Genomic DNA, 57,671 nt, shown 5'->3' with positions numbered 1-57,671 from the left:
TCCCGGCGGATCAGATTGGCCCGGCGTGCAGCAGCCGCCTCTTCCCCTTCAATGCGTGTCTGGCGCATTTCCAGGAATTGAACGTACGAGCCGGTATAGGAATAGACGTGGCCCCGGTCGAGTTCGATCATGGAGCTGGCCACGCGGTCCAGGAAATAGCGGTCGTGCGTACTGAGGAGGATAGCCGACTTGCTATCGTGCAGGTATTCTTCGAGCCAGAAAATAGTCTGGTCGTCCAAATGGTTCGTCGGTTCATCGAGGATCAACAGATCGCACGGTACGATGAGGGCCCGCGCCAGGCCGAGACGCTTGCGCTGGCCCCCGGAGAGGGTGTCCGTCTTGGCCCTATAATCCGTAATGCCCAGCTCCTGCAGGATGACCCGCGCCTGCTGTTCGAGCTCCCAGGCCTGGCTGGCATCCATTTCTTCCGTGAGTTTGAGGACGGCAGCGGCATCATCGCGGGCTACAGCGTCTTCATAGCGGCGAATAACATCCATGACGGGCAAATCGCCGTCGAGGACGCTTTCTAGCACCGTCTGGCCCGGCTGGAACTGCGGTTCCTGCGGCAAAAAATGAATGCGCGCCTTCGGATTGCGCCAGATCGTGCCGCTATCGGCTTCGGCTACGCCGGCAATGATTTTGAGGAGCGTCGTCTTGCCGGCGCCATTGAGGCCGATGAGGCCCGTCTTCTGGCCCGCATCAAGAGAAATCGTTACATCAGAAAAGAGGACGCGCAGGCCATACGCTTTGGACACGCCCTCTGTTGTCAGTATATTCATAGTTTTTTCCTTCTTTGTATTGAAATCGTATCAGTTCTATTATATAGGGAAGCCCCTGGAAATGCCAGTCAGGGCTGGTGGAAATCACAGGTATTGTATCCTTTTTTCTCCACTTTCCCTTAGAAACGTTGCTATATAGCTGTAGATAAGGTACAATAAATAAATGTACATCTTGTAAATTTTCTTATCAAAGGAGTCGTTTCCATGTTTCAGACTAATATTGTCGTACTGAGCGCCTTCGCCCTGTATCTGCTCATGATGCTGGCTATCGGCGCTTATTATTATCGTTCCCAGCAAGGGCTGAGCGATTATATCCTCGGCGGCCGTACCTTGGGCCCATGGATTACGTCTATGAGTGCCGAAGCCTCCGATATGAGTGGCTGGATGCTCATGGGCTTGCCGGGCTTTGCCTACTCCATCGGCATATCTGCTTTTTGGACGGCCTTGGGTCTCTGTCTGGGCACCTTCTTGAACTGGCATTTTGTTTCGCGGCGCCTGCGTAATTATACAGAAGTCGCCAACAACAGCCTGACTATGCCGGATTACCTGAAAAACCGCTTCCACGATGAAAAGAATATTATCCGCCTCATTTCGGCCATCTTTATCCTCATCTTCTTTCTCATCTACACATCGTCGGGCTTCGTTGCCGGCGGCAAGCTCTTCCAGACCGTCTTTGGCATGGATTACTTCTACGCCCTGCTCCTCGGCGCCGGTGTCGTCGTCATCTATACCTTCCTGGGCGGTTTCATGGCCGTCTGCTGGACCGATTTCATTCAGGGCTGTATGATGTTCCTGGCCATCGTCCTCGTGCCCATCGTAGGCATGCTTTCCTTCGGCGGTGCCGATGCCGTCATGTCCCGCGTCGCTTCCGACTCGCCGCAGCTCCTGCAGCTCGTGCCCGATACGTCCATGACCGGCGTCATCGCCATCATCTCAGCCATTGGCTGGGGCGTAGGCTACTTCGGCCAGCCCCACATCCTCGTGCGTTTCATGGCCATTGGTGATCCGCAGGAACTGAATAAAGCCAAACACATTGCCATGACCTGGGTTATTATTTCCCTGGCCGCTGCCGTTCTCGTCGGCCTCGTCGGTAAGGTCGTCCTCGATACACCGCTCCAAGGGGCCGATGCAGAAAAGGTTTTCCTCGTCATGAGTGAACAGCTCTTCCCGCCCTTCGTGGCCGGTCTCATCTGGTCTGCCGTGTTAGCCGCCATTATGAGTACGGCATCGTCACAGCTCCTGGTTACGGCATCGGCCATTTCCAAGGACTTCTACAACGCCTTCATCCGCAAGGATGCCAGCGACAAGGAACTGATCCTCGTGAGCCGTATTACGGTTCTCGTCGTCGCTGCCCTGGCCATCATCCTCGGCCTCGACCCGAACAACTACATCCTCACCATGGTTGCCTACGCCTGGGCCGGTTTTGGTGCCGCCTTTGGCCCGTGCATCCTCCTTTCCCTCTTCTGGAAACGGATGACCAAAAACGGTGCCCTGGCAGGTATTGTCGTCGGTGGCCTGACGGTCCTCATTTGGAAACAGTTTGCCTGGTTCGGCCTTTACGAAATCGTGCCGGGCTTCATTTTCTCCCTCATTGCCATTTACGTCGTCAGCAAGCTGGACGCACCGCCTAGTGCAGAAATCCAGGCCGAATTTGACCAGGCCGTGAGCTTGAAGCAAAAAATCACCATGCTAAAAGGAAACGACGAAAAATAATAGAACTGCAATACAGCCGTACCAGGATGGACCTGATACGGCTGTTTTTTATACAGGCCCGGCGAATCCGCGCCCGGGAACATTAGAAAAAGGGTCCAGACTGCGAAGTCTGAACCCTTTCTGTATGGCACCTGAGATGACAGGAACAAAAGTGATCGCTATTAATATTCCGGTTCGATCAAGCCATATTTGCCGTGTTTCCGTTTGTATACGACGTTAATGGCTTCCGTTTCCGAATTGAGGAAAACGAAGAAATCGTGGCCGACGAGATTCATCTGCAGAATAGCTTCTTCTACGTCCATGGGACGGGCAGCGAATTTCTTGACGCGGGCGATTTCAAAATCTTCTTCCGGTACAGCCGGTCCTTCGACCATAGCATCATGGAAGGAGCCGCCTTTCATACGGCGGGCAATCTTTGTTTTATACTTATGAATCTGGCGGATCATCTTATCGTACACCAGATCAATAGCGGCATACATGTCTTCGTTGGCTTCTACACCACGGAGGACGACACCGTCTACCTTCAACGTGATTTCTGCAATTTTACGATCTTTTTCGACGGAAAGAAGAGCCTGCACATTCACTTCATTTTCGAAGTATTTCGTTACCTTTTTTTCATGTTTCAAAACGTAATCTTTTAATGCCGGTGTAATTTCCAGATTCTTACCTCTAACGATTGTTGCCATAAAAAATCCCTTCCTTTCGCGAGGAGCCTCATTTTTCAAACCATCCATGCTTAAGATTTGAATACTTCGCTCCTGATATATATAGTATTCCACATCACTTTGTTAATTCCTGCTAATCCGAGGAAAAAAATTATAATTATTTTTTCTTTCTCGAACGGTATTCCAATTTAGATATTGACAAGGCCCTGTCCCCGTGCTATGATACAGGACAGTAATTCCATAGTGTATTCATCCAGAGCAATCGAGGGAATGGCCCTATGACGTTGCGGCAACCCCCTACGCGGGAAGGTGCCAAGTCCAGCGGAATGTATCCGGCAGATGAAATGATCGCAGTAATTCTACCGTCAGCATCTGTTGACGGCTTTTTTATTAGGAAATAACGATGATCACTAGGAAAATTAAGTAAGGAGTTGATCTTGTGATAACTTTTGAGAACATTACCAAGACCTACGGCGGCAAAACGCACGTCCAGGCTCTAAAAGGGATCTCGCTGACCATCAACGACGGCGAAATCTTTGGCATAATCGGCAAGAGCGGCGCCGGCAAATCGACCCTCGTCCGCTGCATCAACATGCTGGAAAAACCGACGAGCGGCAAAGTCATCATTGACGACAAAGAACTGACGGCCATGTCCGACAGCCAGCTGCGGGCCGAACGCAAAAACATCGGCATGATTTTCCAGCATTTCAACCTGCTCTCGTCGCGCACGGTCTTTGACAACATTGCCTTCCCGCTGGAACTGATCGGCGCTTCCAAGGAAGTCATTGCCAGCAAGGTCGAATCCCTCCTCGAACTGGTCGGCCTGACAGACCGGCAGTACAACTACCCGTCCCAGCTCTCTGGCGGCCAGAAACAGCGTGTCGGCATTGCCCGCGCCCTGGCCAGCGATCCGAAGATCCTTCTCTGCGACGAAGCCACATCGGCCTTGGATCCGCAGACGACGCAGTCCATTTTGGAACTCCTGAAGGATATCAACAAGCGCCTGGGCATTACCATCGTCATCATTACCCACGAAATGGCCGTTATCAAAGCTATTTGCGACCGCGTCGCCGTTATTGAAGGCGGCGTCATTAAAGAACAGGGCCGCGTCATCGACATCTTTGCCAGCCCTACATCGGAAACGATGAAGGAATTTGTCAAATCTGTCGTCAATATGGAACTGCCCCAGGGCATCCGCAAGCTCGGCGTATCGGACCAGCCTGCACCGGACCGGGATATGCTCGTACGTTTCCGTTTCAAGGGCCTGGTCACCAACGAACCGCTCGTCGTCAACATTGCCCGCAAGTTCAATCTTGACGTTAGCGTCCTCTATGGCAATATCGACTACATCCAGGATGTGCCCTTTGGCTACCTCATCGTCGTCATCATGGGCGATATGGAAGCACAGGCAAAAGCATTTGCCTACATCAAAACACAGCCTATTGAAAGCGAGGTATTAGGATATGTCCCCAGAACTCATTAAACTGATGATACAGGGCATTGAAGAAACGCTCTTCATGGTCTCTGTTTCTACAATCATTGCTGCCATCATCGGCATTCCCCTCGGCGTGACGCTGGTCATTACCGGCAAGGGCCATATACTGGAAAACAGGTTCATCAACCAGATTTTCAGCACCATCGTCAACATCATCCGCTCTATTCCGTTCATCATCCTCATGGTAGCTATCATTCCGCTGACCCGTCTCATTGCCGGCACCTCCATCGGCACGACGGCTGCGTGCGTACCGCTGACCATCGTCGCCATTCCTTTCCTGAGCCGTCTCGTAGAAACGAGTATCCGCGACGTCGATTTCGGCCTCGTCGAAGCAGCTGAAGCCATGGGTGCCTCGCCCTTGCAGATCATCCGCAAGGTGCTCCTGCCGGAAGCTTTGCCGACGATCATCAACAACATTACAGTCCTCATCGTCAACCTCATCGGTGCGTCGGCTATGGCCGGTGCCATCGGCGGCGGTGGCCTGGGGGATATTGCCATCCGCTACGGCTACCAGCGTTTCCAGGCTGACGTCATGCTGGCAACAATCATCATCCTGGTCATCGGTGTCAACCTGATCCAGGGCATTGGCGACTTTGCCTCCCACAAGAAGAACAAAAAATAAGTATATATAAGGAGTGTTTTCAGCTATGTTTATTTCTCTCAAAAAGGCCCTCGTCTTCGCAGCGGCCGCTTCTATTTGCCTCTTTGCTGCAGGCTGCGGCAATTCCAGTGATTCCGCTTCGTCGTCTTCCTCTAAGGACGCCAACAAAGAAATTACCGTCGGCGTAACACCGGGCTTCCATGCAGACGTAATGGAACAGGTGAAGAAAGAAGCTGCCAAACAGGGCATCCTCATCAAAGTCATCGAATTCTCTGACTATGTCACACCGGACGTAGCCTTGTCCAACAAGGAAATCGACATGAACTCGTACCAGCACAAGCCGTACATGGACAACATGGTCAAGGATAAAGGCCTGAAGCTCGTCTCCATCGGCCAGACCGTCGTCGCCCCTATCGGTCTCTACTCCCATAAGATTAAGAGCCTGGACGAACTGAAAGACGGCGCTGTCGTCGCCATTCCGAACGACCCGACCAACGGTGCCCGCGGTCTCCTGCTCCTGCAGAAAGCCGGCCTGATTAAAGTCAAAGACGGCGTCAAATATCCGACTCCGGCAGACGTAGCAGAAAACCCGAAACACCTGCAGTTCCGCGAACTGGAAGCCGCTCAGATTCCCCGTTCCCTCGATGACGTGGATTTGGCTGCTGTCAACACGAACTACGCCCTTGAAGCTGGCATCGACCCCGTCAAGGACGCCCTCTTCCGTGAAGACAAGGATTCGCCGTACGCCAACATCATTGCCGTTCACGAAGACGACAAAGACAACCCGACGTACAAGAAGATTGTCGAAATCTACAATTCCGAACCGATCCGCAAATACATTGAAGAACACTACAAAGGTTCTCTTATCCCGGCCTTCTAAGCCGGCTGCTCCGGCCTGCACCAGCGTGCAGGCCGGTTTTGTTCACCTGTAGACATCCGGAACGTGTGTAGTATAATGAGTACATGCTCTTTCGAGCACCTGAGGAGGAACGACTATGACTACAAACGATATACAGAAACTCGAAACCTATGGGCAGGCCCATGAACACGCCCTGCTCGACATGCTGACGCAGATTACGAGCCTGCCTTCGCCGACCGGCGCAGAAGCGGAAAAGGCTGCTTTTATCCTGGAATACCTGCACAATCTCGGTGCCAGTGACGCCCACATCGACCAGGCAGGCAACGTCGTCTGCCCGTACCAAATTACCGGAAGCGGCAAACATCCCCTCTACGGGGCCCACATCGACACGGTATTTCTCCAATGCCAGGAAATTACGCCGCGCATAGAAGGTAACCTCTTTGCTGCCCCGTCGTGTGGCGACAACAGTGCCAACGTAGCCAGCCTGCTCTGCTTCATTACCATGCTCTATGAAGAACACATAGATCTCCCGGGCGGTGCCTATTTTCTCTTTAATACAGGCGAAGAAGGCTTAGGCAATCTGCGCGGCATTCGCCAGTTCATGGCCGACCACAGCAGCGAAATCAGCGAAATGGTCGCCGTCGACTGCAACAGCGACACGTGTATCCACAAGGCCGTAGGCTCACACCGCTACGAAATCAACGTGACAGCCCAGGGCGGCCACAGCTGGAGCGGCTTTGGCAACACCAGCGCCATCGCCAGCGCCGCCGCCATTATTGACGACCTGTACCACCTGTCCGTACCAAAGGATCCCAAGACGACGTACAACGCCGGTACCATCGAAGGCGGTACGACTGTCAATTCCATTGCGGAACACGCCATGTTCCGCATCGACCTGCGCTCAGAGGATAAAGACGCCTTAGACGCCATAGATAAGGAATTTCACCAGATCCTGAAGCAAAATGCCAAAGAGGGTATTGAAATCAGGGAAACGCTCATTGGCGAACGGCCCTGCAGCAGTGGTGTCGATACGGCGGCTCTCTGCCAGCGGCTCGAACAGATCCGGGCAGCCCGCGGCCTGACGACTGATTATCAGGCTGGCAGTACGGACGCCAATATTCCCCTCAGCCTGGGGATTCCGGCCATTTCCTTCGGCACCTGCATAGGCCGCCGTGCCCACACGGTCGAAGAAAATCTGGACATCGATTCTCTCGTACCGGGCTTCATCCAGCTGGCCCAGTTCATCCTCTCGCGGCCGCACTAACGCTATAACACCGAAAGGGGTCATTTCATGGTTCATAATATGACAGAAGGGAACCCGATCCGCCTGATTCTTATCTTTACGGTTCCTCTGCTCATTGGCAACGTTTTCCAACAGTTCTACAACATTGCCGACGTCATCATCGTCGGCCGCTTCATCGGCGTCCACGCCCTGGCGGCCGTCGGTGCTACGGCGCCGCTTTTCATGGCCCTCTTGGGCCTCACTATTGGCCTCGCTTCGGGCCTGACGGTCATCATGGGCCAGCGCTTCGGCGCCGGTGACAACGACGGCGTGCGCCGTTCCTTTGCCATGTGCGTCATCTTATCCGTGGCCATTACGCTGCTGCTCATGGCTGGTGCCGCTGCCTTCATGCCCTTTCTCCTGTCACTCATGAACATCTCGGCCGACCTTTACGCCGATTCGTACAGCTACGTCATGATCGTCGCCAACGGCCTCATTGCCATGATGCTCTACAATCTCCTGTCCTGTGCCTGCCGGGCCTTGGGCGACAGCCGGACGCCTCTTTACTTTCTCATGCTGTCGTCGGTTCTCAACGTCATCCTGGCCCTGGTCTTCATCATCCGCTTTGGCTGGGGTGTGCCAGGCTCGGCCATTGCCCTCGTTGCAGCCCAGGCCGTATCAGCCCTGCTCTGTCTCATTTACATGCGCCTGCGCTTTCCCATGCTGCGCCTGAAACGGCAGGATTGGCACTGGGACACGGCCTTTGCCTGGCAGCACCTGCGCATCGGCCTGCCCATGGCGGCCCAGTTTCTCATCATTTCCCTGGGCATCATTGCCATCCAGTCTGTGTGCAACACCTTCGGCGCTGAAACCATTGCCGGCTTCGTCTCGGCAACACGGATTGAACAGCTGGCCATGCAGCCCATGATTTCCCTGGGTATCGCCATGGCTGTCTTTTCCGCCCAAAACTACGGTGCCGGCCGGACCGACCGCATCCGCCGGGGCGTACGCCAGTGCTCCCTCGTGTCCCTGGCCTTTTGTGCCTTAGCGGCTGTAGCCATGTTTACGCAGGGCCGGGAAATCATCGGCATCTTTACGACGGAACAGGACGAACAGCTCCTCGACGCGGCCTGGCTCTACCTGACTATGTCAGTACCCTTCTACGTATTCCTGGGGCAGATTTTCGTCTACCGCAACGCCGTTCAGGGCATGGGCATTTCTATCGTCCCCCTGGCAAGCAGCCTTATCGAGCTGGTTCTGCGCGCCGCTTCTGCCTTCATCCTGGCAGCATCGTGGGGCTACTTCGGCATTTGCTGTGCCAGCCCGATCTGCTGGATCGCAGCCTGCCTCTTTACATCAGGCTGTTACTTCTATATCATGCACAACCTGCCTCGTTTCCGCTAAGGAATCAGGCGCAGCGTTGGCTGCACGTATAAAGAGACCCCCATGCTCTCGCTGAGCATGGGGGTCTTTGCATAGCTAGTTATCAGTCCAATAATGCCTTGCGGCATTTCAGGTCTTTGCCGCTTACGTCTTCGACGTAGCTGTAGAGCAACTGCTCCAGCAGGGCCAGGTCCTTGCGCGGCAGCTGCATAGGCGCTGCGTGCTGCCAATCGTAGTCGATGAGAGCCTGCCAAAGGCGGCGCACAGGTCCGCTGACAGGCACAGGCGGCATATTTTCTTCGTCGTGATCGCTGAAGTAATAGCGTATCTGTCCATCCGGTGCTTCGCCGGGATAGCGGTAGACGCAGACCGTTTCCGTATCAGGCTGAAAGCCGGCACAGGCCGTAAGCTGCCAGCCGGCAATGATCGTCGCCACGCGTACGTTGCGCGCAGCAATAGCCTCGATATAGCGCAGGATCAGGTTGTACGTGCTATCGTCCGGCGCTTCCGGCGGCACTAGGGCCAGGACCATTTCCGTAAAGACCTGGGTATAGACGTAGCGATCCCACGAAAGATCGGCCAAGAGGCTGCTGCCATGGCTTTCGTATTCCGTAATAAAGTGGCTCCCTTGCCGTTCGTAGCCTTCAAAGGTCACGACCGAGAGCTCTACAAGACTGCCAAACCCCTGGTTATAGCCTTTTTTGCCCTTCGGTACGAGAAATGGCAGGAGCCCGGCCTGGCGCGTAAAAATCGTCAGGGAGAGCTGGCGGGAATAGCCCTTGCGCAGGCGCAGGATAATGCCGTCGTAGTGGTGCGTCTTCTGGCTATAAAAGTTAGTCCTCACCATGTTTTTCTTCCTCTGCTTCCGGTGCCGGCGCTTCTTCCGGCATAGGCGTCGCCTTCAGGCGGGAAATGCGGAAGCCCTGAACTTCCATAACCTGAAAGCGGTACGAGCCGATACGCGTTTCTTCCTGAACGGCCGGCGTATGGCCTAAGAGGTAAAAGACGTAGCCGCCAATAGTGTCGGCATCGACATCCTCTTCTACAGGAATGTGCAGCAGGTCCTGCACGTCTTCCAGGAGTACCGTACCGGCAAATTCGTAGGCCCCGTTTTCGAGGGGCTGGATTTCTTCCTTTTCCACAGTATGCTCGTTTTGGATATTGCCTACGAGCTCTTCCAAAATATCTTCCAGGCCGATGAGGCCGACGGAGCTGCCGTATTCATCGACGACGATGGCCAAATACGTACGGCGCCGCCGCATGAGCTGCAGGAGCTGGGCTGCCGGCATGATTTCCGGCACCATGAGGATGGGCCTGTTGATGAGGCGCAGGTTGCTCCGTTTATGGATGTAGGCATCCATGAAATCCTTTATGTGCACGAGGCCGATAATGTGATCCTTATCGCCCTGGCAGAGGGGATAGCGCGTATGCCGCGACTGGCGCAGCGTCTTCAGATGCTGGTTCATGTTCTCTTCTACGTAGAGACAGACCATATCCTGCCGGGGCACCATGATTTCCTTGGCCAGGAGGTCGGCAAAGTCAAAGACGTTGTCGATGAGCTCGCTTTCTACCGTATCGAGCTTCCCTTCCTTATGGCTGGCCGTGACGAGCATGCGGATTTCATCTTCCGAGTGGACCATGTCGATTTCATTGGTCACATCGAGATTCTGCCGCCGCAGGATGACCTGGCCGAGCCAGTTGCCGCAGGCAATAAAGCCATAACAGAGACGGCTGCACCAATAGAGAAAGTGGCTCACCCGTTTGAGACTTTTTTCCGGACTCTGGAGACCTACGGACTTCGGTACGAGCTCGCCAAAGACCCAGAGGCAGAAACAGACGGCAAGGACCAGGCAAATGTTGACGATAATCGCCGCCCAGCCCGGCATGACCTGCCACAAGAGGGGCTGCAGATGATACAAGACATAGGCGATAACCGCGCCGGAGGCCATGCCGGCAGTGACCATGCCAACCTGGGCTGTACCTAAGAAGAGGGCCGGTTTTTCGTATAATTTCAGCAGAAACGGTGCCTTCCGGTCGCCATTGCGCGCCATTTCCTCAACAGCCTCACGGCGCAGCTGGACAAAGGAAAACTTGCCCATGACGCAGAGGTTGCTGACGATAATGCAGGGAATGAGGGGCAGCAGGTATTCTGCCAAATCTTGCCATTGCATATCTATGATAAATCTCTCCTTCTATTCGTTCTTATAGCCGAATTCACTGAGGGCTGACGGCTGGTTACGCCAATCCTTCTTCACTTTGACCCAAATATCGAGGAAGACCGACGAGCCCAGGACGTTTTCGATTTCCTGGCGTGCCAGACGGCCGACTTCCTTGAGGACCGTACCGTTTTTGCCAATGACGATGCGCTTTTGCGAGTCCCGTTCGACGTAGACCGTCACGCGGATATAGACCTTGTTGTGGCCCCGGTCCTTCATTTCATCGACATAGACGGCAATGGAGTGCGGAACTTCCTCGCGCATGCACTGGAAGAGCTTTTCCCGTACGATTTCCCCGGCCAGGAGCCGTTCCGGCTGGTCTGTGATCATGTCGTCCGGGAAATACTTCGGCCCTTCAGGCAGGCACTTCTTCAGCTCCGTCAGGACAGCGTCGACGTTGTCTCCGGTGAGGGCCGAAATGGGAATGATCTGGGCAAAGGGATAGAGCTCCTTATATTCCGTAATCTTTTGGAAGATTTCTTCGTGGCTCATGAGGTCTACCTTGTTGATGACCAGGAAGACCGGTACCTTGACGCCTTTTAATTTATCGAGGACGAAGAGGTCGCCCGGGCCCTTCTTTTCATTGCCCGAAATGAGGAAGAGAACGGCGTCAATATCCTGCAGAGACTGGTATGCTGCTTCGTCCATGAATTCGCCCAGCTTGTGCTTAGGCTTGTGAATGCCCGGCGTATCGAGGAATACGATCTGGCATTCGTCGTCTGTGTGAATGCAGAGGATACGATTCCGCGTCGTCTGGGCCTTATCGGAAACGATGGACACCTTCTGCTTAATAATATGGTTAATCAATGTGGACTTGCCGACATTCGGGCGGCCCACAACGGCAACAAAACCGGATTTAAACTGTTCGCTCATAATTACTCCTTCATCGTAGTGTCAGCAAAAGCTAACGGTAATAATTTCTGCAATGGACAGACCTCATAGGAACCATCAGGCCGTGCCAAAATCACTTCGGGGATCTTGAAACCTGACGGCACGCACCACACGGGGCGGTCAGGTCCTTGCTGTCGCTGGTAATGGCAAGGGCCACAAAATGACGGCAGCCGCAGGCGGCGGCGTAAAAGACAGTATTCCGTTCGGCACAGATAGTGAGGCCGTACGACGCAATTTCTACGTTACAGCCGTATAGATGCAGCACCGGGTACGGCGGCGCCGGCGTGAAAATGGGAATAGGGCACGTAGGCCTGGGCCTGCGTTTCCCTCGCTGCTTTGATGAGTCGCTGTGCGTCTGCCGCAGCGATCACAAGTCTTCTCCCGGACGGACATAGCCCAGACGCGTGAGGATAAATTCTTCTTCTTTGCGCATTTCTGCCTTGTCATCCGGTTCCATATGGTCGTAGCCCAAAATATGGAGCATACCGTGAATGGTCAGATAGGCCAATTCCCGTTCAAAGGAGTGGCCGTATTCGTCAGCCTGTTCCTGCACCTTATCGAGAGAAATGACGATATCTCCCAAAAGTGCCGTATCAGGGCCATCGTAGCCGTCTTCTTCCCCTTCGTTGAGGGCAAAGGACAAGACGTCTGTCGGCCGGTCTATATCGCGGTACTGCTTGTTCAGTTCGTGGATATATTCGTTATGACAGAGGAGAATGCTGATTTCCGCATTGGGACCGAGGCCATAGACCAGGGCTGCTTCCTGGCAGACCCGTTCGATGACTTCTTCATTTTTTTCCTGTTTGTCAGCTTCGTCGCGGTAGTTAATGTTGATCTTCATTTGTCTTCCTCCTTGTAGTAATCGGCATAGGCGCGGATAATGCGGCCTACCATATCGTGACGGACGACGTCGGCGTCTGAAAAATGAATGACGCCAATGCCCGGTACGTGACTTAGTATTTTTTCGGCTTCCGTAAGGCCTGACTGCTGCTGGTTCGGCAAGTCGATCTGCGTCGTATCGCCATTGACGACGACGCGCGAGTGATTGCCCATACGCGTGAGGAACATCTTCATCTGTTCCCGCGTCGTATTCTGGGCTTCATCGAGGATGATAAACGACTCTTCCAGAGTACGGCCGCGCATGTACGCCAAGGGCGCTACTTCGATGATGTTGCGGGCAATGAGCTTTTGGAACTGATCGTAGCCAAAGAGATCGGCCAGGGCGTCATACAACGGCCGCAGATACGGGTCGATTTTTTCCTGCAGGTCTCCTGGCAGAAAGCCCAGCTTTTCCCCGGCTTCGACAGCAGGGCGCGTGAGGATGATCCGTTCGACTTCCCGGTTCTTCAGATAGTACGACGCCAAGGCGACGGCGAGATACGTTTTGCCCGTCCCGGCCGGTCCGATGCCAAAGGTGACGAGGTTGCGGCGGATGGAGTCGACGTAACGCTTTTGTCCGGCCGTCTTGGGCTTGATCAGGCGGCCGCGGGCAGAAATGCTCACCGTATCGGCGTAAATATCACGCAACTCTTCTTCCCTGCCCTGGCGGATCATGTCCGATGAATAGCGGACGTGCTGCGTCGTCAGGTACGTGTTTTCCCGGTTCAGCTCGCGCAGGATAGCAACGACCTTCATGGGCGGCACGATGACCTCTTCGTCACCGATAAAGAGCAGTTCATTGCCGCGGGCTGTCATGCGGCAGCCGGGAAACTCCTTCTGCAAAATGCGAAAGAATTCGTCTTTTGCTCCCAGCACATTGCGGGCTTCCATACTATCTGTAAAAGTCAGTCGTTTTTCCATATATTGGCGTCATCTCTCCTTTTCCGGATTGCTCATAAATTTGCGTACAGCCTTGCCGTGCAGGTAATCGCATTTCTTCCCTTGCCACGTGTCACGCTGTACCAGCTCGGCATCGATCATATCGCGAATACGCCACCAGCCCATGCCCCAGTTGGCAAATTCCGTTGCTTCCTGCGGCGCCCGGCCGATGAGGCGCTGAAAAACGATATCCTGCCGCGTGTATTCGAGGAAGGTCACGACGCGGCGCACGTAGTCCTCTACGGAAATCAGCCCGACCTGGCCGTCGCGGTACCAGTCGGCGAGGACTGTATTCTTAATGACGTACAAGGCGTGCAGCTTGATTTCGTGGGACGGCAATGCCGATATGATCTTGGCCGTTTCGACGACATCCTCTTCCGTGTCACCGGGCAGGCCAATGATGACGTGCGTACAGTTGCGGAAGGGATAGTCCTTGAGCATAACCATGGCTTCAATATACTCGGCCAGTGTATGACCGCGGTTAATTTTCTGTAAGGTTTTGTAATTCGCCGTCTGCAGGCCCAGCTCGACGAGAATATCTACGCCGTATTTTTCCTTTACGTCAGCCATAATGTCGAGATACGTTTCGTTCAGGCAATCCGGCCGCGTGGCAATAGCCAAGGCGACGATGCCCGGCCGGCACGCCTCGATGAGGTACTGGCGGAAACGGTCCGGCGGCAAATACGTATTGGTAAAATTCTGGAAATAGGCAATGAATTTCTTCGCCTTGTATTTGGGCCCAATGTGTGCAATGTTGGCTTCGATCTGCTTTTCAATGGTCATAGACGCCGGCAGGTTTTCGTAACCTGCGCCAATGGAGCCACAGAAGACGCAGCCCCGTACGCCCAGTGTGCCGTCGCGGTTCGGGCACGTATCGGGAATACTGATAGGGAGCTTATATACTTTTTCTCCGTACGTTTCCTTTAAAAAGGTAGAATATACGTTATATCGTTCCATGAATGTCCTTTCTTAATCCACAGCCGGTGTACGCGGAATAACCTGCCACGTGACGCCGTCTTTTTTCTTTTCTGCCAGGAGCCACGCCGGGCCTTCCGGCACAGCTGCTGTACGGCCGAGCTCAGATTTCGCGGCAGCACTGACGGGCCAAATGCGGTAGCGCATTTTCAGATCCCGCCAATTAGTGAAATGATAGTCCGCAAGGTACACCTGCATCCGTTTTTCGTCCCGGAAGAGGCTGTCCGTTTCCGACCGTGGCGCTTCGCTCCAGCCGAGGAAAGACGGCTGCAAACGGAAGGAAAAGACCGTCAGCATATCAAGAGCCAAGAGTTCCTTCGCTACGGCCAGCGTACCTTCATCGAGGCGTGTACAGGTCGTGAGGAAGTGCCAGAGAAATTCGCACAGCGCCGCATCGGCCACGGCAATGCGGTCCTTCCCCTGGGCCAGCCAGGCTTCGGTCATGGTGGCGTAAAAGGCAAAGACGTTATCATCGTAAAAACGGCTCACATAGGCCAGGACGTGCGTAAACTTACCGGAATTGTACGTCCGTTCAAAGACGTCTTCAAAGACCTTGAGGAACTGGACCTTTTCGTAAGGGAGCCACGTCGTAGCCAGAACCTCATAGGGACCGCACGGGTCAAACCGATACTCTGCCAGAAAATCGCGGCGAATGCCTGAGCCCTTGAGGAGCTTTAAGAAGCCGATTTGCAGCTTATGCGGTTTCAGGCTGTAAATGTCGTTAAAGGACTGCTGCAAATGGCCGTAATCTTCATAGGGCAGGCCAACGATGAGGTCCAGATGAAGATGAATCGTCCCCAAGGCGGTCAGTCGTTCCATGATTTCTGTAATACGCGTCCAGTCGTTATGACGGTGAATCGCCGTCAAGGTCGGCTCATACGTCGACTGAATACCCATTTCCAGCTGCACCCGTCCCTTAGGTGCCTGGCTGAGCAGATCCAGGTCGGCATCGCTGAGGACACCGGGCTCGATTTCCAAATGGAAATTGACGGGCTTTTCGACACTGATCATGTATTCCAGAAGAGGCCGGTAATGACTGGGATTGCAATTGAACGTGCGGTCTACGAATTTTACCTGATGGACACCGGCAGCGACAAACTGCTCGAGCTCGCTAATGACCAAGGGGACCGAGCGGAAGCGCACGGCATCATCATTACCGGAAAGGCAATACTGGCAGTGGAAGGGACAGCCCCGGGAGCTTTCGTAGTAAATAATGTGATGCTCTAAGGCTGACAAATCTTCACCGGCATAGGGAAAAGGCAGGGTATCCAAATCGGCTACCTCGCGGAACCAGGGAATCCCTGTGATCTTCCCGTCTACGCGGCCCATGACACCCGGTACAGCCGTCGCGTTCTCACCTGCTTCCAGAGCACGCAGAAAAGCCGGCACCATTTCCTCCCCTTCACCTTGGAGGACGTAATCGATGTCGGTACAATCGCGCAGCGTCTCTGCTGCCGTATAAGAAACCTCCGGGCCGCCTACAAAAATTACGACGTCAGGCAGAACCTGGCGGATGAGCGTGATGATGCGGCACGTCATTTCAATATTCCAAATGTAACAAGAAAAGCCAATCACGTCGGCGTGAAAAGCATAAATATGGCGCAGAATATCGTAGGCATTGTGATTAATCGTATATTCTGCCGTAACGACGCCATCGTAGCCCAGCTTTTCACAACTCGTACGCAAACAACGCAGCGCCAGAGATGACTGGACATATTTGGCATTTAAGGTGGTCAGAAGGGTCTTCAAGGTATATTCTCCTTCATAATCTAAGATACCTAACATTATACTACATGCAGGAAAAAGAGTGAAGCTAACACAGCTTTCCCTGGGGGGGAAGTACCCGTTGTTTATACAACGGGGGATAGAGGCGGAACGAAGTAGCCCTAAAAGTGAATAGAGACTTGTGCCGCGAGGGAGAGAGGCCGCCCCGGCAGTCACAACAAAAAACCAGCCCGGCAATAAACCAGGCTGGCTATGCTATACATTCTTAATTTGCTTTGAGTCCGGCACGGTGGAGGGCCATGACGATCGGCGTTACGATGAGGCCTGAGACAATGGCTTCCGGGATACCGTTGACGACGGTAATACCGGCCATGATGTTGATGACATTCATAAAAGGAATACCTTGAGCTTCTGCATAAGGCACTCCGACGAGAGCGGTAAAGGAGCCGAGGAACAGGACGGTGTGGCAAATGGTCGTAGCGACGGCTGTCGTAGCCACACGGACAGGTTCACGCAGCTTTAAGTGTTTATAGAGTTCATAGGCAATAACACCAATGAGGATACGCGGCACAATACAGATAACGGCGTCAGCAACGACGTTGTACTGTACGGCAAAGAGCATGAGTGCGCTCGGTGCCTGCAGGGTACGGACAAACGAGAAAACACCAAACATAAAACCGACGATCATACCGACGCGGCGGCCGGCTGTAATGCTGCCGATAATCGTAGGAATATGAAGAATCGTTGCGTTCATGATAATCAAGGGAATGAAGCCATAGCCTGTCATACCCAAGAAAATCGTAATAGCCGACAATAAGGCGGCCACAACCAACTGACGTACACTCATAAAAGTATTTTGCTGATACGGTAATGCTTTTGCTTTATTCATTTGAAATTCCTCCGTTCTCACTCCCCTATGCGGGAATGCAAGTCGAACAACCCAGTATATCTGTGCTCTTTTCATCATGGAGGCAGTGGTTCAGCTCGCTACGATACCGACCAGCCCCGTCTGTCATGACGTTTTGGCACTGTGGATAGTGTAACACACTTGTCCTCTCGTGACAATACATTTTTCAACTTTTGTGAAAAAAATAACGTATCATTCCCTATGCCGTTTGTGCATATATCGCAAAACAGGCTGAAATGAAGAGAATCAAAAAAATCCCTGCAGAGATAACTCCGCAGGGATTCGTGGTATCATGCAATTAAGCTTCAGCTTCAACCGGATAGATGCTGACTTTCCGGTTATATCGGCCAGCACGTTCAAAAGCAACTTTACCAGCAGCCAAAGCAAATAACGTGTCATCTTTGCCGATGCCTACGTTAGTGCCCGGATGGAAGTGAGTGCCGCGCTGGCGAACGATGATGTTGCCGGCTTTAACAATAACACCGTCATGGCATTTGACACCAAGACGTTTGGATTCACTGTCACGGCCGTTACGCGTGCTGCCTACACCTTTTTTATGAGCGAACAGCTGCAAATCAAAATTGAACATTTCGTTCACCTCCTGACGTTATGTGCCGAATGCGACGTATTCGCCGTATTGACGCACAATTTCCTGTAGACCCAGTACCATCGTATGAAGAATAACTTCAGCCTCCGGTACGGATTTCTTCACATGTACGGATAAAAATCCATCATCCTGCCCATACGTGATGCTTTCCTCGCCTGCATATTCCAGCAGACCCAAAAGCGCTGTCTGTGCCAGTACAGAGACGGCAGCACAAACAATATCACTACCGCTTTCATCGTAGTCTGCATGACCACGAATCTGAAAGCCGCTGAGCCGGTTGTTTTTATCATACTGTAAGGTAATGGTAATCATTAGCCTTCGATTTTTTCGATGACAACCTTAGTGAAAGGCTGACGATGGCCCTGACGACGACGGTAATCGGACTTAGCTTTGTATTTGAACACGAGGATCTTCTTTTCCTTGCCCTGTTCGAGTACTTTGCCAGTAACCTTAGCACCTTCAACAACAGGAGAACCAACTTTAACATCCCCGTCATTTACAACTGCCAATACCTGATCGAATACTACTTCGGAATCAACATCGTTAGTGAGTTTTTCAACAAAGATTTTGTCGCCTTCCTGAACACGATACTGTTTTCCGCCCGTTTTGATAATAGCGTACATAGTGACACCTCCTCATCAATATACTCGCTGAATACGGCGCCTTGCGGACTTAAATGCCTCTTCATGCGGCTTATCTTCATAGCCACTTGTGCATGCTACGACTTTTACATTATAAGCTACCAGACACGACCTGTCAAGGAAAAGATTTCAAAGAAGGCCGGTTCGAAATGAACAGGCCAATTTTTCAACATTTCCCAATATAGTCAGGTTATCTTTGTCAATCAAAAACAAGAAAGCGCCCCTGTTATTCGTCATAGCCCACAATCCGTGGCCATAATTTCGGCGTATATGCAGGCGAATAGATGCTCATTGTTGCTTCACAAAAAGACATGCACCAAGAAAGCTTGTCAATAGGACAACGGTCCAACCCAGAACCAAAAACGTCTTATAGGGAATCCGATATTTCAGACCGTCGCTTCCCATTGTTTCTTTTTCCCATTTTACACCATAGCCAAAGAGGATTATCCCTATTCCCATAAAACCGCAGCCGCTGAGTAACGTAAAGATAGATTGAATGCGTTCCCACATGGCACCATACATGATCAAGGAGCCAGCCAATACGAAGAAATAGGCACTTATTTTGCATTTTCGTTCTATATCATTGAAACCTTTATTTTCTTTCAGCACTCTTATTCCAAGGCCAAAAAGGAAAATCGCCATGGCAATGCCAGCAGCTACGAGTTTCCACACCGCTGCCGCACCGGCCTGATTTGACAGCAAAAGCCTTACGTACTCCATGGCACTCATCTCCTTCGTCAGGACGTTCTACCAAGCAGGTAATGTCCGGCCTTCCTCATTCTACGATTCTCATCATGACCGGCTGCTCAATATCGTCAATGGCACATAATTCACTCTGTCCCTTTATCCGGGCTTCTCTGTTGCGCATACGCTTAATACCTTGCTCCAAATAAGCGTTCTACTGGTGTTTTATAATAATAGCTTAGGCTGAAATCATGCTCATCAGTTACCTTAACAACACAAGCATACGTGTCGTTTTCTAATACAGTTACATAATGTGTATCCTCTATGGTACTTTCAATCCGTTTGTGTTTTACCTGAAATCCCATTCCTTCAAGGGATTCTATAATCTCAGCTTCCTTCACCGGATTCTCGCTTTTGTAAATAAGCCGCAAAGAATGTATGCCGCCTCTGTCTGAGGCTAAAGTCCGTTCTTGCTTATAGTCAGCAGTCAGGTCAATCTGAGTTGCCTGTGTCACTAACATTCTATCGATTTCTTTTCCATCCGGATCGAAGATAAACGAAGCAATATCACCCAACCGCATCATAAGTGCAGCAAAGCTTATGAGTATAAGTATGCCAAGGCGAACTCTATCGATGGATTTCCTCATGCTATCCTCCCCTTGAAAATGCATGCCATCAGTAATCTCCTGCCATTTTTTTACATTGTCTCATCGCCTTCCGGCAGCAAGTCTTGTGCCCAACTACAGCATCGCATAGGACACTGTTATCTTCTTCATCTAATAACTCCCGATTGCAAGAAAAGCGGCTGGTCTTGCCAATCCGTTTCATGGGTACAGGCTATAACCCAGGCAAAAGACCTGTCAAAAATGTAGCTATCTTCAGGCAGGAACGATCTATTTTCGCATAAGTTAGTAAAATTCATGGCTAGACACACCTGCTTAGTAAATTCCCAATAATCAGGAATCCATATTCTCTCACACGTGTGGATATCCCAAAACCCAAAAACTTCCTTTAGGATGTCCGCATAAGTCAGGATTTCAGGCCAACGAATCTGATGAGATATTTTCAGGCATTCCCAGATGTATCCTATATAGCATCAGCCATCAGAAAATAGCTTCAAATGGCTAATCGTCTTGTAAGCTTCCGCATCCGCATCAACAAGCGTAGCAATATACCAGTCCCTGCATTTCTCAGACATGAAATCATCGAAACGCATAGATTGCCTCCATCCTTCAAGGATTTCCCATAATATATATGCTGCTCACAGCCTTCGCTTCCGTCATTTGATTGTATTGTATCATAAGGAATCAGGACAAACCCATCGTATTTTCCGATACTTACGGTATTTTTTTGTAACAGGAAAAGAAAAAGGCATTAGTCCAATTTTTTTGGTGTGGTTACCCCTAGTCCAATTTTTGTGGTCTGTTTTCCTAGTCCATTTTATGTGGTCATCCTAGTCACACTTTGTGGTGGGGCTGTTTACACTTTGTGGTCCGTCCCTTGCAATAAAAAAGCTCCTCCTTAGAATGAAAGTATCACCCATCCATTTCTAAGAAGGAGGAAAGACTATATGTCTCTAGATCAGTTTATCACAAATATGTTGAACATCAAATCCGAACAAATTCAAGAATTACTCACATTCAGCCAATCCGACGGTTCCATGATCATTAAAATCCGCCTTGTTGACGCACATTGCACCTGCCCGTATTGTAACGGACAGGTGCATATTCATGGATACTATTCCCGTAAACTCACTCATTCCACGCTCATAAACAGGCCATGTACCATCCTGTATCTCCAGCGCAGATACCGCTGCAATACCTGTCAGAGTACGTTCAATGAACCGAATTCCTTCACGTGCTCACATGAAGGGATTCCTCACGAAACCAAACTCAAAGTATTACAAGATCTTAAACATCCGGAAATCACCTATACCCTCGCAGCCAATCGGAATCACATATCTAAGGCGATGGCTCTCTGTATTTTTGACAGGCATGTCCAAATTGCACGAAAGCCTTTGCCTGAAATTTTTTCTCTCGATGAGCATTATCTGCCGGATTCCAACTACGATTCGCTTTACTGCTGTCTCCTCATGGATTTTGATACGGGTGTCATTATTGATGTGCTTCCCGACCGCAAGAAATCGTATCTTCTCTATTATCTCAGTCATATTAAACATGAAACGTATTCTGATGAAACTCACACCAGTGAGTTGGATCGCATCAAATATTTTTCCATCGATATGTCTGAATCGTTTCGATCTGTCTTTCAGTCATACTGCCCGAAGGCCATCATCTGTGCGGATAGTTTCCATGTACTTCAACATCTCACCAAAGATTTTAATGCAGTTCGACTGAAATGCCGTAGGGAAACAGCAGACCCTGTCCTGGCGTATTTATTAATCAAATTTAGATTCGTACTAAACCATAACGTGGTGCTGGATAACAAAGCTAGATATAACAGACGGTTAAAACGATACATCAATCTTCGGGGTATCCAAACATTGCTATTCAGTCATTTCCCCGAACTAAAAAAAGCGTATGAATTAAAAGAGGTATATATTACCTTCAATGAAACAGCCTCGTTTGAAAATGCCGAACGTCAGCTGGATGCACTACTTCTTAAGTTTGCAGACTCACAGATTCGTGAATACGATGAATTCTATACCGTGCTTTCCAACTGGAAACAAGAAATCGTAAATTCGTTTATCATCGTACATGGCCGTCGAATCAACAACAGCCATATTGAATCAAAAAATCGTCAAGTACAACGTTTATTGGACAATGCTAATGGCTTTCGTAATTTTAAAAGGACCAGGAATCGTATTTTATACTGTCTGAATAAAGAAGACACATATACCTTCTAATTTAAAAGGCCTTGACAACGAGCGTGGGTGCCGAGGCCTTTTGACCACAAACATGGTCTAGGTCAACCACAAAATGTATCCAGCGAAACCACAAAACTGTAAACAGCGTGACCACAAGAAAGGGTCTAGCCCAACCACAAAAGTTGAACTAGACCCAATACCGCTCAAGGAAGTTATTCAGAGTCCTTTGCTTTTAAAAAGCATAAAGGACCATCAGTAAGTACTTATAGTATAGCGCAAATAGTCGTAATGGGCAACGAATATTTCTCAGACTAAATTCAGATGCACTGGAAGTTACTTTGAGAAGCTTTTTCTCAAGGTCTGTTTGCTATGCCCAAATTTAGGTAATTAAGAAAACGAGGCCGTTTTCAGCGTTTTTTCTTATGCGTTATCATCGATTTCCCAAGGTAACTTCAGCATTCTACGTCTACTGGAAGTTACCTTGAGATTTTACCATTACCAAAATTTCAATCCACGCACCCGCAAGGGATGCGACTGCCTCCAATCAGACGGGGTTATCAACCATTTCCTTAACCTGTTTCCGCGAACCCCCATACTAATCTCTTATTTTTTCCTCATTTCAAAGTGTCGAATGTTTCTGAGCCTCATTCAATATATAGTGCGAGAGGTCTAGAATTTTTTTGTATGACTGTACTTCGCACTTATTTTGTTTTTACAACATACGTTCGTTTTCTAATATTATATCATATCGAAATTATTTTGTATACATATTTTATTATCAACAAGGATGTACGAAAAAAATATGCTTGTCCCCTATTCTTTCGTTCTTCACGGGACAAGCATATGTCTGTTTACTTTGTTGCAATGCCGCGTACGGTTATTTTCATCACGTCGACGGACATGCCGGTCATGTATTCTATGTCGTGCTGGACTTGGTCTTTGATGGTGCGCATGAGTTGTTTCAGGCTTTCGCCGTAGTAGACGGTGATGGTCAGGATGATGGCCAGGCCGTTATGATCGGTTTCGTAGTTTTTGGCTACTTTGACGCGGTTTACGCGGGCTATGCCTTTGATTTGGCTTAGGCAGTGGCGTACGATGGCAAAGAGGACGTCGTCGGAGAAGACGAGTTTGCCGTAGTAGCTGAAGACGGGACGGACGACGGATTGTTCTACGTCGCCTTCTTTTTTGCCGCCTTTGCCGCGCAGGAGGGCCCGGATGGGGTCTAAGAGGTAGCCGTGGAAGTGGGATTTCAGTTCCATCGTCGGCACGGGAATGATGTGTTTGCCTTCTTTATTGCGGATTTCCCGGGCTTTGGCGATTTCTGCTGCTGACGAGACGTCTTCGATGTGAATGAACTGGTTTGCTTCCGGCAGGTGCAGGGCTTCGCAGATGCGGTGGATCATGTGCTTGGATGTGCCCAATATGAGGAGCTGGTCCGGCGCGATCTTTGCTAAGGCCTGCCGTACGGAGGCGGCGTGGTCGGGATAGAAAAAGATGGCCCGGCGCACGGCCTGCATGCGGTTGTTTTCTTCCTTGGCTGAGTGGCCGACGACGATCTTATTGTGGTAAATAAGGAGGCCGTCATCGATGATACAGTCGATATTATAATCGTGGGCAACGACTAAGGCGTGATGGCTTTTGCCGGTGCCGCTGGGACCGATAAAACCGATACATTTCATAAAATCCCCTTCTTTTTTCCTAAAGCCAGGAAATCTGCTACCTGTTGTTCCTGGACAGAAAAGAGACCGAGCGTTTCAGGGAAACGGCCTGATACGCCGTGGAAGTCAGAGCCGCCGCTGATGAGCCAGTGGTGCTTGTGGGCCAGGGCGAGGAATTCATCGAAGCGGCCGCGGTTGTTGGGATGAAATACTTCGATACCGTCAAAGGGATGGGCCAGGACCTGGCTGAGTGTATGCTTGAGGAGGCCGGGATGGGCCAGGACAGCAACGCCACCGGCGGCGTGAATAAGGCCGATGCATTCGTCAATGGACCAGCGTTTGTAGGGCACGTAGACAGGGCCGCCGCGATACAAGAGCGTATCGAAGGCGGTCTTTACGTCAGGGCAATAGCCGCCGTCGACGAGCATGCGGGCAATGTGGGGCCGGCCTACGGTGCCGCCTTTGTCGAGGAGATCTTCTACCGATTTGCGGTCCAGGTTGTAGCCCCGTTCAATGCATTTGTCGACGATTTCCAAGGCCCGGTGGAGGCGTTTTTTGCGAAACTGGCGGCAGTAGTCCGTCAGTTCCGGACTGTGCGGGTCGATGTAATAGCCCAGCACATGGACATCCTCGTCTTCACATTCACTGCTCATTTCTATGGCCCTGATGACCGTAAGGCCCGGCGCAAAGTCATGACCGCTGTAGGCAGCTGTCGTGTCGTGATCCGAAATAGCAATGATGTCGAGGCCGGCTTGTACGGCCATACTGGTCAGCTCTTCCGGTGTATAGACGCCGTCTGAGCAGGTGGTATGCATGTGCAGATCTATTTTCATTTCCCCTCACTCCCCCGTTATTTTGTTGCCATGCTCCGGAGCAGTTCCATAATGGTCTTAATGCCCACGCCGGTTGCGCCGAAGAGGCCTGTTTCATCTTTCTTTTCATTAAATGCCGTGCCGGCAATATCAAAGTGGATCCAAGGTACGTCGTCCTTGACGAACTGCTTGATAAAGAGGCCCGCCGTAATGGCACCGGCTGCAGGACCGCCGACGTTCTTTATATCGGCGATTTCACTCTTCAGCTGATCTTCGTATTCCTTGTCTGCCGGGAACTGCCATACTTTTTCGTGTACCCGTTCGGCTGCGGAAAAGACGCGGTTCAGCCATTCCTGGTCGTTGCCGAGCATGCCGCTGCGGACCGTGCCAAAGGCGGTGACGCAGGCCCCGGTAAGAGTGGCAAAATCGACGAGACGCGTAGCTCCCAGCTCCTGGGCATAGGCTACGGCGTCGGCCAGAACGAGGCGTCCTTCGGCGTCGGTATTCTTGATTTCTACGGTCTTGCCCGTATACATGGTAATGACGTCATCGACGCGGTACGACATGCCTGACGGAATGTTTTCTGCCAAGGGCAGGACAGCGACGACGTTGACCGGATATTTGAGAAGCATCAGGGCACGGATGACGCCCAGGGCCGTGGCTGCGCCGGCCATATCGTCTTTCATGAATTCCAGACCGGCATGGCTCTTCAAGGAAAGGCCGCCGCTATCGTAGAGAATGCCTTTGCCGACAATGCCCAGCATATTGGCATTGTCCGGGTCGCCCTTGTAGGTAATGGTGACCAGCTGGGGCGGATTCATGCTGCCCTTGCCGACGGCGACGATGCCACCCATGCCCTTCTTTTCAAGGCTCCACTTGTTGAGCGATTCCACTTGGATCTTATCGCTCTTGCACAGTTCCTGTACCAGTTCTGCAAATTTTCTGGGCGACAGGTCGTTCGAGGGCATATTCGTCAGGTCGCGGGCGAGGTAAATGCCTTCGTAAACGGACGAGTAAACATAACACATGGAATTCAGTTCCTTCGTCTGCAGGGACTGGGTAATGAGATTGATATTCTTTACGAGACGCGGTTCGGTCTGCGTCTTATAGCGGATAAATTCGTAATTGCGGTATAAGAGGCCGTCAATGAGCGAGGGTGCGTCCATTTCCAGCGTATCAAGGAGCAAGGCCAGCTCGCGTACGTTTTCCTTGATGGCAGCAGCCATAATGCGCCGGGCTACGCGAAAATCTTCATACGTAGAATACTGTACGGGCTTATCGTCCAAACCGACGAGCAGGTACGTGTGCACTTTTGTGCCATTGGCACTGCGGAATGTATAAAGTGATGTATAATGCAGCACGTCCGGCCGTTCTTGCAGGAACGTGCGCAAGGCCGGCTGGTCTTCTTTCGGTATGTACTGCAGGGCACGCATATGTTTGTCCACACCGATAACCAGTGTGTCAAAGCTGCCGTTGCCGTTACAAGTAATCATGGATAAATCTCCCCTCACGTAAAAACTGTTGTATCTATTCTAAATGCTTTATATCTTATTATACATGGTATAGAGAGCCAAAATCAAGCAAGGCCCGGGGCCGCAGAAAATGCAAAAAAGGCCTGCGTACGCGTTTTGATGCGTCCTTTTGTACGGGGAAAGAAAATCTGTTCTATCCGTTGCAAAAGGCGCGTGCGCAGCCGCAGGCCTGATATTGCTTATTTCAATTTGCCGTACTGTTCGTCCGTTACCGGTTCGAGCCATTCGTTGCCCGTATTCTTGCCTTCGATTTCGATGGCCAAGTGGGAGAACCAGCTCGTCGGGGCGGCACCGTGCCAATGTTTGACGTTAGCCGGAATGTTGATGATCATGCCTGGTGTCATTTCGATGGCATCTTTGCCCCATTCCTGGTAATAGCCACGGCCGCCGACACAGATCAGCATCTGGCCGCCGCCTTCGTCAGCCGTATGGATGTGCCAGTTGTTGCGGCAGGCCGGTTCAAAGGTTACGTTGTGAATGGGAATCTGTTTCGTCGAAACGGCAGCCAAATAGCTCTGGCCGACGAAATACTTAGCATAGGCATCGTTGGGATCGCCAATGGGGAAGAAAATTTCCTGCTGGTATTTTTCCTTGTCTGTCAGGGCCGGCGTGTCATCTGCCCAGATTTCCTTGGCCATGTTGAATACAGCCCAGCCCTTTGGCCAGCCCGTATACATGGTCGTGTGCGTAATGACCGATGCGATTTCGGCCTTTGTGACGCCATGATTTTTGGCGTTTTCCAGATGATACTTGAGGGAGCTGTCTGTAATCCCCGAAGACATGAGGGCGACGACCGTAATGATACAGCGCGTCTTCACGTCGATCGTTTCGTCATTCCAGACTTCACCAAAAAGAACGTCGTCGTTGAGATGGGCAAAGAGGGGTGCAAATTCACCCAGCTGTGTTCTGCCTGCAGTTTGTACAATTTTTTTCATGGAAATTCCTCCTCTATTATAACTTCCCGCCAAAGACAGGGAAATGGCTATCAGCACCATAGCTTTCAATATGTGGCAAGGCCTTCAGTTCGTCCATATCGGCATCGGCAATGACGAAATCCAGTTCGGCATTCGTCTGCATATGTGCCGGGTTGGCCGTCTTGGGCAGGACGACTGCGCCTAATTGCAGGTCGTAGCGCAGGCAAAGCTGTGCCGGGCTGACCTGGTATTTCTTGGCCATGGCGGCGATCTTATCGTTCTTCAGTGCTTCGCCGTGGGCAATAGGTGAATAGGCTTCGACGCGGATGCCGTGACGCTGGCAATAGTCGATGAGGCCGAAGTTGGTATTCGTTATATGTGTCAGAATCTGGTTGACCATCGGCTGGATACGGCAGCCGGCAAGGATATTTTCAATATCGCTTTCGAGGAAATTGGAAACGCCAATGGCGCGGAGCTTGCCTGCCTTGTAGGCATCCTCCAGGGCCCGCCAGGCTTCCCGGTTCCCTTCTTCGTAGCGGTCGGCCGATTGGTTCACGGCTTTCCACGGCTGCGGGCTGTGGATGATCATGAGGTCCAAATATTCGAGGCCCATTTTTTGTAAGGTCCCGTCGATAGAGGCAGCAGCGCTGTCATAGGTCTTGTGTTCGGCTGCGACCTTGCTGGCAATGAAGAGATCTGTCCGCGGTACGCCACACGTGCGTACGCCTTCGCCGATGCCGGCCTCGTTGCCATAGGCCTGGGCCGTGTCAATAAGGCGGTAGCCGAGCTGAATTGCCTGACGCGTAGCTTCACTTGCCTGGGTGTCATCCAGGAGCCACGTGCCTAAGCCGAGTTTAGGAATCTTGACGCCATTGGTGAGCGTGTATGTTTCTGTGAGAATCATGATTTTTCTGCCTCCTGAAGCGGTGTGAAGGTCACGTCCATGTCGCACGTATCTTGAAGGAAATGGAGCCCTTCATCGGTGTGACCGATTCGTTCCTGCTTACAGCCATCGCTGTCCTTATAGAAAAAAGAAATACTGCCTGCAGGCGACCAATAGCATAGGTCACCGGCGTGGCAAAGGGACTGGGGGATGCCCTCCGCCGGCAAGGTACCGGCGCCGCAACGGCAGCATAGCTCCCAGCCGTAGAGATTCATCATGGGCAAGGTGAGGGGCAATTTTTGCCAAAAGGCCCGGGCTGCCGGATTATCTGCAAGGGTAATGGTCAGCGTATGACCGCCTGTTTCCATTTGTATACGCATAGTGACACCTCCCTGGATTTCCTTCTGCTATTATTTTACTATTTCCTACAGGTATGTCTAATGCTTATGTTCAATTCTTTTCTATACGGTTCAGGCATTCCTTGAAATAATCGAGAAAGGCACTGGCAGCACTGGCATTACGCTGAAAACGCTTCCAAACGAAGACGCTCGACATGGAAAGCTCCGGATAAAGAGGACGGAAAACGAGGCGGTCTGAAGCAAAGAGGTGGACTGCCCCTTCAATGGTGAGCGCTGAGGCCACACCACTATCAACGAGGCCTACGACGTGAGTAATGATGTTGTACGTAGCAAAAATATCAAGGTGTGTCACTGTATCGCCGAGCCAGGCTTGGAGGCGTCGTTGCACAGCCGGGCGGTTAGAAGTAATAATCGGCTCGCCCAACAGGTCGTCCCGCGTGATATAAGGCTTAGCGGCTAAGGGATGGCTCTTACGCAAAAGGAGGCCCCAGCGTTCGGCATCACGCATGCGAATATAATCGAATTTCGTCACATCCATAGGCTCCAAGAGCATGCCAAAATCGAGGAGGCCGTGCTCGAGCTGCTCCGTCACGTATTCGGCACTGTTCGTGTAGAGCTGGAACCGTACCTTCGGGTGGAGCTGGCGAAAGCCGGCCAGGATCTCCGGAAAAATCCGCGTCGAGTAAAGACCGCCACTGCCAATGGAAATAACGCCACTGAGCTCGTTTTTCTGGGCAAATTCTTCGTCAATTTTTTGGATGAGTACTTCCACCTCTTCGGCCCTCCGTTTCAGCATGAGCCCTGCATCCGTCAGCTGCAAATGCCGCCCGCGTACAAACAGCATCGCACCCAGCTCCTCTTCCAGCTGGGCAATCTGCCGGCTCAAGGTCGGTTGTGTCACATGTAATAGCTCTGCTGCCTTCGATATATTTTCTTCCCGCACGACAGCGAGAAAATAATGCAAAACACGTAACTCCATAGCCAGGCCTCCTTAGTATTGACACATCGTTATTGTTTTCATTATAGCACAAAAACAAGCGTCCCCATACAGTCAAAGACCGTACAGGGACGCCCGTTTTCTCGTATCCGCGCCCCACACAAGGGGCGGCTATGCCTTACCGACATCGTGATAATTTCAACCCACGCGCGTGCTACCGCGCGACTACGTACTGGTTTATTATATCATATCCGTGAAGTGATGTGCCATGAATTTTGTTAACTCCTTGAACCTAAGGGGCCAAATGGAATTAGTAATCACTTAGAAATTATTGCTCTAGTTTACGTTCACCGTGCAAAGTGCGCAAATTTTCTTTCGTACGATCGTAAGCCGGATTGCCCAGAGTCAGATTCGGTTCCACCAGCGAAGTTCCCTGGATACCCATGATTTCCAGCATTACATTGTACAGCAGGTCATTAGTCCAGTAATCCTCTTCCTGGCTTTTCAGCGTTGCAAAGACCTGGGGATGCGCTGTCCGATACGCTGCTGAAAAATGCATGATCAAAGGGATGTGCGTCATTTGATTGGTAAACTTCGTACTTTCGTGATATTTTTTCTGATCTGGTTCTTCTCCGTGGTCAGAAAAATAGATGAAGCCCTGAAAATGTGGGTTATGTGCTACTTTGTCGTATAGGAGACTGAGGACGTAATCAGTGTAACGCACGGCGTTGTCATAACAATCAACATTCCTGTTTTTACCTTGATGAAAATACTCATATTCTGCAGGATAACGATCCTCGTAACGGCCATGCTCACCCATAAGATGAAAAACGATAAGTGCATTATTGACGTGTTGAATGTCCGGTGCTTTTTCCGCTAATGCTTCATCCAAGTACGCAGTGTTTAGACTTTCTCCCACTTCGCCATTGAGCCAAAGTTGGTGTTTCGCCGTTGATGCAATTTCTGCTACTGGCGTATCCCAGGCACCGTAGCGTTCTTGATTGCTGATCCAGTACGTATCAAACCCGGCAGCATTGGCTACCTCTATAATCGAATACGCATTATCCATCGCTACTCTATTATATTGGTTTTTTTCGCCTAAAGCATACGTCAGTGTCGGTACCGTATGTACATGATTTGAAAAGGAATTACGATAAATAAGGGTCCCTGGATCTTGGGAAAATTGTTTTAACCACGGCGTCGTATCACGGCTGTAACCATAAACAGACATGTGGTCCCGTGTTTCTGATTCGCCAATAATGAGAACATACACGCCCTTATAGCCTGACATTGTCTGCAATGATCCGAGTTTTTTCAGATTTGCTATCCGCCGTTCTTTATTCGTTGCAAAAGCCTGATAATTTTTGATAGCATCCTGTACAGAAGTGCCAATATGATATGGCTCATAGTCTGCCAGGGAACAGGATGTTTTAGCCCCGGCAATGAGGAACAGACCAATGAAGAATAAGGTAACCCAACCGCGTCTTTTAGTAGATACTCCGGTCTGTGCAGTTACGCAGACCTTATGCACCAGGTGAAAAAGAAGTGCCACTGAGGCGGCAGACAAGACAGCAGCTAGGAGCAAATAGAAGACCGGCTGCATTGACAGGTAAGCTAAGGCCTCTGCTTTATTAGTTTGGTAAATAGTCATGACAATATCAGACCGCAAATAGTGATGACTAACAGCAAAATAGGCCCACAATATAAGATTTGGCAGACACGCTATGAATAATGTCACGACCAGCCAAATACGGGAAAGAAAACGACCTGCTCGCACATGACCAGTCAAGGTACCTAATTTGGCCAGACCTAACCATATCAGGAGGATAACCGGCCAGTACATGCCTGCAAGGGTAAGATTGCTGAGAAGTGTGTCAGAGCGTACAGTGAGGCCGTCAAGAAAGCGAATCCAAATGCTACTGGCGAAGAAAAACGTCATCCCTGCATAAACGGCAAGGAATTGCTTACTATATGACCAAAAATAGCTAACACACGCACAAAGAACGGCACTGGTTATGATACGTTTAAGGCCACGCAAATATAAGTCATGTTGGGATATAGACATAATAAGTATTCCCAGCAGTGTATACACGGTAATCAGTATGATGGCCTTTTTGATTGCATTTTTCTTTTCAGAAAGGACATGCTGCATTAATTCCACTCCAAATTGTAAATATTTCGTATATATTTTATAAACTCTTATCATTGTATCATGTTGATTGGCCCACTGTCACGCATATCAGCTGCCCTTCACAAATGAATCAGAAAGTATTTTTTACATAGACATACATCTGTCCATAAAAAAACTGCCTTATGAGAAATCATATCTCACAAGGCAGTTTATCGTTAAATTAACATACGATAATATTCTTTATACCACTTGGCAAAATTCCCCAAGCCTTCTTCGATGGTGGTTTTCGGCTAAAAGTCAAAATCCCGTTCCAGTTCTGTCATATCGGCGTAGGTCTGGTACATGTCGCCGTGGTTGTAAATCTGAATGGTTTTGCCGAGACGGATCTTGTTGGCAAATTTAAAGTATGCCATGTCCGGCCGGCCTAAGGGGCCAAAATAAAATTAGGAAACTGGAACTACGCCGAAGAAAGGGAAACTCTTCGCTTTTGTAGCTCTATAATAACCAGATAGTTTCATTCGCTTAGATATTGTATGATCAAGCTATTATCTTTTTCATATAATTTATAAAACTCATTGTTGCGAACTGGCGTAAGCGCCTGAATAGCTGCTGCATCCGCTCCCCCACTTTTTAATTTTACCGTTGAGGTTCTAAAGCAGGATAAATACTGCCCTCCCCAATACCAATTATTATTCATATAGATGGGAATCAGACGACTAAATAAGGGGCGTTTTTTCTTTGCCAGTATTAAGGCCTGGCTCTCAGGTGACGTACCAATAAAAGTCACTTCGTTAAATTTTTTCCCTTTCTGCGTTTCTATTTGATTGATATCATACACCAAATATGTAGCAACCTGAGTATTTATTTTATCCTGTTGTTTCAGGAGATTACCATAGTATGAGGAAAAGGATAAGGTACAAGCCAGTGATACTACGAGTAAAAAATAGAACCCTTTTTTTATTTCGCTCACATGATACAGCATAAGCCCCATAAAAAGAGCAAAAACAGTAAATGAAATCATTACGCGGGGAGCGATCACCGGTTCTTTTAAAAGCGTAAGTGTAAAAATAGTTGCTCCCAGTAACAGAAACGGTACCATCAATATGAATATAACAGAGACTAGTTTTATAGGTATTGATGTCCCTCGTCCCGTCCAAACCACCCATGATATATGCCCTAAGGCACCATATACTACCAACAGCAGTAACATTCCCATGATCCCGATAGTTACACTGTAGTCAACATATAGGGAGAAAAAAGCACTAATGTTGGCATACCATGTCTGAAGCCCTTGCCCTGATAAGGGATTCAATAGGCTGACATGAGCGCTGGCATACCCGTTATCGGACATATAATAGGGCACAACAATGAACCGATATAGTAAGCCGCCTAGGAGCATTGAAAAGGCACGTAACAATATCCGTTGTATAATAGCGTTTCCTTTCACTTTTGTGTATAGAAGCCAGACGCACTCTACAATAGCCAGGGAAATATACGCACCAGAGGCGGCCTGATAGAGGCAAAGAGATAGCAATACAGCAATGCAAGATGCAAGACATATTTTTTTATTGCCAAGTGAATCAGGCAAGGCAAAGAGTATCAGAAAAATACTTAGCGCAAGCATCATCCCTAGTGAATCATATTTGTACGATAAATTTTCCAGCATAAAAAGATTTAAATACCCGCACGCGGCAACACCAAATATTTTCAGAGCTGAAGCAGCTGGAATGATTTTCTTCGCGAAGAAAATTAACGCATAGTCGAGTACAATCGTTGCCAAGATTTGTATCCATGGCGACATGTCCATCAGAGGCTTTCCGTCACTCAGAATAATGCTCAGCAAGGAAACCAGCGGTCGTCCATCACCATCCCAACCGGTTCTCCCGGTTAACAGGCGCCCTAAATCATCAATATAGTAAAAATTAGCCAAAATAATAGGGAGCACATATACCAGCGAAAAGATTAAAAGATAGCAGAACGCTTTGAAATTTTCTCTGTCTAACGAAAAAGTTCGTATATTCATCAATATTGTTCCTTTTCTCATTTAGTTATTTACAACATGTATCATCATTACGTTACCTGGCATGATGAGCTGTTCTTCCATGTCATACATTCAGTTATAATTGGTCCGTATAGTAAGACTGCCTCATGAGGAAGTGAATTTCTCACAAGGCAGTCCTTTCGTTAAATTACATACGATAATATTCTTTATACCACTTGGCAAACTTCCCCAAGCCTTCTTCAATAGTGGTTTTGGGCTTAAAGTCAAAATCCCGTTCCAGTTCTGTCGTATCGGCGTAGGTCTGGTATACGTCGCCAGGCTGCATGGGCAGGTATTCTTTTTTTGCCGTATGGCCTAAAGATTCTTCCAGGACTTCAATGAAATGCATGAGCTTTTCCGGCCGGTTGTTGCCGATGTTGTAGACTTTGTACTTGTCGCCCAGTTCATTTTCTTTTGGCGGGTTGCAAAGCATGCGGACAATGCCGGTGACAATGTCGTCGACGTAGGTAAAGTCGCGGTACATGTCGCCATGGTTGTAAATCTGGATGGTTTCGCCAAGGCGGATTTTGTTGGCGAATTTAAAATATGCCATGTCCGGCCGGCCTAAGGGACCGTAGACGGTAAAGAAACGCAGGCCTGTGGCCGGGATGCCGTAGAGGTGGCTGTACGTGTAGGCCATGAGTTCGTCCGACTTTTTCGTCGCCGCGTAAAGGCTGATGGGATGGTCGACGTTATCCGTCGTCGAGAAGGGCGTCTTTTTCTGATTACCGTACACAGACGAGCTCGATGCAAACAACAGGTGTTCCGGCTGAAAATGGCGGCATGCTTCCAGGATATTGAAGAAACCAATGATATTGGAATCAATGTACGAACGGGGATTATCGATACTATAGCGGACACCGGCCTGAGCGGCCAGGTTGACGACGATGTCCGGGTGGTGTTCGTCAAAGGTTTGCTGCACCGTATCGGCATCGGCCAGGTCGCCTTGGATGAAGGTAAAGCCCGGCATATCGTTGAGGAGTTGCAACCGCGTTTCTTTGAGGGCCACAGCGTAATAATCATTGACGTTATCCAGACCGATGACGGTCATGCCCTGCTCCAAAAGCCGTTTGGAAAGGTGGAAGCCGATGAAGCCTGCGGCACCGGTTATGAGGACTTTCTTTTGTTTATCTAAGGGTTTAATGTCTGCCATGTCCTGCCTCCTTAATCGCGGTCAAAGAGATCGCGCGTATATACTTTATCCTTCACATCCATAAGTTCATCAGCCCAGCGGTTGGTGATGATGACGTCGCTCATTTTTTTGAATTCACCTAAGTCGCGAATGACCTTGGAATGAAAGAAATCGTCCGCATCAAGAGCCGGTTCATATACTACAACGACAATACCTTTGGCCTTGATTCGCTTCATGACGCCCTGAATGGCGGACGCCCGGAAATTATCGGAATTTTGCTTCATCGTCAGGCGGTAGACACCGACAATTTTGGGATTACGGCCGATAATTTCATCAGCAATATGGTCCTTACGGGTGCGGTTTGCCTGAACGATAGCGGAAATCAGGTTTTGCGGTACATCGTGATAGTTGGCTAAAAGCTGCTTCGTATCCTTCGGCAGACAATAGCCGCCGTAGCCGAAGGACGGGTTATTATAGAAATCGCCAATACGCGGATCGAGACAGACGCCTTTGATGATTTCCCTCGTCTTGAGCCCCCGGATTTCGGCATACGAATCGAGCTCGTTAAAATAGGCTACGCGTAAGGCCAGGTAGGTATTGGCAAAGAGCTTGATGGCTTCTGCTTCCGTCGAACCCGTAAAGAGCATGGGAATATCCGTAGTTTCTGCGCCAGCAGCCAGGAGATGGGCAAAGGTTTTAGCCCGTTCTGACCGTTCACCGACGACGATACGCGACGGATGCAGATTATCATACAAGGCTTTGCCTTCGCGGAGAAATTCCGGCGAAAACATGATATTTTCCGTGCCATAGCGAGCTTTGATTTCTTCCGTATAGCCTACAGGAACGGTCGACTTGATGACCATGACCGCATCAGGATTGATATCCAGCACTTCTTCAATGACTGCTTCTACTGAAGAGGTATCGAAGAAATTCTTTTTCGGATCATAGTTTGTCGGCGTGGAAATAATGACAAACGACGCATCCGTAAAGGCTTCTTTTGCATCCAGCGTCGCCTTAAAATGAATATCCGTACGCGCTAAAAAGCGGGAAATGTCTGCATCGATAATAGGCGAAACGCCCTGATTGAGCTTGCTTACTTTTTCCGCATCAATGTCCAGCGCGACGACGTCGTTGTGCTGGGCCAATAATAAACCGTTAGACAAGCCTACATAGCCTGTCCCGGCAATGGCGATTTTCATTTTCGTTCCTCCAATTATTAACATATACAGACATTATACCACATTTGTGTATCAGTATATCAAAAAGTCTATGAGTCTCTTTGTAACCGGAAGCAGTTACTATTTTCAGATACCTTATCCGCAGTTATTTACCAAACAAAAAAATCCAAGATGCATGCTTTCACAAAACATACATCTCGGATTTTTTAAATTTCTATAATTTGTAACGCAACCGCAACCAAGCATACCAGAACATGCCCCATATATACTCCATGAAGCTATCTTTTTTACGGTATTTCGCCCATTGCTTGAAATCGTGGTAGTTTTCCGGTTTCTTAATGGGCAGGGTATTGGTTATTGTTTCCCATGGCGACAGGGCGTTGTATGTTCTCCATTGCGGGTCAAAGGGCAGGAGTACCATTTGCCAGGGCTTGCGCCGGCCTGTCCAATGGATGATGACGCCTTTCCCCTCATCATCCTGGCCACCACCAAATTCGTTGTATTCCGATGGCAGGAAAAGATTTGTCCCGTCAAAAGTCAGGTTCAGCACATCCTGGCTTTGGCCCAGGAAGCGTTCGCGTGGCTCTTTTTGGAAGGAAAAAGCTTTTTCCGTTATGCCCTGTTTTTCCCATTCAGGAATATTGACAACCATAATCCCATCGTTAAAATATTTTCCATTTTTCAGCTTCAGGTACTCGCCCCGATAGGCGGCATCCTTAGGCCGTTCGGAAACGGCTCCCATAGCATAGCCAGTCATATCCAGGGAAAATAAAGGTGCCAATGAAGCGATAACCATGGTGTCAGCATCCAAGTAAACGTAACGGTCTGTCATATCCTTTAAAACTTTCGGCATATAGATGCGGCCGTAGGTGATGCGGGAAAAGCGGGCTACCTTGACGTGGAAATCCTCGAAGGGTGCCATATTGAGCTCGTATAGAATGCAGCGGCAATGCCATTTTTCTGCCAGTTGACGAACCTTATCCCTGTTTTCCTGGCTATAGCCATCGGTGAACAAATGAAAGACTAAAGGATGATCCTGATTATTTTCTAAAACGGAAACGATGGAGGCGCCCATAATGGTAAAAAAAGGATCGTTTACGTTGTAGGTAATGTGCCAAGGAGTACTTTCTGAATCCTGCAAAAAATTAAAGTCCTCTTTCTTGGCAATAAAGTTTTCTAAGGCAAAGAAACCTGACTCAAATGTTTTCATGATCAGTTCAACACGCTTTCTATGGCTTCTTGGACCATGGGTATAGTAAGGACATCGACACAGTCTGTTTTAGGGCAACGTTTAGGACCGGCACAGACATATTTTCCCGAACAGGGCGCATGACCACTGACACAGAGGGAACGAGGTCCCGGTGCCCGATAAAGGGTCGGGGAATTATGGGTAAAGAGCGTAATAACGGGACAACCGGCCACACCGCCTACGTGTGCCGTGCCTGTATCCAAACTGAGTAAAAGATCCATGTGGGACAAAAGTCCGGCCAACTGCTGGAAAGACGATTTGCCAATGAGATCGACAACCTGGTCAGGTCGTTCTATGCCTTTCAGGATTTCTTTCGCCCGTGCCTCATGACTGGGAATCCCTGTCAGATATACGCGTGCACCATACGTGTCGATAAGCCAGTTACAAATATGGCTGAACTTTTCTGCCGGCCAATCCTTCGTAGGACTACTGGACTGAATGCACAAGGCAACGTGCTTTGGGGCCGGATGCCGGGTCATTAAGTCCGCGCACCAAGCCTCTATCTCCTGCGTAAAGGGCTTAAACCTGGGTGATACGTATTGGCTGTCTGCATCGTGAAAATAGAGGCGCAGCATTTGCTGAAAATTTGCTGACAGGCTATGTACCTCAAACTCCCAGCCTGGTGGTAAGGGCAGATCCTGTGTATATAGCATTTTTTCCCAGCCCAGTTTCCAGCCCAGGCCCTGTTCCATGCTGAGGCGCACAGGCATACGGGCAAGCCATTTCATGAGTGTTACCCGTTCACGGGGGTCCAGGGAGATGCCCAAGTCAAACTTCTCGCGTCCCAAATTTCGGGCAATACGAAATACATCGCGCGTGCCGCCACCGCTCTTATAGGCATAGGGAATCACCCGGTCCACACCGTCGAGCATCTCTGCCACAAAGGCCAAATCTGCCGTCGCTAAATATACGATTTCCGCATCAGGACAGTGTTTGCGCAAAACAGGCAATACAGACGCCGTCATGAGCATGTCACCCATATGCATGATGCCATCGAGAAAGATTTTATGGTACGTCATTTTGATTGTACTTCCTTATCGTAATAGAGTTCCTGGATGTGATGCCACAAACGTTTTGTCTGCATGAGTAATTTCTCTTTACCTGACATTTGGCTATAAAATTCGTTCATGCGTTGCTGCTTTATTTTTTTTCACATACGCACGATCTTTTTCTATTCGCGGTGCAATCTTATCAATAATAGATTCCTGGGCCGTTTTCTCGTCAAGATGTACAAGTCTATTTTCTGTACAATAAATATTTAAAAGGTTTAACTTGTAGTACTGAGCCCAAGCGTCAATTTCCATACGAGGCGGACTTTGTACTCGTAACATATTTTCTGCAGCCTTCCGATTGATGACATAACCGTGTGATGCTGTTCCACCTAGTGTACGTAAAATGAAAGGTCGACCGCTCTTATAAATAACAGGATGCGTATGAGCTACAGTTTTATATAAAATCAATACAACTGGATCCGTGTGGGATTCCATAAAGCTTTGAATTTCCGGCAAATCTTCAAAAAATAAATCTGTCAAATAAGAATCATCTTCAAAGATAAACACGTAAGGTTCATGGCTTTTCAATAACTTTTTATAAATTCCAAGATGAGATAGTATACAACCAACTTCTCCTAAACTCATGAAGCCTGTGTCCACCTTCATATTTTTAAGTTTTTCTGATGGCAATTTATTCCCCATGACAGCCTCAAAGAATTGTGGCTCTAATCCATGCGCTTTAAAATTGGCTAAAACAGTTTCTCTACGTTCGTGAGCATTGGGAGCACTAATTACATAATGGAAAAAACCACTCACTTTCATTTTCCTCCGTCCATACTTTATTTATACAAATGTCCATTAGAATCCAGTCTTTAATTAATCACGGAACTCATGCCTTGTTATTAAAATACCGGATAGTATCTCTGCTTCAACAAAACTCCCCAAAATGCACCAAGACCATATTCACTTATTTTGCAGGTGTCTCCTTATCATAGTAAAACTCTTGAATATGTCGCCAAAACCGCTTCCCCTGAATGAGTAATTTTTCATCTAATGAAAGATGATTATAAAATTGCTGCAACCACTGCTTTCTCATCATTTTTAAATATTTCGAATCTTTCATTTCGCGTGAATCAATTGTCTCAATAAGAGAATCTTTAGCATGCAGTTCATTAAGTTTAACTAACATTTCTTCCATACAGTAAATATTTAACAAGTTTAACTTCATATACTGCGCCCACGCATCAATTTCTATTTTTGGAGGGTTTTGCAGTCGTAAAATATTTTCTGCGGCCTTTCGGTTAATAACATATCCATGTGCACATGATCCCCCTAAAGCTCGAAGAATGAATGGTTTATTGTCTTTTGCCACCACGAGTTTTGTGTGAGCTATGGCCTTATACAAGAGAAGTACCATTGGTTCTGTATGTGTGTCCATAAATTTTTTTAAATCTGGCAGATCATGAAAGAAGTCATTCGTGAGATAAGCATCATCTTCAAAGACAAAAACGTAAGGTTTCTGACTATCAAGCATCTTTTTATAGATTGCTAAATGAGATAATGCACACCCCATTTCCCCTAAGCTCATAAGCCCCGCATCTACGTCCAGTACTCGTAACTGCTCTTTGGACAATGCATTCCCTAAGATTGCTTCAAAGAACTGTGGCTCTATTCCGTGCGTCTGAAAGTTTGACAAAATAGACGCTCTTCTATCCTCTGCATTTTTTGCACTGATTACATAATGGTAAAAATTACTCATCAGTCTTTCCCCCATTAGACTGTTTCAATTTATTATGCGTACAACTAGCTAAGGTAATGCCCCAAAAAGTAAAATACAAATGGAGTTCATATTTTGCATAAAACGTATTATCTACCATACCATGAACAAGCAGAAGCCCTATACAGTACCAAAGCATCCCATAGGGAATCAGATTTTTCGGATATTTTTTGGTCAAATAGAGCAACAATAGCAGATTGCTGCCTAAAAATACCAAATATCCGGCGCCGCCCAAGGTTCCTGTGCCGGAAAAGAAGTTGGCCACATTATTATGCGGCAAGGTCAAGGTTGGTTCATGCGCGCCCGGTAAAATGTAATGGGCCTGATATTCCTTGTTCCAGCGGTCAAAGCCTACGCCGTATACCTTATGATCTTGCCACATATGGTAGGCAGAGTGAAGCAACAATACCCGTTCATTATCATACGAGCGTGTTTGATACGTATTGGTAAAGGCGTAAAAGCCACTCCCCGACACGGCTAAGATCAGGCAAAAAACAATTGTCCGCAGAGGCATTTTCCAGGTTTTCTTATGCGTCAACCATGCATATATGGCAACAGTTAAAAGGCCTACGCCAAAGCCTGCCGTACCACCACGTGATTGAGCCATCAATAGGGTGCCCGTCATAAAGACAGCCGTACACCCGAAAAGCAGGGTATAGAGTATCCTTTTCTTTCCTTCTCCGCTACGCCAATGGTGAAATGTTGCTAAGTATAAGAAAGGCAATAATACTTCAAGCGTCATGGACATATGATTATACGATGCAAAAGGTCCACGCAAACGTTCATATATGTGTCCGGCCAGGATAGCCTGCAACGGATAATAAGCCAAAACCCAGCTGCCACCCAAAAGGCCCCACTGGAAGGATGACCAGTCATGATTGGCCTTTTGAAAGCCAAAATACGTTACCCAAACAGGAAGTGAATATGCGATAAAGTTCCTGGCAGTCCGCATAGATCCTGCATCTCCCGTCAGAAAAGATGCCAAGGACACCATTGCCAAGAAAAAAATGTAAGGGCCAAAAAAGCTTAACGGTGGCAATGCAAACTTCTCTTTTTTTCTTAAAAACCAGATAAGCAGAACTACGATCAAGCCTGCACTAATGCTGAATCCGGCATTCCACTTTGTGCTACAGACAAACAGTACAAATAAATTTAAGGCCACACTAAGCAGATTTTCCCTATTGATGCATATCTTCATGTTACACTCCCTATGACAATATTCTTTCCCACATCTTCGCCACTTTCATCCGGAATTCCTGGCGTCCAATCGATTTCCCTTTCATATCGGCACTCGGTTGCGGCATCGCCACATCGGCAAAGGCCGTTTCTTTCAAGACGTCGTAATAGCGCTCGTTAAAAGCCCCGTCCCGTTCAAATTCCCAGGGCTTATAGCGTCCGGCCCAATGAAAGACGGCCGGATGTTTGGCTGCTTCTATCGCCTTATGGCGCCAGTTACTATGAGTGAGCACCTTCAGGGGCAGCGTAAAGATGGGCGGAATGACATTCCAGCGCAGGGGCAAGGCCTGCCAATTGTCTTTAAAAACCAGGTTCAGTCCGTCCTGATCGTGGTGGCGGAACGCACCTTGGGCTACTTTTTCCAATACCTGCTGGCCGTAGTGATGGCTTCGCCAGGCTGCAAGGTCCAATACCATGACGCCGGAATTAAAGTACAAATCTCCTGCAGGAATGCCCAGGGTTGCTTCCTTTTGCTTTACCATGCGTTTGGAGCAGAGAATACCCAGGTCTGGTACGGCCGCCATGGGTTTGCCTTCCAGAGGCGTATGCCAAAGGGTTTCTATATCATCCAACACCAGCAAATCTGTATCCAGATATATCACTTTCGTAACGTTTTCCGGCAGGAGCTGGTCCAGCATGAGACGCAAATAGGCCGCCCGGTTGATATGGCCGCTCGTATGGGCCTGGATGGCAATGTCACCGGTAGCAATAAAGGAAATCTTTCCCTGGAGACGGGTAACGGTAGCCGTAATGGCAGCTTCTTTTTCTTTTGATATATTGTCGCTCAAGAAATATACGTGTACAGGGCAGCCCCTTTGGTGCTGCAGCAAAATCGACGCACAGGCTACGGCACCATGCTGGGCATAGCGGTCATCGGCGGCTACGGCTACGGCTATTTCATCCATACAATTCTCCTCATTTCCAGTATTACGTACACAGGGATACGCATTCCCCTGCCTTATTTTTGTTTCATCCGTTGCTGTTCATGTAATTTCAGGTATTTCATGGTTTCATAAAAAAAGTGATGGCAGCACATAAAGACGCCCATCCAGCCATCGAGGAAGCCCAAGCGGCCGAAAAACATCTTGAAAAAGCCCCCCAAGCTATGGAGAAAGACGCCGCTCAAGGAAATGCGCCGTCCCCGTTCATAGGCTTCTTCTGCCCAAATGGACGTATACTGCATGACCTTCCCTTCCCACTGGGCCCACGAGCGATACGTGTAATGCTCCAAATAGCCCGGCAATTGTACTAAGGGCAGGTCGCATTCCGGGTGTTCGTGTACGGGATTGACCCAGGTCACAGCCGTGCGCGGAAAGAGGCGGGCTACGTGGTCCGGCTTCAAAACGCCGTGATTGAATTTCGTGCCAAAAGCGACGGATTTACGGGTTACGCTGTATTGCTTGGCTTCGTTTGCAGCGATGACCTGCTCTACGGCCTGCGCCAGGTCCGGCGTAATGCGTTCATCGGCATCGACGTAGAAAACCCAGTCAGCCTCGGTCTGCGTCAGGGCAAAGTTACGCTGGGCGGCGAAGTCATTGGTCCAGGCCCGGAAAACGACGCGGGCGCCATGAGCCTTAGCCAATTCGACCGTACCATCCGTACTGCCCGAATCGACGACGAGGACTTCCGTGGCGCAGGCTTTGGCCGCTTCGATGGCATCGACAATATTGACTTCTTCGTTTTTCGTTAAGATGATCACGGCTAATGAGTTCATAACGGCTCCTTACTCCTGCGTTTTAGGCGCTTCAATGGGATCGTAATCAGCTGGCTTTTCCGTAATGGCCGCTTCGTCGATGGCCGACGGCGTAGGCCGGAAATCGTCACGGAAGAGCTCTTTTACGTGTGCAATGTAATCAGGGATGATGTCATCCATGAGGAGATAGCGTTTGCGGAAGAGATTGCGCTTGCGCGAAGGGATATCGTCGTATTTGCGGCGTTTTTCCGTAATCGGCATTTGCCAGTAGAATTCTTCCGACGGCGTCGCTTCGGCACCTTCTTCTTTCCAGAATACATCGAGGCTGGTTTTCTTGCTGCGGTTACCGCGCAGGATATGGCTATTCGTATAAAAGCCTGCATCGGTAATGGCATAGAGGTCTTTAATGCCCAAAGTCTGCGTAAAAATACGCAGCAAATAGAGGATAAAATTCTTCGGCCGGTAGCCAAAGAGCTTTTTCGTGATTTCCTTTGTCAGTTCCAGGCCTTCTTTCGAACCCTGGAGGGTACCGATATAAAGGGCCGGTTCGCCGGCTTTATTGTAATCAAAGCGGAAATTGAAATGATAGAGCATATCTTCACGGCTATAGAGATAGAGGGACAAAAAGCCTTCCTTACGCTGGCCCGTATCAAAAATAAGCCGTACCTTCAAGGGATTTGCTGCATCCTGGGACTGCCACAGGGTATAGCCTTTGCCCCAATAGATTTCTTTGATGACGTCATCAGAAAAGAACTGGCGCAAAATGGTAAAGTGATGCTCCACTGCGTCCAGGCGCTGGCGCATGGTCGAGTTTTTAAACAAGAAGACGCGCGTCATGACTTCCTGGAAATCCGGATCATGGGTTTCCAAAAAGCCTTTCATAGGCGGATATTGATCAAAGAAGGTATATAATTCTTCAAAAAGAGCGCGGTTGGAAATGGCTCTGACGAAGAAGACGACGGCCCGCTTATTTTCCTTAAAGTTACGTGGTCCATAAATGCCACGGGAGACGTTCCAAAAATGAGATATGCTGTGCATCGATCCGTTCCTTTCTACTTGCTATTACGATGTGGCAGGCAGGGTTTTCCTGCCTGCCGGCATGGGTGCTGGTGTTACGTATTAGAGTATATCATTTTTTCATAGGACTGACTACTTTCCGTGCTTACCAGACAGCTAATACTCTGTAAATTCTTCTTACTCTCTGCCCTTGCGGCTGACGAGAAGCTTCTTTTTGCCGAAGTGATAGTGAAACAGGGAGGCCAGGAAATAGGAACTCGTATAGGTCTGGTATTCCAGCTTCTTGAAAAAGCCCAGCTTTTGTCCCTGCAAAAATTGCATGAGGTCCCAGCCATAGGAAGACCGCGTTTCTTCGTAGAGGTCACGTTCCCGGTGCTTTACGGCATAGCGCAGGAGGTCCAGGACGGAACGGATGTAATTACGGTAGGCTGCCTGCTCCAGGTCTGTGCCGGCTTTTACGCTTTCCTTCATGCGCCAATAGATGCGTTCATTGACGCGGAAATTGCCGTCCCACGTAGCAAACGTATCCTGCCAGGACAGGCCATCCTCATGCTGGAGATAGTGATAGAACACATTATCTACAAAAGCCACCTTATGGGCGTTAAAAAAGGCCATCGTGACGAAGAGCTTGTCTTCCAGGAAGGAAATGGTGTCGTCAAAATGCGTATCGCCAATGACGTCACGCGTAAAGACCTTATTGAGGATACTGTTGATAGAGCAGCCCCGCTTTGTAAGACAGGTCAAGGGCTGGTCTGAGACAGTGACCGATTTTTCTGTATAGGCTGTAGGCATATAGGCCGTTTCCCGGACCATGCGGCAATTGACAATATCCGCATGTTGCCGCTTCATGACGGCCAGCATGGCTTCATACATGCGGGCGTCGATGCAGTCATCGGCGTCGACAAAGGCAATGTATTTGCCCTTAGCTTCATGCAGGCCAAGGTTACGGGCCGCGCTGGCGCCGCCGTGTTCCTTAGTGAGAACGCGCACGCGGGTATCCTTAGCCGCCGCTGCTTGGCAAACTTCCAGGCTTTGATCCTGGGAGCCATCGTTGATGAGAAGTACTTCAAGATTCGTATAGGTCTGCCCCAAGATAGCTTGCAGGGTCTGAGGCAACGAGGCCGCATCCTGATAGACAGGCACAATAACACTTAATAAATCATTCAATCGGATCAGCCTCCTTTTCCGAAAAGGCTATCGTTCCCAGACAGAGGCCCCACAAGAGCCAATAGAACTGTAACAGCGGGCGGCCAAAGAAGGTATCGTCCAGGAACCCAAAAATATATACTGAAAGGAGTGCCAAACTCAGGCTGGCCAGCCAGGGAAAGGCACGTTGTTTGCGCCGGTACACGTTCCGTAAGCAGGAGATGATTTCCTTGCCCTGCCAAAGGATGAGACAGAGGAAGCCGGCGAAACCGATGAGACCGGTTTCCGCCATACTCTGCAGATACACGTTGCCTGGCGAAGGCCTACGCACGGTACTACTGGGATTGTGCGCAGCATAGGTGGTTTCGTATACGTTACTCCAGTTCCCCATCCCGATGCCAACGAGAGGATGCTCCCGGACTATGTCAAGACTCGTTTCTGCTAGATAGATGCGGTTGGCCCGGCCAAGCTCGCGGCGCACGCTCTGAGACATATAGGCCGGGGAAATGCTGGCCACGCCCAGGCAGGCAATGACGACGGCTGCCCCCATAAGCTTGAGGGATACCAGGTCCCGGCAGTGATAGACGAGCCCGGCCAGAATAACACAGCCAATGGCAAAGGTAAGATAGCCATTGCGGGAGCCCGTGCAGATAAGCATGATCATGGCCAGAATGCAGAGAACCAGGGAAAGGATACTGCGCGAACGCAGATGATAGCGGTACTTCACAGCACCAAAGAACACGATCGGCACCAAAAGGGTCAAGAACCCTGCCAGCGTCTGCGGGCTGTCAAAAGGGCCGGACAGGCGCCGGTCCTGCCAGCCTGGATGGATGAGCACGACCAGGCAGAGCCAAATAAGGGCTGCCATGACACCGTACCAAATAGCATGATAGGTCTTCGTGCCGGGCCGCATCATAAGCACAGCCAGCAAAAACGGAGCCAGGCAGGAAATATAGGTAAGAAGCAAAGTCACGCTCCCGCCGTTGAAGGGCACTGTAATACAAGCCGCCACCAAGGCAATCGCGATGACCTGCAAACTTTGTTTGAAATGACGGCCTCTGATGACCGGCCCAAGAAAGGGCTCATGGTACTGACGGCAGAGCACTACATACAAAATAGCGGCAAGGGCCATGACCATGCCTGACGACACGCCACAGCCGGCTACCAGCAAAAACAGGGGCAACTGGCGAATCCAGTCCCGCTTACGGGTCACTATTTCTTTCATTTTTTCCGCTCCCCATACAAGGTCGCGACAGGCTTACTAGTTGAGCAGGTCTGGCACGGACTGCAATAATTCCGGATGCTGCAAAATATAGGCAGACAAACTCTTTTCGGCTTCACATTCGACAGCAAAAGGTGTCGTCCCGCGGATGACATCGTCCCCTCTGACAGCGCTGAGCTTCTGGTAATACTGTTCATCACAGCCGCCGACGAATTCATTCGTTGCCCAGTGATAAGGCGTCACACACTGCGTTACCGGTTCCGTCAGAGACGAAAAGAGGGAATAATACGTAAAGCCCTGAGGCGCAATGAGTTCCATGATAGTCGGCAGGATATTCATATGACCACCGATGACGTTATTTGCCAAGGAGTCCTTGTCGAGGTTCGGATGCTGGAACATGAGGACCGGCGAATGGAGCTCCCGAAAGGTATATTCCCGCTTCATGAAGGACGTGTGCTGTAATTCTGAGCAATGGCAGCCATGGTCGCCGGTAACGATGAAGAGACTATCCGGATAGAGCCGTTTCATTTCGTCGATAAAATCGTTAATCGCCTTGTCTGAATACCAGAAAGCGCCAAGAATCTTAGGAATGATTTTTTCCTTCAGCACGTCATCCTTTACGTTCAGTATTTTTTCAGCTTCAAAGCCCAGCTTCTTCATAGGCATCTTGTAAGGGCCGTGATTGGACGTCGTATAGAGATAATGGAACTGTAACGGAGCCTGATCGGCCTGAATCATCTCCCCTGCTTTGCCGAGGAAAATGTGGTCATAGACGCCGACCCATGAGCGCGGCGCGTCAGGATCGCAAATATCCGTGGCCGAATAGGCATGATCAAAGCCGCAGGCCGGCGCAAAATGATTGAAGTTGCCATGGGCCATGCTGCCGCCGTACCAGTAATTCGTTTTGTAGCCAAGTTTCCGCAGCTGTACGGGCATAGACGTCGGCAAGGTCCCCTGCCAGAATTGTTCCCGTTCGTTCAGTTCTAACCCCGCATCAAAAATCCCCAGCATGAGGCTGACGATAGAGGGACGGGAAATGATCCCTGCCGAAAGGGCCGTGCGGATCCACGCCGTATGGGGATCGTCCATAAACGCCTTGCCCCGGTCGGCAACGTGCAGATCGGCAAAGGCCGGGTCGAAATACTGCTGGGAGTAGCTTTCACCGACGATGAGGAAAATATGAGACGGCAATTTCATCTTCGGCCCCTTGGCGACATGCGTAAAAGCTTTGAGGGCGTCGTCATAAGACGCTACGCTGCCGCCCTTTGCTTCGATGAGGGGCTTAGCCAGTTCCAGATTTTCTTTGTCGCTCCGCTGCATCGTTACGCCCAGGCGCTGCCGCTTGAGAAGCTTTAAGGCGATGAGATCGTCCACTGTCGCCTTGGACAGGAAGGGATCGTCTTTGACGATATCGGGAATCGTATCCCATTCGGGCTTATCGTCGTGCATGAACGTGCCGCCGTAACGGAAGAAATAGAAGAACGCAATGAGAGCCAGGACGATGACCGTGTTGAACACATAGGCCCAGGCACCGGCAAAGTGCGGATAGGCCAGCACCGGCGTGTGCAAAATGCCGTAGATGCCGAAATAGACCAGGATGGCATAGGGAACGATGCAGGCCAGGCGGCGGGCACCGTGATACTGGTTGAAGAAGACATCGACGAGGTTGTTCTTTTCTGCCTTCTCCCCTAAGAAAACGATATTATTGAAAATATCGTGGAATTGCGCGTAAAAAATCTGCTTGCCAATGAAGGCCAAGTATATAGCCATGGCATAGATCATGCCCAGGACCAGGCGGATCTTATCACCGTGAGCGGCCCAGGGAGCAAAAAATAAACCCGGCAGTGTCACGACTACCAGGGACAAGACGAACACGTAGGCGTTGATGTCCATGCCCCACCAAAAGCCGAAGCGGAAGCACTGGAATAAAGCCTTCCCCTTCCCTTCAAGGGATCCGTCGGGCTTTTGCGTAGCAATGAAGATAGCCCGGAAGATAGCACACAAAATGGGAAAACAAATGAATAATTTGAGATCCTGCTGGGCTCCTAAAAAGAATTGTTCAAACATGCCTTTACCTCTCTTTTATCCATCCTGTCTGGAGCGATTCAGGCCGCTCCGGCAGGATATGAACTTGCTCCCACAGGGCCGTCAAAAACACCGGCGTACGGAAGTCTTTTTTGCATTACACATTATATTATTTTACCATACTCACACCGTCAAGTACAGATTTTACGCCTATGTACAGCCCTGCCGGGGCCATCAGAGGCGCTTTAGGACGAGGGCGCCGGCAATACCGGAGAGGACGGAGGCGCTGACGATGGCAAGCTTGGCCGTATTGAGGCTGCCTGCGTCGGGAAAGGCCAGGGCGGCGATAAAAAGAGACATGGTAAAGCCAATGCCGCCGAGCATGCCGGCGCCGAGGAAGTGGCCCAGCTTGACGCCGTGCGGCAACGAGGCAATGCGGCTTTTGATAAGGATCCAGGTCATGCCGAAGATGCCAATAGGCTTGCCGAGGAAGAGGCCGGCCAGGATGCCCAGGCTGATGGGCGAAGCAAAGGTGGCCATACTGCTGCTGATGAGGGAAATGCCGGCATTAGAAAGGGCAAAGATAGGCATGACGCCGTAGGCTGACCAGGGCGTAAGCCGGTGCTCCACCTTGCTGAGGAGACTCTTGGCATGGGTTGCTTCTGTGCCGGCCGGAATAGACAGGCCCAGGATGACGCCGGCAATGGTCGGATGGATGCCGCCGCGCAGGAAAAGGTACCAAAGGATAAGTCCTCCTGCGAGATACAAGGGAAAGAAGGAAATCTCTTTCTTGCAGGCCAGAAATAAGAGGGCCATGACGACGAGGCTGGCCAGAAGCAGGGATAGCTGCAGCGCTGACGAGTAAAAAATAGCAATGACCAGAATGCCGCCTAAGTCATCGACGATGGCCAAGGCCGTGAGGAAGACGACGACAGCCCGCGGTGCCTTCGGCGCAGCAAAGGCCAGGATGCCTAAGGAAAAGGCAATATCCGTCGCCATCGGCACGCCCCAGCCGCTGATGGACGGCAGGCCCATATTGAAGGCAGCAAAAAAGAGGGCCGGCACAGCCATACCGCCGGCAGCAGCGGCAATGGGCAGAATCGTCGCTGACGGCGATTTCAGTTCGCCAAAGAGGAATTCCCGTTTGATTTCCAGGCCGATGACAAAGAAGAAAATCGCCATGAGGCCGTCGTTAATCCAATGCAGTAACGACATAGACAAAGGTCCTAAGGCAAGTTCCGTGTGTAACAAACGCTCGTAGACAGGGCCCAAGCTCGTATTGGCAATCAGCATGGCTACGACAGCACAGACGAGGAGTGTCATGCCACTAGAGGCTTCCTGCTGAAAGAAATTCGTTACCGCTCGTTTCACTTTTCTTTGTACTTTTTTTCTCATATGCCCTTCCTTTCGGTATTAAAAATTGCGTCGCCGTGTTACAATAAATGCATAGTGCCAAGAGGCACGCATAAGGAGGTACCACCATGGATTTCACACTTACATTACAGTCTTCTGCCGAAACGACAGAAAAAGTCACCGATGCCAATACGGCTATCCAGTTTGCCAGCGGCACAGCACCGGTATACGCGACACCGGCCTTAGTCGGCCTCATGGAACACGCAGCAGTCCTCGCTTGTGATTCCCAGCTGCCTGAAGGCTACGGCACGGTTGGCATTTCCATGAACGTCAAACACGTTTCGGCTACGCCCGTAGGCATGACCGTCCGCGCCAAAGCCGTTCTCACGGAACAGGACCGCCGCAAGCTGGCCTTTTCCATCCAGGCTTGGGACGAAGCCGGTCTCGTCGGCGAAGCCACACACGAACGCTTCATCATCGAATCGAAGCCTTTCGTAGAAAAAGCCCAGAGCAAGCTGGCCAAATAAGGCATCTGATAAAAAAACTGTATCCTGCGGAGTCGTTTAGGGCTTCGTGGGGATACAGTTTTTTTGTGTCCTTCGTTTTTACTGGATAACGACGAGGGTATCGCCGGTTTTTACGTTATCGCCTACCTGAACGCGCAGGTCATAGACCTTGCCATCGCCAGGAGCCATAATGTCGTTCTGCATCTTCATGGCTTCGAGAACGACGAGTACATCGCCCCGTTTGACGTCGGCATCATTCTGCGTCTTCACGGCAGAAATCTTGCCCGGCATGGGGGCCTTGACGACCGTTGCGCCTTCGGGAATGGGGCCGCGCGGTGCTACTGCTTCTGCTGCCGGAGCCGGAGCCGCTTTAGCTGCCGGGGCTGCCGGAGCAGGTGCTGCCGGGGCCGGAGCCGCTTTGACTACGGGAGCAGCCTGTACAGGAGCTGCTGCCGGGGCACTGGCTACGCCCGTTTCTTCTACTTCTACTTCATACGCCTGTCCGTTTACGGTTACTTTAAATTTTCTCATTATCTATTCCTCCTGGAGCCTAGTTTCGATCTATTTTATCGCATGCCGGCTAAACGGCCTGCCATAACCCAATTGTGACTGCGGCTGTGGCGCTGCTGGGGCCGGATGCTGCGAATGGCTGCGGGATCATAGCCGCAGGCAGCGACGGCTGCCATGATGACGGCGACAATTTCCGGCGAAAGTTCTCCCTCCGTAGCCGCTGCTTCGGCTGCCGCTTTTGCCGTTTCCGGTGCGGCCGCAGCTGCCGGGGCTTCCTCAGCCTGGGCAGGTGTTTTTTCCTCAGCTGCTACGGCAGGCGCTGCCACTTTCTGTGCCTGCAGTTCTTCTAGGAGACGCGTCAATTCTTCATTTTTTTGCTGCAGTTCATGTACCCGTCCGTTGACGGCCTGAAGACGGTTGGACAAGGTATACCAAACCAAAACGACCAAGAGCGCCAGGGCAACGAGGGCAATGATGACGAGATTTGTTTCTTCCATAATCTGCCCCCTCCTTACAACGGAATATTGCCGTGCTTCTTATGCGGCCGTTCTTCCCGTTTGCTATAGAGCATAGCCAGGGCGTTAATGACCTGCGGCCGTGTATTTTTCGGTTCGATAATGCAGTCTACATAGCCGTGTTCCGCAGCTTTGTAGGGCGTCAGGAATTCGTGCTTGTATTCTTCCTTCTTCTGTTCTTTTTCCGGATCGTTTTTGAAGATGATATCGGCTGCGCCATCAGGACCCATGACGGCGATTTCCGCTGTAGGCCAAGCGTATACCATATCGGCACCGAGCTGGCGGCAGCACATGCCGATGTAGGCACCGCCGTAGGCTTTACGGACGACGACCGTAACCTTGGGCACGGTGGCTTCGCAATAGGCATAGAGGAGCTTTGCGCCGTGGCGGATAATGCCTTCGTGTTCCTGGTTCGTGCCCGGCAAGAAGCCCGGTACGTCGACAAAGGTGACGACAGGGATATTGAAGGCATCGCAGAAGCGGACAAAGCGGGCTGCTTTGTCAGACGCATTGATATCGAGGCAGCCAGCCAGGAATTTCGGCTGGTTGGCAATGATCCCTACGGTCTGGCCGTCGAAACGGGCAAAGCAGGTGATCATGTTGAGGGCATAGTTTTCAAGAACCTGATAGATATTGCCGTCATCGACGCAGGCACGCAGGACGTCGAGCATGTCGTATGCAGCCGTATCGCTGTCCGGCACGATGGAATCGAGGCTTTCGTCTGTCCGGTCAGGACGATCTGACGATTCTACGACCGGTGCTTCTTCCATGTTGTTGCTCGGCAGGAAGTCTAAGAGGGCTTTGATCTTATTGATGCAATCCGTTTCATCTTCGCAGGCGAAATGAGCTACACCGGAAACGCTGCTGTGCGTCTGGGCACCGCCCAATTCTTCTGCCGTCACTTCTTCCATAGTAACGGATTTAATGACCTTCGGGCCTGTAATGAACATGTTGCTCGTGTTCTTGACCATGAAAATAAAATCCGTCAGGGCCGGGCTGTACACGGCACCGCCGGCACAGGGCCCCATGATAACGGAAATCTGGGGAATGACGCCGGAAGCCATGGTGTTGTTCATGAAAATACGGCCAAAGCCGGACAAGGCGTCGACACCTTCCTGAATACGGGCACCGCCGGAATCGTTGATGCCGATAATAGGCGCACCCATCTTGAGGGCCATTTCCTGGACCTGGCAGATCTTGTGGGCGTGCATTTCGCCAAGCGATCCGCCTTCGACAGTGAAATCTTCCGCATAGGCGAAAACGAGACGGCCGTGGACATTGCCATAGCCCGTTACGACGCCGTCGCCGGGGATTTCTTTCTTTTCCATACCGAAATTGGTGCAGCGATGCTTGATGAACTGGCTGATTTCCGTGAAGCTCCCTGCATCAAAGAGCAGATTGAGCCGTTCCCGGGCCGTCATCTTTCCTTTTTCGTGCTGCTTGTCAATCTTCTTTTGACCGCCGCCCATTTCTATCTTTTCGAGCTTTGCTTTAAACTGCTCGATCTTTTCTTGCACTGTTGCCATAAGGCACCTCCCATACATTTATTACATAGATTTTTATTATATCATATTTCCTGCTGTCTTTCGACATAACTCTGTTTTATTATAATACATTTTTCACATAGAGAAAAGGATACAGGCCTGATGCATAAGAAAAAGACTATTTATTTGCCAGCGTCTCTTTTTCTCATGTGTGTATTTACCTAAAAGTTTTAAGAAATACTACGCCTGCAAGAAAGACAAAAAGAGCATATACAAGGTGTACATACTCTTTTTGCTATATTTATCTTTCTTTGATGGCCTTGACGATCCGTTCCATCCCCTTTTGGATAATGGAACGCGGCATAGCCAGGTTGAGGCGTACGTAGCCCTTGGCGTTGCCGACGAAGAGGGCGTCGCCGCCTTCGAGGAGGACCCCGGCCTTATTGGCCATGAAATCAGGAATATCCGGCACATCAGCGAGGTACGGATTGAGATTAACCCAGGCCAGATACGTAGCTTCAGGAATCACATAGGTTACCTTTTCCAAATCCCTGTCGAGAATATCCTTGACGAGCTGGAAATTGCCGTCCAAATAGGTCTTCAGCTGATCCAGCCATTCTGCGCCGTAGCGGTACGCCGCCGTATGCGCTGCAATGGACAAGGGATTGATATTCATGGCGTAAGAGTTCGTATAGGCAATGTACTTCTGACGCAGCTCCGCATTGCGGATGATCATTTCAGCAAACATGAGGCCGGCCATATTGAAGCACTTCGATGCCGACGTGCAAACGATGAGCTTTTCGTAATCCGGCATGATCTTGGCCATGGGGATATGGTGTACGCCCTGGCGCAAAATATCGCAGTGAATTTCATCGCTAATGATCCAGAGATTGTATTTTTCTACGATGGCTGCGACGTGACGCAATTCGTCTTCTGTCCAGACGCGGCCCGTCGGGTTGTGCGGATTGCACCAAATGAGGACCTTGGCAAAGGGATTGGCGCAGGCCTTTTCCAAATCACCAAAATCGATATGCCAGTTGCCCAAGCCGTCGCTGATGAGGGGCGTATGGATGGCCCGTTTATGCCGTTCGTCAATGGCATGCTGGAAATAGCCGTACGCCGGCGTATGGATAATGGCGTAGTCGTTGTCGCCCAAAAGCATATCCGACAGCGTGTACAAGCCGGGAATAATCCCTAAGGAGAAACAAATTTCTTCCTTTGGGTAGGTCCAGCCGTACATCTTCTGGTTCCAATCGTTGTAGGCGTCATAAAACTCCGGTTCAAAAACCTGGCTGTAGCCCAGGATGCGCTGGTCGGCCCGGTCCTTAATGGCCTGGATAATAGCCGGGCACATGGCAAACTCCATGTCGGCTACCCACATGCGGACGAATTCGTCGTCCTTGAAGGGGAATTTCTTCTTGCCTTCAAAATCATGAAAAATATAGCCACGGAAACCGTCTGTATTGAGGGCATTCGTGTGATAGCGGTTTACAATTTCGTCAAAGTTATATGGCATGCGTGTCGCACTCCTCTCGTAGGGCCGCGTAAAGCCGGCCTATGGTTATAACTCATTATAACATATATGCATGAGACAAGACAGAAAAAAGCAGATACAAAGAAGGACTTTCTTCGTATCTGCTTTCGCTTTAGTTCCCCATATTAGCCTGGACAGGTACGTCTCTGGCAACAGACGTATCGGCCGGTGCTTGAGGCTGTTTGTGCAGCTTGAGGATGTGCGTATCCTTAAACCGGTCGACGAGGAGCTGGGCTTTGACGTCGGCCCGCAGCTGCGGCAAGAGGGCGTAAAGGTTCTTGCCCGGGCAGTCCGTATCGTTCAGGTCGCGGTGACCGACGATAGTCGTCGCACTTGGTTCGATGTGGTAAATCCGGCACAGGGCCGTGACGAGTTCCGTCAGCGATTCCAGCTGCGCTTTCGTCGGGATTTCCTTATCGAAGTTCCCTGTTACATTGATACCGACGGTATGGTAATTTTCCCCATAGGCGTGGGCACCGACTGTAGCCAAGGGACGGCCCCGTTCGATGAGGCCGTTCTTGCGGATGACGTAGTGATAGCCAATACCGGCCCAGCCGTTGGCCAAATGCGCCCGGTGAATGGCCGCAGCCGACGTATCGCCATCAGGCACGCCGACGTGGTGGATGACGATCGTATCGGTCTTAGGCCGTACCAGCAAGGGTTCGCTAAACTGGAAATTCGTTTCTTCAATAGGCAGTCCTTCTGCAGGTGCGGCATCCTTGGCCGGATCGTAAACGGGCAGGCTTGGTGCCGCCGCCTTTGTATTATTCCCTTTGGCCTTGGGATTCGTCGTACCGGCCTGCGTAGCAGGATCGCTCTGCGCCCCTTTTTGCGCAGCCGTACTCGTCTGCAAAGGCTGCATGGCCTTTACGGGCACTGCCACGCGGACGGTCTTTGTGTCCTTCGCCAGGCCTCCTTGAGGCAGGCAGGCCACGAGGGCGCAAACACAGACGCCCAACAGGATACCGATTTTTTTCTTCATCTTAAATCGCTTCTTTCTCTCTTTGGATAGATGCCGCCGCGGCCGCTGATGACGGCGCACAGCCTGTCGTACACGTCCTGCGGGCGGGGATGGCTGTACCGGCCCAAGTCGATGTTGGGCTTTGTACGGTGGCCGTGGTAATCACTGCCTAAGGTCGCTATGAGGCCATATTGTGCAGCCATACCGGCGTAAAAGGCAGCCGTTTCGCTATCATGATAGCTGCAGTACGCTTCAATGCCGTCAATGCCCGTAGCAATGATCGCCTCTGTCCGCTCCCGGTCCTGCCCCATGTTGGCGCCGGGATGGGCCAGGACGGCTGCACCGCCGTGTTCCTGAATGAGCGCTACAGCTTCTTCAAAGGTGATCACTTCCATGGGAACGTTGCAGGGCTTGCCTTGGGCACAAAAGTCCCAGCCGAAATTAACGTACGGCGTATCGCTGCGGGCTCCGCCGGGCCGGTACGGCGCCAGGAGCTCGTTTTCGTCGTTGCGCGGATCCGCCAAGGCCGCCCGGGCAATGAGAACGGAACCGATGGAACCGTTGACAGAAAGAGCCCAGACCTTGTCCGAATCGACAGCAATGCCAATGCGCCGTACGGCTTCGATCATGGCTTCGCTATGGCTTTTCCGCTGGTCCTGCATGGCCTTTTCCAGTTTCACAAAGGCCGGTGCGTCGTAATGGATGCCATAGCCCAAGAGGTGGAACATTTTCCCCGCATGGGTACAGGAAATTTCAATTGCCGGGAAATACGAAAGGCCCAGGCGTGCAGCTGCCCTTCCGGCCTCTGCATTGCCTGCGACGGCATCGTGATCCGACAAGGCCATAGCCTGCACGCCCGCAGCAGCGCACTGCGCTACGATTTCCGTCGGTGTATATTGTCCGTCCATACTGTAAGACGAATGCATATGCAAATCCAGCCACGTTTCCAATGACGTCACACTCCTTCAAAAAAAATTAAAACTACCGGCACGCCGGTTCTATCTATACAGCCGGTTTTCTCATCAACGTGTAGTCCTAAGACGTGCCTTATTATAGCTCTTTGTCAGCTTCCTTTCAACAAAAAAACCTGAAACAAGCATCGTGCTTCAGGTTTTTCGTATAGTCAGTTCTTATGTGTTTAGTACAAGCTTTGGTAAATGCCCAGTACTTTGTCATAATCGAGGGGTACGAAATTGTGCTTCATAAGGCGTCCCTGATTTTCCATGACCGATTTGGCGAAAACCGGCAATTCTTCTTCTTTGACGCCGTATTCGTGGAGAGCCTTCTTGGGCAGGATGACGTTGAGGAGCTTTTCCAGTTCTGTGTAGACGTGAGCCGGTTCGCAGCCTAAGATATCGGCAATGAAGCGATTGAGCTTGGCAATTTCCCCATCGGACTTGATAGACATGTAGCAGTTCATGACACCCGTAAACATGGCGTAGTTCGATTCACCATGCGGCACGTGATACGACGCGCCCAGGGGATAGCTCATGGCATGAACGGCAGCACAGCCCGGCACGCTAAAAGCAATACCGGCCCAGTTGCTGGCCATGAGGAAATCCTTCATAAGAGGCAGCCGTGCTTCCGGCCCATGGTCGCGAATCTGCAAATAGCCTTTCAAAATCCGTTCGATTGCCTCGTAGCTAAAGGTACGGAAGCTGGCCGTTCCATCAGGAGACAAGGCCGATTCTACAGCGTGCACGAGGGCATCGATAGAGCTCGTAGCAAAGACCTTCATAGGCAGCGTTTGGAGCAGCGACGGAATGAGCACCGCCTTGTCGGCATACAGCGCTTCATCGGCAATGCCCTTCTTCGTATGACGGCTAATGAGAGCCATGACAGACACGTTCGTCACTTCACTGCCCGTACCGCACGTCGTCGGCACGAGGATCAGCTCCTTCCCCTTCACCGGTTCGATGTTGCCATCGAAAAGATCCAGCACAGGACTCACCTGCTTCAGACAAAAAAGCTTGCACAAATCGAGGATCGTACCGCCGCCAATCCCGATAATGCGCGTTACATCCTTAGGCATATCCCGGTATATAGCCTCTGCCATCTCATCAGACGGTTCGCCGGCACCGTACTTTTCCTGGAACAATACATGGCACGGTAAATCAAGGCCTTGAAAATGGGGATCGTAAATATACTCATTTGTCACGATCAAATCATGTTCACCAATCTGTACATCTTCTACGAACTCCCGCACCGTATCATACGAATAGATAGCCGGCTTTAACTGCAACTCAATCATTTCTAAGATCTCCTTTATATGAAATTGTACCGCTCACAAACATCCCTAAGCCCTAGTATAGCAACGTCCCAAAGGACAATCAAGATAAAACAGAGAAAAAAACAGGCCATTTGTGCAGTATGAATGGAATTTTCACAATGAGAAAACGGAGATGGAATTTTTATATGCTAAAGGAGATACGAAACTAAAAGCAGCTCCGGTCAGCGTGCACGCCTCCGGAAAATCATTCCGGTTACAATAATTGAGTACGTACGTTACAAAATGCTGGGCAAATAACGTCGCCGCCGCTTCATTGTTTACCGTACCAATGGTTTTGGCTGCCGTGACAATATCAGCGACCGCAGTTTCCGCCGAAATGTAAGCCACCGCGCTCACCTCCTTCTTTCGAGCAATAAAAAAGGGAGTGTGACAAAATGCGAAAGCATTTTGTCCACTTCCTTTTTTTCATGCTCTTTTTCCTTTTTTAGAGAATGACCTTTGAAAAATGGGCGCAAAGCCCCTTTCCCCATAAAGCAGTATTTTTACAGTTTATGCGGATTTCTGCAAGCGTAGTTTTTTATTGTGATATTTATAGAGGTTATGTCCGATGGAAACCAGGAAAATCTCTAATCGAAC

The 57,671-nt window shown here is 50.1% G+C and carries 57 protein-coding genes and 1 riboswitch (1 of these 58 running past the window's edge); of the genes, 8 read left to right on the top strand and 49 right to left on the bottom strand.

Features of this window, described 5'->3' with window-relative positions; all coding sequences use genetic code 11:
* A protein-coding gene (locus H8J70_RS04105) for an ABC-F family ATP-binding cassette domain-containing protein (RefSeq protein ID WP_186502593.1) crosses the window boundary here: on the bottom strand, window positions 1-779 show its 5' end (the start). The gene continues 1,096 nt to the left of window position 1, outside the view; 779 of the gene's 1,875 nt are visible here — the first part of the coding sequence; its start codon is at window positions 777-779; the stop codon falls past the left edge of the window.
* A 204-nt stretch (window positions 780-983) separates the two neighbouring features.
* Between H8J70_RS04105 and putP the strand changes: the two genes are divergently transcribed.
* Window positions 984-2,492 carry a sodium/proline symporter PutP gene (putP, locus tag H8J70_RS04100; RefSeq protein ID WP_186502592.1) on the top strand — a complete coding sequence of 503 codons (1,509 nt, stop codon included), beginning with the start codon at window positions 984-986 and terminating at the stop codon, window positions 2,490-2,492.
* A 161-nt stretch (window positions 2,493-2,653) separates the two neighbouring features.
* Here putP and hpf read toward each other — a convergent pair whose 3' ends face one another.
* Window positions 2,654-3,178 (bottom strand): ribosome hibernation-promoting factor, HPF/YfiA family, encoded by a 525-nt coding sequence (hpf, locus tag H8J70_RS04095; RefSeq protein ID WP_186502591.1) that lies wholly within the window; start codon window positions 3,176-3,178, stop codon window positions 2,654-2,656.
* A 225-nt stretch (window positions 3,179-3,403) separates the two neighbouring features.
* A riboswitch (SAM riboswitch) is annotated at window positions 3,404-3,503 on the top strand.
* Between the two features lie 93 nt (window positions 3,504-3,596).
* Between hpf and H8J70_RS04090 the strand changes: the two genes are divergently transcribed.
* The 5 genes from H8J70_RS04090 to H8J70_RS04070 all read left to right on the top strand — a co-directional run bounded on the left by H8J70_RS04090 (window position 3,597) and on the right by H8J70_RS04070 (window position 8,738).
* The gene (locus H8J70_RS04090) at window positions 3,597-4,640 is read left to right on the top strand and encodes a methionine ABC transporter ATP-binding protein (RefSeq protein WP_186502590.1); all 1,044 of its coding nucleotides are present in this window, start codon (window positions 3,597-3,599) and stop codon (window positions 4,638-4,640) included.
* Complete coding sequence (locus H8J70_RS04085; RefSeq protein ID WP_186502589.1) at window positions 4,621-5,274, top strand: methionine ABC transporter permease; 654 nt, start codon at window positions 4,621-4,623, stop codon at window positions 5,272-5,274. Before H8J70_RS04090 ends, H8J70_RS04085 begins: the two co-directional genes overlap by 20 nt.
* A 25-nt stretch (window positions 5,275-5,299) precedes the next feature.
* Window positions 5,300-6,133: a MetQ/NlpA family ABC transporter substrate-binding protein gene (locus H8J70_RS04080; protein WP_186502588.1), complete on the top strand. Its 834-nt coding sequence runs from the start codon at window positions 5,300-5,302 to the stop codon at window positions 6,131-6,133.
* 115 nt (window positions 6,134-6,248) lie between these two features.
* Window positions 6,249-7,376: a M20/M25/M40 family metallo-hydrolase gene (locus tag H8J70_RS04075; RefSeq protein ID WP_186502587.1), complete on the top strand. Its 1,128-nt coding sequence runs from the start codon at window positions 6,249-6,251 to the stop codon at window positions 7,374-7,376.
* 27 nt (window positions 7,377-7,403) lie between these two features.
* Window positions 7,404-8,738, top strand: coding sequence for an MATE family efflux transporter (locus tag H8J70_RS04070; RefSeq protein WP_186502586.1), 1,335 nt, complete (start codon window positions 7,404-7,406; stop codon window positions 8,736-8,738).
* Between the two features lie 82 nt (window positions 8,739-8,820).
* Here H8J70_RS04070 and recO read toward each other — a convergent pair whose 3' ends face one another.
* The 15 genes from recO to H8J70_RS04000 form a co-directional block, all read right to left on the bottom strand.
* Window positions 8,821-9,564, bottom strand: a complete 744-nt coding sequence (recO, locus tag H8J70_RS04065) for a DNA repair protein RecO (protein WP_186502585.1) — start codon at window positions 9,562-9,564, stop codon at window positions 8,821-8,823.
* Window positions 9,551-10,888 (bottom strand): hemolysin family protein, encoded by a 1,338-nt coding sequence (locus H8J70_RS04060; RefSeq protein ID WP_186502584.1) that lies wholly within the window; start codon window positions 10,886-10,888, stop codon window positions 9,551-9,553. The genes recO and H8J70_RS04060 overlap by 14 nt, the downstream gene beginning before the upstream one ends.
* A 21-nt stretch (window positions 10,889-10,909) precedes the next feature.
* Complete coding sequence (gene era, locus H8J70_RS04055) at window positions 10,910-11,806, bottom strand: GTPase Era (RefSeq protein WP_186502583.1); 897 nt, start codon at window positions 11,804-11,806, stop codon at window positions 10,910-10,912.
* Between the two features lie 91 nt (window positions 11,807-11,897).
* Entirely contained in the window at window positions 11,898-12,089 is a 192-nt protein-coding gene (locus tag H8J70_RS12465; RefSeq protein ID WP_222433573.1) for a cytidine deaminase family protein, read from the bottom strand.
* Window positions 12,067-12,195, bottom strand: coding sequence for a hypothetical protein (locus H8J70_RS12685; RefSeq protein ID WP_281386250.1), 129 nt, complete (start codon window positions 12,193-12,195; stop codon window positions 12,067-12,069). Before H8J70_RS12685 ends, H8J70_RS12465 begins: the two co-directional genes overlap by 23 nt.
* On the bottom strand, window positions 12,192-12,665 hold the full coding sequence (ybeY, locus tag H8J70_RS04045) for an rRNA maturation RNase YbeY (protein WP_186502582.1): 474 nt from the start codon (window positions 12,663-12,665) through the stop codon (window positions 12,192-12,194). The genes H8J70_RS12685 and ybeY overlap by 4 nt, the downstream gene beginning before the upstream one ends.
* On the bottom strand, window positions 12,662-13,624 hold the full coding sequence (locus tag H8J70_RS04040) for a PhoH family protein (protein ID WP_186502581.1): 963 nt from the start codon (window positions 13,622-13,624) through the stop codon (window positions 12,662-12,664). Before H8J70_RS04040 ends, ybeY begins: the two co-directional genes overlap by 4 nt.
* 9 nt (window positions 13,625-13,633) lie before the next feature.
* On the bottom strand, window positions 13,634-14,599 hold the full coding sequence (gene mnmL / locus H8J70_RS04035) for a tRNA modification radical SAM protein MnmL/YtqA (protein WP_186502580.1): 966 nt from the start codon (window positions 14,597-14,599) through the stop codon (window positions 13,634-13,636).
* Between the two features lie 12 nt (window positions 14,600-14,611).
* Complete coding sequence (locus H8J70_RS04030) at window positions 14,612-16,366, bottom strand: B12-binding domain-containing radical SAM protein (RefSeq protein ID WP_186502579.1); 1,755 nt, start codon at window positions 16,364-16,366, stop codon at window positions 14,612-14,614.
* Between the two features lie 241 nt (window positions 16,367-16,607).
* On the bottom strand, window positions 16,608-17,189 hold the full coding sequence (locus H8J70_RS04025) for an ECF transporter S component (RefSeq protein WP_246415259.1): 582 nt from the start codon (window positions 17,187-17,189) through the stop codon (window positions 16,608-16,610).
* 358 nt (window positions 17,190-17,547) lie between these two features.
* Entirely contained in the window at window positions 17,548-17,838 is a 291-nt protein-coding gene (rpmA, locus tag H8J70_RS04020; protein ID WP_186502577.1) for a 50S ribosomal protein L27, read from the bottom strand.
* Window positions 17,839-17,856: 18 nt separating this feature from the next.
* Window positions 17,857-18,168 carry a ribosomal-processing cysteine protease Prp gene (locus H8J70_RS04015; protein WP_186502576.1) on the bottom strand — a complete coding sequence of 104 codons (312 nt, stop codon included), beginning with the start codon at window positions 18,166-18,168 and terminating at the stop codon, window positions 17,857-17,859.
* On the bottom strand, window positions 18,168-18,479 hold the full coding sequence (rplU, locus tag H8J70_RS04010; RefSeq protein WP_186502575.1) for a 50S ribosomal protein L21: 312 nt from the start codon (window positions 18,477-18,479) through the stop codon (window positions 18,168-18,170). Before rplU ends, H8J70_RS04015 begins: the two co-directional genes overlap by 1 nt.
* Before the next feature lie 306 nt (window positions 18,480-18,785).
* The gene (locus H8J70_RS04005) at window positions 18,786-19,217 is read right to left on the bottom strand and encodes a hypothetical protein (RefSeq protein ID WP_186502574.1); all 432 of its coding nucleotides are present in this window, start codon (window positions 19,215-19,217) and stop codon (window positions 18,786-18,788) included.
* A gap of 152 nt (window positions 19,218-19,369) precedes the next feature.
* Window positions 19,370-19,828 (bottom strand): hypothetical protein, encoded by a 459-nt coding sequence (locus H8J70_RS04000; RefSeq protein WP_186502573.1) that lies wholly within the window; start codon window positions 19,826-19,828, stop codon window positions 19,370-19,372.
* A gap of 923 nt (window positions 19,829-20,751) precedes the next feature.
* Here H8J70_RS04000 and H8J70_RS03995 point away from each other — a divergent pair.
* Window positions 20,752-22,047, top strand: a complete 1,296-nt coding sequence (locus tag H8J70_RS03995; protein ID WP_186502572.1) for an ISL3 family transposase — start codon at window positions 20,752-20,754, stop codon at window positions 22,045-22,047.
* 812 nt (window positions 22,048-22,859) lie between these two features.
* Here H8J70_RS03995 and H8J70_RS03990 read toward each other — a convergent pair.
* The 24 genes from H8J70_RS03990 to nhaA all read right to left on the bottom strand — a co-directional run bounded on the left by H8J70_RS03990 (window position 22,860) and on the right by nhaA (window position 49,337).
* Window positions 22,860-23,687, bottom strand: a complete 828-nt coding sequence (locus H8J70_RS03990) for an Asp23/Gls24 family envelope stress response protein (protein WP_186502571.1) — start codon at window positions 23,685-23,687, stop codon at window positions 22,860-22,862.
* Window positions 23,684-24,499 (bottom strand): PHP domain-containing protein, encoded by an 816-nt coding sequence (locus H8J70_RS03985; RefSeq protein ID WP_186502570.1) that lies wholly within the window; start codon window positions 24,497-24,499, stop codon window positions 23,684-23,686. The genes H8J70_RS03990 and H8J70_RS03985 overlap by 4 nt, the downstream gene beginning before the upstream one ends.
* Window positions 24,500-24,516: 17 nt before the next feature.
* Window positions 24,517-25,971, bottom strand: coding sequence for a leucyl aminopeptidase (locus H8J70_RS03980; protein WP_186502569.1), 1,455 nt, complete (start codon window positions 25,969-25,971; stop codon window positions 24,517-24,519).
* 218 nt (window positions 25,972-26,189) lie between these two features.
* Window positions 26,190-26,945, bottom strand: a complete 756-nt coding sequence (locus tag H8J70_RS03975) for a carboxymuconolactone decarboxylase family protein (RefSeq protein WP_186502568.1) — start codon at window positions 26,943-26,945, stop codon at window positions 26,190-26,192.
* A gap of 16 nt (window positions 26,946-26,961) precedes the next feature.
* Window positions 26,962-27,828: an aldo/keto reductase gene (locus H8J70_RS03970; RefSeq protein WP_186502567.1), complete on the bottom strand. Its 867-nt coding sequence runs from the start codon at window positions 27,826-27,828 to the stop codon at window positions 26,962-26,964.
* Window positions 27,825-28,187 (bottom strand): cyclophilin-like fold protein, encoded by a 363-nt coding sequence (locus tag H8J70_RS03965; RefSeq protein ID WP_186502566.1) that lies wholly within the window; start codon window positions 28,185-28,187, stop codon window positions 27,825-27,827. The genes H8J70_RS03970 and H8J70_RS03965 overlap by 4 nt, the downstream gene beginning before the upstream one ends.
* A gap of 70 nt (window positions 28,188-28,257) precedes the next feature.
* Window positions 28,258-29,145 (bottom strand): LysR family transcriptional regulator, encoded by an 888-nt coding sequence (locus H8J70_RS03960; RefSeq protein ID WP_186502565.1) that lies wholly within the window; start codon window positions 29,143-29,145, stop codon window positions 28,258-28,260.
* Window positions 29,146-29,431: 286 nt separating this feature from the next.
* Window positions 29,432-31,255, bottom strand: coding sequence for a phosphoethanolamine transferase (locus tag H8J70_RS03955; RefSeq protein WP_222433572.1), 1,824 nt, complete (start codon window positions 31,253-31,255; stop codon window positions 29,432-29,434).
* Window positions 31,256-31,524: 269 nt separating this feature from the next.
* Complete coding sequence (locus H8J70_RS12680) at window positions 31,525-31,647, bottom strand: hypothetical protein (RefSeq protein ID WP_281386249.1); 123 nt, start codon at window positions 31,645-31,647, stop codon at window positions 31,525-31,527.
* 101 nt (window positions 31,648-31,748) lie between these two features.
* The gene (locus tag H8J70_RS03945) at window positions 31,749-33,257 is read right to left on the bottom strand and encodes a glucosyltransferase domain-containing protein (protein ID WP_222433571.1); all 1,509 of its coding nucleotides are present in this window, start codon (window positions 33,255-33,257) and stop codon (window positions 31,749-31,751) included.
* 166 nt (window positions 33,258-33,423) lie between these two features.
* Window positions 33,424-34,428, bottom strand: a complete 1,005-nt coding sequence (locus tag H8J70_RS03940) for an NAD-dependent epimerase (protein ID WP_186502562.1) — start codon at window positions 34,426-34,428, stop codon at window positions 33,424-33,426.
* 11 nt (window positions 34,429-34,439) lie between these two features.
* Window positions 34,440-35,606, bottom strand: a complete 1,167-nt coding sequence (locus H8J70_RS03935) for a nucleotide sugar dehydrogenase (protein WP_186502561.1) — start codon at window positions 35,604-35,606, stop codon at window positions 34,440-34,442.
* A gap of 193 nt (window positions 35,607-35,799) precedes the next feature.
* Window positions 35,800-36,726, bottom strand: coding sequence for a glycosyltransferase family 8 protein (locus tag H8J70_RS03930; RefSeq protein WP_246415258.1), 927 nt, complete (start codon window positions 36,724-36,726; stop codon window positions 35,800-35,802).
* Window positions 36,727-36,797: 71 nt separating this feature from the next.
* Entirely contained in the window at window positions 36,798-37,853 is a 1,056-nt protein-coding gene (locus H8J70_RS03925) for a glycosyltransferase family 9 protein (RefSeq protein WP_186502559.1), read from the bottom strand.
* A 93-nt stretch (window positions 37,854-37,946) separates the two neighbouring features.
* Entirely contained in the window at window positions 37,947-38,648 is a 702-nt protein-coding gene (locus tag H8J70_RS03920; protein ID WP_222433570.1) for a glycosyltransferase family 25 protein, read from the bottom strand.
* 145 nt (window positions 38,649-38,793) lie between these two features.
* Complete coding sequence (locus tag H8J70_RS03915; protein WP_186502557.1) at window positions 38,794-39,585, bottom strand: glycosyltransferase family 25 protein; 792 nt, start codon at window positions 39,583-39,585, stop codon at window positions 38,794-38,796.
* Window positions 39,578-40,801 carry an O-antigen ligase family protein gene (locus H8J70_RS03910; RefSeq protein WP_186502556.1) on the bottom strand — a complete coding sequence of 408 codons (1,224 nt, stop codon included), beginning with the start codon at window positions 40,799-40,801 and terminating at the stop codon, window positions 39,578-39,580. Before H8J70_RS03910 ends, H8J70_RS03915 begins: the two co-directional genes overlap by 8 nt.
* Window positions 40,802-40,811: 10 nt before the next feature.
* The gene (locus tag H8J70_RS03905; protein WP_186502555.1) at window positions 40,812-41,744 is read right to left on the bottom strand and encodes a glycosyltransferase family 8 protein; all 933 of its coding nucleotides are present in this window, start codon (window positions 41,742-41,744) and stop codon (window positions 40,812-40,814) included.
* 53 nt (window positions 41,745-41,797) lie between these two features.
* Entirely contained in the window at window positions 41,798-42,553 is a 756-nt protein-coding gene (locus H8J70_RS03900) for a glycosyltransferase family 2 protein (protein WP_186502554.1), read from the bottom strand.
* A 9-nt stretch (window positions 42,554-42,562) separates the two neighbouring features.
* Window positions 42,563-43,570 (bottom strand): VirK/YbjX family protein, encoded by a 1,008-nt coding sequence (locus tag H8J70_RS03895; RefSeq protein WP_186502553.1) that lies wholly within the window; start codon window positions 43,568-43,570, stop codon window positions 42,563-42,565.
* Between the two features lie 156 nt (window positions 43,571-43,726).
* Entirely contained in the window at window positions 43,727-44,716 is a 990-nt protein-coding gene (locus tag H8J70_RS03890) for a glycosyltransferase family 2 protein (protein WP_186502552.1), read from the bottom strand.
* Window positions 44,709-45,920, bottom strand: a complete 1,212-nt coding sequence (locus tag H8J70_RS03885) for an O-antigen ligase family protein (protein ID WP_186502551.1) — start codon at window positions 45,918-45,920, stop codon at window positions 44,709-44,711. The genes H8J70_RS03890 and H8J70_RS03885 overlap by 8 nt, the downstream gene beginning before the upstream one ends.
* Before the next feature lie 36 nt (window positions 45,921-45,956).
* Window positions 45,957-47,984 (bottom strand): LTA synthase family protein, encoded by a 2,028-nt coding sequence (locus H8J70_RS03880; protein ID WP_186502550.1) that lies wholly within the window; start codon window positions 47,982-47,984, stop codon window positions 45,957-45,959.
* 192 nt (window positions 47,985-48,176) lie between these two features.
* Window positions 48,177-49,337 (bottom strand): Na+/H+ antiporter NhaA, encoded by a 1,161-nt coding sequence (gene nhaA / locus H8J70_RS03875; protein ID WP_186502549.1) that lies wholly within the window; start codon window positions 49,335-49,337, stop codon window positions 48,177-48,179.
* An 86-nt stretch (window positions 49,338-49,423) separates the two neighbouring features.
* On the opposite strand from nhaA, the gene H8J70_RS03870 reads away from it, so the two are divergent.
* Window positions 49,424-49,822, top strand: a complete 399-nt coding sequence (locus H8J70_RS03870) for a thioesterase family protein (RefSeq protein ID WP_186502548.1) — start codon at window positions 49,424-49,426, stop codon at window positions 49,820-49,822.
* Between the two features lie 78 nt (window positions 49,823-49,900).
* Here the strand turns inward: H8J70_RS03870 and H8J70_RS03865 are convergent, their stop codons facing one another.
* The 8 genes from H8J70_RS03865 to H8J70_RS03830 all read right to left on the bottom strand — a co-directional run bounded on the left by H8J70_RS03865 (window position 49,901) and on the right by H8J70_RS03830 (window position 57,422).
* A complete protein-coding gene (locus H8J70_RS03865; RefSeq protein WP_186502547.1) occupies window positions 49,901-50,332 on the bottom strand; it encodes a biotin/lipoyl-containing protein in 432 nt (143 codons plus the stop codon).
* 35 nt (window positions 50,333-50,367) lie between these two features.
* Window positions 50,368-50,808, bottom strand: a complete 441-nt coding sequence (locus tag H8J70_RS03860) for a hypothetical protein (protein ID WP_186502546.1) — start codon at window positions 50,806-50,808, stop codon at window positions 50,368-50,370.
* A 14-nt stretch (window positions 50,809-50,822) separates the two neighbouring features.
* A complete protein-coding gene (gene mmdA, locus H8J70_RS03855) occupies window positions 50,823-52,352 on the bottom strand; it encodes a methylmalonyl-CoA decarboxylase subunit alpha (protein ID WP_186502545.1) in 1,530 nt (509 codons plus the stop codon).
* A gap of 259 nt (window positions 52,353-52,611) precedes the next feature.
* The gene (locus tag H8J70_RS03850; RefSeq protein WP_186502544.1) at window positions 52,612-53,826 is read right to left on the bottom strand and encodes a MalY/PatB family protein; all 1,215 of its coding nucleotides are present in this window, start codon (window positions 53,824-53,826) and stop codon (window positions 52,612-52,614) included.
* A gap of 130 nt (window positions 53,827-53,956) precedes the next feature.
* Complete coding sequence (locus H8J70_RS03845; protein WP_186502543.1) at window positions 53,957-54,826, bottom strand: peptidoglycan recognition protein family protein; 870 nt, start codon at window positions 54,824-54,826, stop codon at window positions 53,957-53,959.
* A complete protein-coding gene (locus tag H8J70_RS03840) occupies window positions 54,823-55,764 on the bottom strand; it encodes a PHP domain-containing protein (RefSeq protein ID WP_343068683.1) in 942 nt (313 codons plus the stop codon). The genes H8J70_RS03845 and H8J70_RS03840 overlap by 4 nt, the downstream gene beginning before the upstream one ends.
* Before the next feature lie 179 nt (window positions 55,765-55,943).
* Window positions 55,944-57,056: a 4-hydroxybutyrate dehydrogenase gene (locus H8J70_RS03835; protein ID WP_186502542.1), complete on the bottom strand. Its 1,113-nt coding sequence runs from the start codon at window positions 57,054-57,056 to the stop codon at window positions 55,944-55,946.
* Between the two features lie 132 nt (window positions 57,057-57,188).
* Entirely contained in the window at window positions 57,189-57,422 is a 234-nt protein-coding gene (locus H8J70_RS03830) for a hypothetical protein (RefSeq protein WP_186502541.1), read from the bottom strand.
* Window positions 57,423-57,671 lie beyond the last annotated feature (249 nt).

The organism is Megasphaera hominis, from assembly GCF_014269395.1.
GTDB lineage: Bacteria > Bacillota > Negativicutes > Veillonellales > Megasphaeraceae > Megasphaera > Megasphaera hominis.
The sequence above is the reverse complement of the archived record's forward strand: the minus strand, read 5'-3'. Positions and strand labels throughout refer to the sequence as shown.

Excerpts from the sequence above, each read along its gene's own strand:
- putP (WP_186502592.1), top strand. The coding sequence starts at position 984 with ATGTTTCAGACTAATATTGTCGTACTGAGCGCCTTCGCCCTGTATCTG.
- H8J70_RS03910 (WP_186502556.1), bottom strand. The coding sequence starts at position 40,801 with ATGAAGATATGCATCAATAGGGAAAATCTGCTTAGTGTGGCCTTAAAT.
- H8J70_RS04040 (WP_186502581.1), bottom strand. The coding sequence starts at position 13,624 with ATGGAAAAACGACTGACTTTTACAGATAGTATGGAAGCCCGCAATGTG.
- H8J70_RS04005 (WP_186502574.1), bottom strand. The coding sequence starts at position 19,217 with ATGGAGTACGTAAGGCTTTTGCTGTCAAATCAGGCCGGTGCGGCAGCG.
- H8J70_RS04025 (WP_246415259.1), bottom strand. The coding sequence starts at position 17,189 with ATGAGTGTACGTCAGTTGGTTGTGGCCGCCTTATTGTCGGCTATTACG.
- mmdA (WP_186502545.1), bottom strand. The coding sequence starts at position 52,352 with ATGGCAACAGTGCAAGAAAAGATCGAGCAGTTTAAAGCAAAGCTCGAA.
- H8J70_RS03845 (WP_186502543.1), bottom strand. The coding sequence starts at position 54,826 with ATGAAGAAAAAAATCGGTATCCTGTTGGGCGTCTGTGTTTGCGCCCTC.
- H8J70_RS03885 (WP_186502551.1), bottom strand. The coding sequence starts at position 45,920 with ATGAAAGAAATAGTGACCCGTAAGCGGGACTGGATTCGCCAGTTGCCC.
- hpf (WP_186502591.1), bottom strand. The coding sequence starts at position 3,178 with ATGGCAACAATCGTTAGAGGTAAGAATCTGGAAATTACACCGGCATTA.
- H8J70_RS03870 (WP_186502548.1), top strand. The coding sequence starts at position 49,424 with ATGGATTTCACACTTACATTACAGTCTTCTGCCGAAACGACAGAAAAA.
- H8J70_RS04080 (WP_186502588.1), top strand. The coding sequence starts at position 5,300 with ATGTTTATTTCTCTCAAAAAGGCCCTCGTCTTCGCAGCGGCCGCTTCT.
- H8J70_RS03850 (WP_186502544.1), bottom strand. The coding sequence starts at position 53,826 with ATGCCATATAACTTTGACGAAATTGTAAACCGCTATCACACGAATGCC.
- ybeY (WP_186502582.1), bottom strand. The coding sequence starts at position 12,665 with ATGAAGATCAACATTAACTACCGCGACGAAGCTGACAAACAGGAAAAA.
- era (WP_186502583.1), bottom strand. The coding sequence starts at position 11,806 with ATGAGCGAACAGTTTAAATCCGGTTTTGTTGCCGTTGTGGGCCGCCCG.
- H8J70_RS03920 (WP_222433570.1), bottom strand. The coding sequence starts at position 38,648 with ATGAAAGTGAGTGGTTTTTTCCATTATGTAATTAGTGCTCCCAATGCT.
- H8J70_RS04070 (WP_186502586.1), top strand. The coding sequence starts at position 7,404 with ATGGTTCATAATATGACAGAAGGGAACCCGATCCGCCTGATTCTTATC.
- H8J70_RS03905 (WP_186502555.1), bottom strand. The coding sequence starts at position 41,744 with ATGGATGAAATAGCCGTAGCCGTAGCCGCCGATGACCGCTATGCCCAG.
- H8J70_RS03880 (WP_186502550.1), bottom strand. The coding sequence starts at position 47,984 with ATGTTTGAACAATTCTTTTTAGGAGCCCAGCAGGATCTCAAATTATTC.
- H8J70_RS04085 (WP_186502589.1), top strand. The coding sequence starts at position 4,621 with ATGTCCCCAGAACTCATTAAACTGATGATACAGGGCATTGAAGAAACG.
- H8J70_RS03975 (WP_186502568.1), bottom strand. The coding sequence starts at position 26,945 with ATGAAAAAAATTGTACAAACTGCAGGCAGAACACAGCTGGGTGAATTT.
- H8J70_RS03860 (WP_186502546.1), bottom strand. The coding sequence starts at position 50,808 with ATGGAAGAAACAAATCTCGTCATCATTGCCCTCGTTGCCCTGGCGCTC.
- H8J70_RS03915 (WP_186502557.1), bottom strand. The coding sequence starts at position 39,585 with ATGAGTAATTTTTACCATTATGTAATCAGTGCAAAAAATGCAGAGGAT.
- mnmL (WP_186502580.1), bottom strand. The coding sequence starts at position 14,599 with ATGGAACGATATAACGTATATTCTACCTTTTTAAAGGAAACGTACGGA.
- H8J70_RS03865 (WP_186502547.1), bottom strand. The coding sequence starts at position 50,332 with ATGAGAAAATTTAAAGTAACCGTAAACGGACAGGCGTATGAAGTAGAA.
- H8J70_RS03995 (WP_186502572.1), top strand. The coding sequence starts at position 20,752 with ATGTCTCTAGATCAGTTTATCACAAATATGTTGAACATCAAATCCGAA.
- H8J70_RS03895 (WP_186502553.1), bottom strand. The coding sequence starts at position 43,570 with ATGCACAGCATATCTCATTTTTGGAACGTCTCCCGTGGCATTTATGGA.
- H8J70_RS03925 (WP_186502559.1), bottom strand. The coding sequence starts at position 37,853 with ATGACGTACCATAAAATCTTTCTCGATGGCATCATGCATATGGGTGAC.
- H8J70_RS03945 (WP_222433571.1), bottom strand. The coding sequence starts at position 33,257 with ATGAATATACGAACTTTTTCGTTAGACAGAGAAAATTTCAAAGCGTTC.
- H8J70_RS03980 (WP_186502569.1), bottom strand. The coding sequence starts at position 25,971 with ATGATTACTTGTAACGGCAACGGCAGCTTTGACACACTGGTTATCGGT.
- H8J70_RS03965 (WP_186502566.1), bottom strand. The coding sequence starts at position 28,187 with ATGCGTATACAAATGGAAACAGGCGGTCATACGCTGACCATTACCCTT.
- H8J70_RS04075 (WP_186502587.1), top strand. The coding sequence starts at position 6,249 with ATGACTACAAACGATATACAGAAACTCGAAACCTATGGGCAGGCCCAT.
- H8J70_RS04000 (WP_186502573.1), bottom strand. The coding sequence starts at position 19,828 with ATGAGGAAATCCATCGATAGAGTTCGCCTTGGCATACTTATACTCATA.
- rpmA (WP_186502577.1), bottom strand. The coding sequence starts at position 17,838 with ATGTTCAATTTTGATTTGCAGCTGTTCGCTCATAAAAAAGGTGTAGGC.
- H8J70_RS03955 (WP_222433572.1), bottom strand. The coding sequence starts at position 31,255 with ATGCAGCATGTCCTTTCTGAAAAGAAAAATGCAATCAAAAAGGCCATC.
- recO (WP_186502585.1), bottom strand. The coding sequence starts at position 9,564 with ATGGTGAGGACTAACTTTTATAGCCAGAAGACGCACCACTACGACGGC.
- H8J70_RS03935 (WP_186502561.1), bottom strand. The coding sequence starts at position 35,606 with ATGAAAATCGCCATTGCCGGGACAGGCTATGTAGGCTTGTCTAACGGT.
- H8J70_RS03985 (WP_186502570.1), bottom strand. The coding sequence starts at position 24,499 with ATGAAAATAGATCTGCACATGCATACCACCTGCTCAGACGGCGTCTAT.
- H8J70_RS03940 (WP_186502562.1), bottom strand. The coding sequence starts at position 34,428 with ATGGCAGACATTAAACCCTTAGATAAACAAAAGAAAGTCCTCATAACC.
- H8J70_RS03835 (WP_186502542.1), bottom strand. The coding sequence starts at position 57,056 with ATGATTGAGTTGCAGTTAAAGCCGGCTATCTATTCGTATGATACGGTG.
- H8J70_RS03900 (WP_186502554.1), bottom strand. The coding sequence starts at position 42,553 with ATGAACTCATTAGCCGTGATCATCTTAACGAAAAACGAAGAAGTCAAT.
- H8J70_RS03990 (WP_186502571.1), bottom strand. The coding sequence starts at position 23,687 with ATGAAATGTATCGGTTTTATCGGTCCCAGCGGCACCGGCAAAAGCCAT.
- H8J70_RS03970 (WP_186502567.1), bottom strand. The coding sequence starts at position 27,828 with ATGATTCTCACAGAAACATACACGCTCACCAATGGCGTCAAGATTCCT.
- H8J70_RS04015 (WP_186502576.1), bottom strand. The coding sequence starts at position 18,168 with ATGATTACCATTACCTTACAGTATGATAAAAACAACCGGCTCAGCGGC.
- H8J70_RS12680 (WP_281386249.1), bottom strand. The coding sequence starts at position 31,647 with ATGGCATACTTTAAATTTGCCAACAAGATCCGTCTCGGCAAAACCATT.
- H8J70_RS03960 (WP_186502565.1), bottom strand. The coding sequence starts at position 29,145 with ATGGAGTTACGTGTTTTGCATTATTTTCTCGCTGTCGTGCGGGAAGAA.
- nhaA (WP_186502549.1), bottom strand. The coding sequence starts at position 49,337 with ATGAGAAAAAAAGTACAAAGAAAAGTGAAACGAGCGGTAACGAATTTC.
- H8J70_RS04060 (WP_186502584.1), bottom strand. The coding sequence starts at position 10,888 with ATGCAATGGCAAGATTTGGCAGAATACCTGCTGCCCCTCATTCCCTGC.
- rplU (WP_186502575.1), bottom strand. The coding sequence starts at position 18,479 with ATGTACGCTATTATCAAAACGGGCGGAAAACAGTATCGTGTTCAGGAA.